The sequence below is a fragment of the Bacillus sp. MYb56 genome (assembly GCF_002976445.1).
Taxonomy (GTDB): domain Bacteria; phylum Bacillota; class Bacilli; order Bacillales; family Bacillaceae_G; genus Bacillus_A; species Bacillus_A mycoides.
On the sequence record NZ_PCOH01000003.1, the window covers coordinates 115,343 to 173,013 of the forward strand.

64 protein-coding genes, 6 pseudogenes and 1 riboswitch (1 of these 71 cut by a window edge) are annotated in these 57,671 nt (G+C 34.1%); of the genes and pseudogenes, 16 read left to right on the plus strand and 54 right to left on the minus strand.

Going from position 1 to position 57,671, the window contains the following annotated elements; genetic code table 11:
* Window positions 1–14: 14 nt before the first annotated feature.
* From CQ058_RS05365 to CQ058_RS05485, 25 genes and pseudogenes are all read right to left on the minus strand, one after another.
* Window positions 15–791 carry a TerC family protein gene (locus CQ058_RS05365; protein WP_002189068.1) on the minus strand — a complete coding sequence of 259 codons (777 nt, stop codon included), beginning with the start codon at window positions 789–791 and terminating at the stop codon, window positions 15–17.
* Window positions 792–976: 185 nt separating this feature from the next.
* The gene (locus CQ058_RS05370) at window positions 977–1,177 is read right to left on the minus strand and encodes a Ger(x)C family spore germination C-terminal domain-containing protein (protein WP_003188425.1); all 201 of its coding nucleotides are present in this window, start codon (window positions 1,175–1,177) and stop codon (window positions 977–979) included.
* Window positions 1,178–1,278: 101 nt separating this feature from the next.
* A pseudogene (locus tag CQ058_RS32230) lies at window positions 1,279–2,210 on the minus strand (spore germination protein); the annotation flags it as partial.
* Between the two features lie 222 nt (window positions 2,211–2,432).
* Window positions 2,433–3,380, minus strand: a complete 948-nt coding sequence (locus tag CQ058_RS05380; protein WP_002189066.1) for a DNA-binding domain-containing protein — start codon at window positions 3,378–3,380, stop codon at window positions 2,433–2,435.
* Window positions 3,381–3,941: 561 nt separating this feature from the next.
* A pseudogene (locus CQ058_RS05385) lies at window positions 3,942–4,850 on the minus strand (chemotaxis protein).
* Window positions 4,851–4,991: 141 nt separating this feature from the next.
* Window positions 4,992–5,477, minus strand: a complete 486-nt coding sequence (locus tag CQ058_RS05390) for a hypothetical protein (protein WP_002193135.1) — start codon at window positions 5,475–5,477, stop codon at window positions 4,992–4,994.
* Window positions 5,478–5,868: 391 nt separating this feature from the next.
* On the minus strand, window positions 5,869–6,204 hold the full coding sequence (locus tag CQ058_RS05395; protein WP_002030948.1) for a DUF3964 family protein: 336 nt from the start codon (window positions 6,202–6,204) through the stop codon (window positions 5,869–5,871).
* 49 nt (window positions 6,205–6,253) lie between these two features.
* Window positions 6,254–7,477 carry a flagellar hook protein FlgE gene (locus tag CQ058_RS05400; RefSeq protein WP_105589512.1) on the minus strand — a complete coding sequence of 408 codons (1,224 nt, stop codon included), beginning with the start codon at window positions 7,475–7,477 and terminating at the stop codon, window positions 6,254–6,256.
* 17 nt (window positions 7,478–7,494) lie between these two features.
* Window positions 7,495–8,073 (minus strand): flagellar hook assembly protein FlgD, encoded by a 579-nt coding sequence (locus CQ058_RS05405; RefSeq protein WP_105589513.1) that lies wholly within the window; start codon window positions 8,071–8,073, stop codon window positions 7,495–7,497.
* Between the two features lie 3 nt (window positions 8,074–8,076).
* Window positions 8,077–9,189 carry a flagellar hook-length control protein FliK gene (locus tag CQ058_RS05410; protein WP_105589514.1) on the minus strand — a complete coding sequence of 371 codons (1,113 nt, stop codon included), beginning with the start codon at window positions 9,187–9,189 and terminating at the stop codon, window positions 8,077–8,079.
* 13 nt (window positions 9,190–9,202) lie between these two features.
* Complete coding sequence (locus tag CQ058_RS05415; protein WP_002193139.1) at window positions 9,203–9,613, minus strand: hypothetical protein; 411 nt, start codon at window positions 9,611–9,613, stop codon at window positions 9,203–9,205.
* Between the two features lie 115 nt (window positions 9,614–9,728).
* Window positions 9,729–11,033, minus strand: coding sequence for a flagellar protein export ATPase FliI (locus CQ058_RS05420; protein WP_002193140.1), 1,305 nt, complete (start codon window positions 11,031–11,033; stop codon window positions 9,729–9,731).
* Window positions 11,030–11,716, minus strand: coding sequence for a FliH/SctL family protein (locus tag CQ058_RS05425; RefSeq protein WP_105589515.1), 687 nt, complete (start codon window positions 11,714–11,716; stop codon window positions 11,030–11,032). The genes CQ058_RS05420 and CQ058_RS05425 overlap by 4 nt, the downstream gene beginning before the upstream one ends.
* Window positions 11,703–12,707, minus strand: coding sequence for a flagellar motor switch protein FliG (locus CQ058_RS05430; protein ID WP_002193142.1), 1,005 nt, complete (start codon window positions 12,705–12,707; stop codon window positions 11,703–11,705). The genes CQ058_RS05425 and CQ058_RS05430 overlap by 14 nt, the downstream gene beginning before the upstream one ends.
* A 16-nt stretch (window positions 12,708–12,723) precedes the next feature.
* Window positions 12,724–14,299, minus strand: a pseudogene (fliF, locus tag CQ058_RS05435) (flagellar basal-body MS-ring/collar protein FliF).
* 22 nt (window positions 14,300–14,321) lie between these two features.
* Window positions 14,322–14,621: a flagellar hook-basal body complex protein FliE gene (fliE, locus tag CQ058_RS05440; RefSeq protein ID WP_002193146.1), complete on the minus strand. Its 300-nt coding sequence runs from the start codon at window positions 14,619–14,621 to the stop codon at window positions 14,322–14,324.
* Window positions 14,622–14,638: 17 nt separating this feature from the next.
* On the minus strand, window positions 14,639–15,052 hold the full coding sequence (gene flgC / locus CQ058_RS05445) for a flagellar basal body rod protein FlgC (protein WP_002193147.1): 414 nt from the start codon (window positions 15,050–15,052) through the stop codon (window positions 14,639–14,641).
* A gap of 20 nt (window positions 15,053–15,072) precedes the next feature.
* Window positions 15,073–15,566: pseudogene (gene flgB, locus CQ058_RS05450) on the minus strand (flagellar basal body rod protein FlgB).
* Between the two features lie 310 nt (window positions 15,567–15,876).
* The gene (locus CQ058_RS05455; protein ID WP_002193149.1) at window positions 15,877–16,149 is read right to left on the minus strand and encodes a hypothetical protein; all 273 of its coding nucleotides are present in this window, start codon (window positions 16,147–16,149) and stop codon (window positions 15,877–15,879) included.
* Window positions 16,139–16,507, minus strand: a complete 369-nt coding sequence (locus CQ058_RS05460; protein WP_002193151.1) for a flagellar export chaperone FliS — start codon at window positions 16,505–16,507, stop codon at window positions 16,139–16,141. The genes CQ058_RS05455 and CQ058_RS05460 overlap by 11 nt, the downstream gene beginning before the upstream one ends.
* A gap of 22 nt (window positions 16,508–16,529) precedes the next feature.
* Complete coding sequence (locus CQ058_RS05465; RefSeq protein ID WP_002193152.1) at window positions 16,530–17,900, minus strand: flagellar hook-associated protein 2; 1,371 nt, start codon at window positions 17,898–17,900, stop codon at window positions 16,530–16,532.
* A gap of 16 nt (window positions 17,901–17,916) precedes the next feature.
* Window positions 17,917–18,780: a flagellar hook-associated protein 3 gene (locus CQ058_RS05470; protein ID WP_002193153.1), complete on the minus strand. Its 864-nt coding sequence runs from the start codon at window positions 18,778–18,780 to the stop codon at window positions 17,917–17,919.
* 346 nt (window positions 18,781–19,126) lie between these two features.
* On the minus strand, window positions 19,127–20,425 hold the full coding sequence (gene flgK / locus CQ058_RS05475) for a flagellar hook-associated protein FlgK (RefSeq protein WP_105589516.1): 1,299 nt from the start codon (window positions 20,423–20,425) through the stop codon (window positions 19,127–19,129).
* Window positions 20,426–20,442: 17 nt separating this feature from the next.
* Window positions 20,443–20,895 (minus strand): hypothetical protein, encoded by a 453-nt coding sequence (locus tag CQ058_RS05480; RefSeq protein ID WP_105589517.1) that lies wholly within the window; start codon window positions 20,893–20,895, stop codon window positions 20,443–20,445.
* Window positions 20,896–20,911: 16 nt separating this feature from the next.
* Complete coding sequence (locus CQ058_RS05485) at window positions 20,912–21,376, minus strand: YaaR family protein (protein WP_002149161.1); 465 nt, start codon at window positions 21,374–21,376, stop codon at window positions 20,912–20,914.
* Window positions 21,377–21,519: 143 nt separating this feature from the next.
* On the opposite strand from CQ058_RS05485, the gene CQ058_RS05490 reads away from it, so the two are divergent.
* Window positions 21,520–22,017 (plus strand): hypothetical protein, encoded by a 498-nt coding sequence (locus CQ058_RS05490; protein WP_002193156.1) that lies wholly within the window; start codon window positions 21,520–21,522, stop codon window positions 22,015–22,017.
* Between the two features lie 39 nt (window positions 22,018–22,056).
* Window positions 22,057–22,839, plus strand: a complete 783-nt coding sequence (locus tag CQ058_RS05495) for a CheR family methyltransferase (RefSeq protein WP_033733083.1) — start codon at window positions 22,057–22,059, stop codon at window positions 22,837–22,839.
* 38 nt (window positions 22,840–22,877) lie between these two features.
* Here CQ058_RS05495 and CQ058_RS05500 read toward each other — a convergent pair whose 3' ends face one another.
* From CQ058_RS05500 to CQ058_RS05530, 7 genes and pseudogenes are all read right to left on the minus strand, one after another.
* Complete coding sequence (locus CQ058_RS05500; RefSeq protein ID WP_105589518.1) at window positions 22,878–23,582, minus strand: hypothetical protein; 705 nt, start codon at window positions 23,580–23,582, stop codon at window positions 22,878–22,880.
* Between the two features lie 27 nt (window positions 23,583–23,609).
* Window positions 23,610–25,035: pseudogene (locus CQ058_RS05505) on the minus strand (transglycosylase).
* A gap of 29 nt (window positions 25,036–25,064) precedes the next feature.
* Window positions 25,065–26,708 (minus strand): flagellar motor switch protein, encoded by a 1,644-nt coding sequence (locus tag CQ058_RS05510; RefSeq protein ID WP_002193161.1) that lies wholly within the window; start codon window positions 26,706–26,708, stop codon window positions 25,065–25,067.
* A gap of 334 nt (window positions 26,709–27,042) precedes the next feature.
* Window positions 27,043–29,031: a chemotaxis protein CheA gene (locus CQ058_RS05515; RefSeq protein ID WP_105589519.1), complete on the minus strand. Its 1,989-nt coding sequence runs from the start codon at window positions 29,029–29,031 to the stop codon at window positions 27,043–27,045.
* Window positions 29,032–29,159: 128 nt separating this feature from the next.
* Window positions 29,160–29,528 carry a response regulator gene (locus tag CQ058_RS05520; protein WP_000940577.1) on the minus strand — a complete coding sequence of 123 codons (369 nt, stop codon included), beginning with the start codon at window positions 29,526–29,528 and terminating at the stop codon, window positions 29,160–29,162.
* Window positions 29,529–29,679: 151 nt separating this feature from the next.
* The gene (locus CQ058_RS05525) at window positions 29,680–30,357 is read right to left on the minus strand and encodes a flagellar motor protein MotB (protein ID WP_002193163.1); all 678 of its coding nucleotides are present in this window, start codon (window positions 30,355–30,357) and stop codon (window positions 29,680–29,682) included.
* 19 nt (window positions 30,358–30,376) lie between these two features.
* Window positions 30,377–31,210, minus strand: a complete 834-nt coding sequence (locus CQ058_RS05530) for a MotA/TolQ/ExbB proton channel family protein (protein ID WP_105589521.1) — start codon at window positions 31,208–31,210, stop codon at window positions 30,377–30,379.
* A gap of 171 nt (window positions 31,211–31,381) precedes the next feature.
* On the opposite strand from CQ058_RS05530, the pseudogene CQ058_RS05535 reads away from it, so the two are divergent.
* Window positions 31,382–31,983: pseudogene (locus CQ058_RS05535) on the plus strand (HD domain-containing protein).
* A 38-nt stretch (window positions 31,984–32,021) separates the two neighbouring features.
* Here CQ058_RS05535 and hfq read toward each other — a convergent pair.
* Entirely contained in the window at window positions 32,022–32,210 is a 189-nt protein-coding gene (gene hfq, locus CQ058_RS05540; RefSeq protein WP_002012071.1) for an RNA chaperone Hfq, read from the minus strand.
* A 55-nt stretch (window positions 32,211–32,265) separates the two neighbouring features.
* Window positions 32,266–32,484, minus strand: coding sequence for an aspartyl-phosphate phosphatase Spo0E family protein (locus CQ058_RS05545; protein ID WP_002189061.1), 219 nt, complete (start codon window positions 32,482–32,484; stop codon window positions 32,266–32,268).
* 304 nt (window positions 32,485–32,788) lie between these two features.
* Between CQ058_RS05545 and CQ058_RS05550 the strand changes: the two genes are divergently transcribed.
* From CQ058_RS05550 to CQ058_RS05565, 4 genes are all read left to right on the plus strand, one after another.
* Entirely contained in the window at window positions 32,789–32,905 is a 117-nt protein-coding gene (locus CQ058_RS05550; RefSeq protein ID WP_000007805.1) for a YjcZ family sporulation protein, read from the plus strand.
* Window positions 32,906–33,097: 192 nt separating this feature from the next.
* Window positions 33,098–33,565 (plus strand): VOC family protein, encoded by a 468-nt coding sequence (locus CQ058_RS05555; RefSeq protein ID WP_002193165.1) that lies wholly within the window; start codon window positions 33,098–33,100, stop codon window positions 33,563–33,565.
* 6 nt (window positions 33,566–33,571) lie between these two features.
* The gene (locus CQ058_RS05560; RefSeq protein WP_002193166.1) at window positions 33,572–34,789 is read left to right on the plus strand and encodes an MFS transporter; all 1,218 of its coding nucleotides are present in this window, start codon (window positions 33,572–33,574) and stop codon (window positions 34,787–34,789) included.
* Window positions 34,790–35,036: 247 nt separating this feature from the next.
* Window positions 35,037–35,762 carry a sulfite exporter TauE/SafE family protein gene (locus CQ058_RS05565; protein WP_002193167.1) on the plus strand — a complete coding sequence of 242 codons (726 nt, stop codon included), beginning with the start codon at window positions 35,037–35,039 and terminating at the stop codon, window positions 35,760–35,762.
* A 201-nt stretch (window positions 35,763–35,963) separates the two neighbouring features.
* Here the strand turns inward: CQ058_RS05565 and CQ058_RS05570 are convergent, their stop codons facing one another.
* The 5 genes from CQ058_RS05570 to CQ058_RS05590 form a co-directional block, all read right to left on the minus strand.
* Window positions 35,964–36,575, minus strand: a complete 612-nt coding sequence (locus CQ058_RS05570) for a PH domain-containing protein (RefSeq protein WP_002189058.1) — start codon at window positions 36,573–36,575, stop codon at window positions 35,964–35,966.
* A gap of 1 nt (window position 36,576) precedes the next feature.
* Window positions 36,577–37,122, minus strand: coding sequence for a sigma-70 family RNA polymerase sigma factor (locus CQ058_RS05575; RefSeq protein WP_002193168.1), 546 nt, complete (start codon window positions 37,120–37,122; stop codon window positions 36,577–36,579).
* A gap of 174 nt (window positions 37,123–37,296) precedes the next feature.
* Window positions 37,297–38,031: an oxygen-insensitive NADPH nitroreductase gene (gene nfsA, locus CQ058_RS05580; protein ID WP_002189055.1), complete on the minus strand. Its 735-nt coding sequence runs from the start codon at window positions 38,029–38,031 to the stop codon at window positions 37,297–37,299.
* Window positions 38,032–38,196: 165 nt separating this feature from the next.
* Window positions 38,197–38,514, minus strand: coding sequence for a magnetosome magnetite crystal formation protein family (locus tag CQ058_RS05585; RefSeq protein ID WP_002193169.1), 318 nt, complete (start codon window positions 38,512–38,514; stop codon window positions 38,197–38,199).
* 147 nt (window positions 38,515–38,661) lie between these two features.
* Window positions 38,662–39,198 carry a YdcF family protein gene (locus CQ058_RS05590; RefSeq protein WP_306475273.1) on the minus strand — a complete coding sequence of 179 codons (537 nt, stop codon included), beginning with the start codon at window positions 39,196–39,198 and terminating at the stop codon, window positions 38,662–38,664.
* A gap of 202 nt (window positions 39,199–39,400) precedes the next feature.
* On the opposite strand from CQ058_RS05590, the gene CQ058_RS05595 reads away from it, so the two are divergent.
* A complete protein-coding gene (locus CQ058_RS05595; RefSeq protein WP_002126540.1) occupies window positions 39,401–40,066 on the plus strand; it encodes a DUF421 domain-containing protein in 666 nt (221 codons plus the stop codon).
* A gap of 38 nt (window positions 40,067–40,104) precedes the next feature.
* On the opposite strand, the gene CQ058_RS05600 is transcribed toward CQ058_RS05595, so the two are convergent.
* On the minus strand, window positions 40,105–41,460 hold the full coding sequence (locus CQ058_RS05600; protein ID WP_003188403.1) for an MATE family efflux transporter: 1,356 nt from the start codon (window positions 41,458–41,460) through the stop codon (window positions 40,105–40,107).
* An 89-nt stretch (window positions 41,461–41,549) separates the two neighbouring features.
* Window positions 41,550–42,380 carry a MerR family transcriptional regulator gene (locus CQ058_RS05605; protein ID WP_002086530.1) on the minus strand — a complete coding sequence of 277 codons (831 nt, stop codon included), beginning with the start codon at window positions 42,378–42,380 and terminating at the stop codon, window positions 41,550–41,552.
* 268 nt (window positions 42,381–42,648) lie between these two features.
* Between CQ058_RS05605 and CQ058_RS05610 the strand changes: the two genes are divergently transcribed.
* Complete coding sequence (locus tag CQ058_RS05610; RefSeq protein ID WP_002011888.1) at window positions 42,649–43,812, plus strand: cation:proton antiporter; 1,164 nt, start codon at window positions 42,649–42,651, stop codon at window positions 43,810–43,812.
* A 63-nt stretch (window positions 43,813–43,875) separates the two neighbouring features.
* Here the strand turns inward: CQ058_RS05610 and CQ058_RS05615 are convergent, their stop codons facing one another.
* From CQ058_RS05615 to CQ058_RS05650, 8 genes are all read right to left on the minus strand, one after another.
* Window positions 43,876–44,154, minus strand: coding sequence for a DUF3986 family protein (locus tag CQ058_RS05615; protein WP_002030895.1), 279 nt, complete (start codon window positions 44,152–44,154; stop codon window positions 43,876–43,878).
* 80 nt (window positions 44,155–44,234) lie between these two features.
* Window positions 44,235–45,584, minus strand: a complete 1,350-nt coding sequence (locus tag CQ058_RS05620; RefSeq protein WP_016103047.1) for an aspartate aminotransferase family protein — start codon at window positions 45,582–45,584, stop codon at window positions 44,235–44,237.
* Window positions 45,585–45,773: 189 nt separating this feature from the next.
* Window positions 45,774–47,324: a solute symporter family protein gene (locus tag CQ058_RS05625; RefSeq protein WP_002189050.1), complete on the minus strand. Its 1,551-nt coding sequence runs from the start codon at window positions 47,322–47,324 to the stop codon at window positions 45,774–45,776.
* 2 nt (window positions 47,325–47,326) lie between these two features.
* Window positions 47,327–47,668 (minus strand): DUF485 domain-containing protein, encoded by a 342-nt coding sequence (locus CQ058_RS05630; RefSeq protein ID WP_002193172.1) that lies wholly within the window; start codon window positions 47,666–47,668, stop codon window positions 47,327–47,329.
* Between the two features lie 237 nt (window positions 47,669–47,905).
* Window positions 47,906–48,535 carry a sterol desaturase family protein gene (locus CQ058_RS05635; RefSeq protein ID WP_002193173.1) on the minus strand — a complete coding sequence of 210 codons (630 nt, stop codon included), beginning with the start codon at window positions 48,533–48,535 and terminating at the stop codon, window positions 47,906–47,908.
* 82 nt (window positions 48,536–48,617) lie between these two features.
* On the minus strand, window positions 48,618–48,911 hold the full coding sequence (locus CQ058_RS05640) for a hypothetical protein (RefSeq protein WP_002011898.1): 294 nt from the start codon (window positions 48,909–48,911) through the stop codon (window positions 48,618–48,620).
* A 19-nt stretch (window positions 48,912–48,930) separates the two neighbouring features.
* Window positions 48,931–49,563, minus strand: coding sequence for a LysE family transporter (locus tag CQ058_RS05645; RefSeq protein WP_002189048.1), 633 nt, complete (start codon window positions 49,561–49,563; stop codon window positions 48,931–48,933).
* A 139-nt stretch (window positions 49,564–49,702) separates the two neighbouring features.
* On the minus strand, window positions 49,703–50,431 hold the full coding sequence (locus tag CQ058_RS05650; RefSeq protein ID WP_002193174.1) for a YqcI/YcgG family protein: 729 nt from the start codon (window positions 50,429–50,431) through the stop codon (window positions 49,703–49,705).
* 260 nt (window positions 50,432–50,691) lie between these two features.
* Between CQ058_RS05650 and cspB the strand changes: the two genes are divergently transcribed.
* Together cspB and CQ058_RS05660 are read left to right on the plus strand one after the other, a co-directional pair.
* Complete coding sequence (gene cspB / locus CQ058_RS05655; protein WP_002011904.1) at window positions 50,692–50,889, plus strand: cold shock-like protein CspB; 198 nt, start codon at window positions 50,692–50,694, stop codon at window positions 50,887–50,889.
* Window positions 50,890–51,008: 119 nt separating this feature from the next.
* Window positions 51,009–51,257, plus strand: coding sequence for a DUF2564 family protein (locus CQ058_RS05660; protein WP_002011905.1), 249 nt, complete (start codon window positions 51,009–51,011; stop codon window positions 51,255–51,257).
* Window positions 51,258–51,290: 33 nt separating this feature from the next.
* Here CQ058_RS05660 and CQ058_RS05665 read toward each other — a convergent pair whose 3' ends face one another.
* The 3 genes from CQ058_RS05665 to CQ058_RS05675 all read right to left on the minus strand — a co-directional run bounded on the left by CQ058_RS05665 (window position 51,291) and on the right by CQ058_RS05675 (window position 52,895).
* Window positions 51,291–51,467, minus strand: coding sequence for a zinc-finger domain-containing protein (locus CQ058_RS05665; RefSeq protein ID WP_002011906.1), 177 nt, complete (start codon window positions 51,465–51,467; stop codon window positions 51,291–51,293).
* A 12-nt stretch (window positions 51,468–51,479) separates the two neighbouring features.
* A complete protein-coding gene (locus CQ058_RS05670; protein ID WP_002189046.1) occupies window positions 51,480–52,139 on the minus strand; it encodes a ribonuclease H family protein in 660 nt (219 codons plus the stop codon).
* A 267-nt stretch (window positions 52,140–52,406) separates the two neighbouring features.
* Entirely contained in the window at window positions 52,407–52,895 is a 489-nt protein-coding gene (locus CQ058_RS05675) for a QueT transporter family protein (RefSeq protein ID WP_002011909.1), read from the minus strand.
* Between the two features lie 6 nt (window positions 52,896–52,901).
* A riboswitch (PreQ1 riboswitch) is annotated at window positions 52,902–52,946 on the minus strand.
* A gap of 131 nt (window positions 52,947–53,077) precedes the next feature.
* Between CQ058_RS05675 and CQ058_RS05680 the strand changes: the two genes are divergently transcribed.
* The 3 genes from CQ058_RS05680 to CQ058_RS05690 all read left to right on the plus strand — a co-directional run bounded on the left by CQ058_RS05680 (window position 53,078) and on the right by CQ058_RS05690 (window position 55,326).
* The gene (locus tag CQ058_RS05680; RefSeq protein ID WP_002189045.1) at window positions 53,078–53,950 is read left to right on the plus strand and encodes an aldose 1-epimerase family protein; all 873 of its coding nucleotides are present in this window, start codon (window positions 53,078–53,080) and stop codon (window positions 53,948–53,950) included.
* Window positions 53,951–54,020: 70 nt separating this feature from the next.
* Window positions 54,021–54,407, plus strand: coding sequence for a reverse transcriptase-like protein (locus CQ058_RS05685; RefSeq protein ID WP_002011911.1), 387 nt, complete (start codon window positions 54,021–54,023; stop codon window positions 54,405–54,407).
* Between the two features lie 13 nt (window positions 54,408–54,420).
* A complete protein-coding gene (locus CQ058_RS05690) occupies window positions 54,421–55,326 on the plus strand; it encodes a DMT family transporter (protein WP_142396327.1) in 906 nt (301 codons plus the stop codon).
* Between the two features lie 2 nt (window positions 55,327–55,328).
* On the opposite strand, the gene CQ058_RS05695 is transcribed toward CQ058_RS05690, so the two are convergent.
* On the minus strand, window positions 55,329–55,589 hold the full coding sequence (locus CQ058_RS05695) for a DUF6123 family protein (RefSeq protein WP_001195213.1): 261 nt from the start codon (window positions 55,587–55,589) through the stop codon (window positions 55,329–55,331).
* Window positions 55,590–55,771: 182 nt separating this feature from the next.
* Between CQ058_RS05695 and CQ058_RS05700 the strand changes: the two genes are divergently transcribed.
* Window positions 55,772–56,332 carry a cysteine hydrolase family protein gene (locus CQ058_RS05700; protein WP_002193177.1) on the plus strand — a complete coding sequence of 187 codons (561 nt, stop codon included), beginning with the start codon at window positions 55,772–55,774 and terminating at the stop codon, window positions 56,330–56,332.
* Between the two features lie 42 nt (window positions 56,333–56,374).
* Here CQ058_RS05700 and CQ058_RS05705 read toward each other — a convergent pair whose 3' ends face one another.
* The gene (locus CQ058_RS05705; protein ID WP_078175663.1) at window positions 56,375–57,235 is read right to left on the minus strand and encodes a GNAT family N-acetyltransferase; all 861 of its coding nucleotides are present in this window, start codon (window positions 57,233–57,235) and stop codon (window positions 56,375–56,377) included.
* 122 nt (window positions 57,236–57,357) lie between these two features.
* On the opposite strand from CQ058_RS05705, the gene CQ058_RS05710 reads away from it, so the two are divergent.
* Window positions 57,358–57,671, plus strand: partial view of a DUF11 domain-containing protein gene (locus tag CQ058_RS05710; protein WP_105589523.1) — the start only. The gene runs 14,719 nt beyond the window's last position; only the first 314 of its 15,033 coding nucleotides appear in the window; its start codon is at window positions 57,358–57,360; the stop codon falls past the right edge of the window.

The following is a 57,671-nucleotide window of genomic DNA, read 5'->3' on the forward strand; positions in this document are numbered from 1 at the left end:
ACAGTTAATGATACTTACCTTTCGGGATTATTTTCGGCTGACTTATTTCCCGGTGCAAACCAACCAATTAGTGCGATGGCAACTAATACTCCATAGAAGATTAAAGTCCAAGTTGTACTGTGCGGAAAATCATCATTTAAAATACCAATGTCCTCATGAGCCAGTGTAATTACAGCTAGTTTGACACCAACCCAAGCAACAATCGCATATGCCGTTGTTTCCAATGCTGGCCGTTTCTCAAGAAGCCCAACAAACCAAGTTGCCGCAAATTTAATTAAAATAAGTCCAGCGATCCCTCCAAGAAGTACAACAATGAACTGTCCTCCATCCATACCTCCGAAATCGTCAAGCGGTGAATCCGGAAGCCCCAGAGCAAGAGCAACCGCAGCTAATATCGAATCAATTGCAAACGCGAGGTCAGCTAATGCAATCTTCCCTACTGTGAACCAGTAGCTTTTACCTGCCGCTTTCTTTTCATCGTCCTTATGAATATTTTGATTGCCTTTTCCGAATTGCGCCTGAATGACATGCTTCAATCCTAAATAAAGAAGATAGGCTGCTCCTATCGCTTGTATTTGCCAAACATTTGCAATAAATGAAATGGCAAATAGGGCTGCAAATCGAAATACAAAGGCCATAATGATTCCGTAATTTATAGCTCTTTTTTTCTCTTCTTCGGGTAAATGTTTCGCTATAACTGCTAGTACAAGGGCATTGTCAGCTGATAACAAACCTTCTAATCCGATTAGAATTAATAATGCCCAAGCATACTCTAGCCATATTGACTCCATCCGTTTCTCTCCTTTCTAAAATTAAAATCAGATAAGGGCTTTGCTATCAATAGAATTTCCTATTAAGCCAAATTAAATCCTAAAACTTATGGCTAAAACATTTTGACAGTTACTTTTCTGTCCTCTATTTGTTATAAGTTGAAATCATTTAATAATCCCACTTTCTAAAATCTTTAATACCAGCGTTACTTTAACACTTGCTTCTGAAAATGTATTCGGCCATTCATTTTCGACTTTTTCCAATGCTCATATTGAAAAGTACGTGCATAGTCACCAAATCCAAATGGATCTAGCTTCTGCCTTTGTACTTTATGAATTAGATCATTTAAATCATGATTTAGCTGTATCATAATAAGTGCAACTAGTTCCCCTTTATCTTTCTTCATATTTACATCGAATGTACGCTCGGCAATAGATAAATCAAATGACTATCTTTAAGAAGAATTACTTCATAATGAAAGGAAATCATAGCAATATAAAGAGCCTAAGCAAAGATCGCAATAAATAATCCCGTGAGGCGAAGTAGCCATGTAAATGATGCTATAGCTATCCTTAAGCTGTAATCATCCATCGTTTGAAAAAATGATAAAAAAGTCATCGGACCAATTAACACACCTGGTGAACAATCGCAATTCGGCCCTTCAAAATATGATGCGAAGTTGTATCTGGACGTTCGGTTATAGAAAACTGTGGGAATAGTGTATATGAATTATCTTCAACGAGTCCCTCTAATGTACCGGTACTGAGAATAGCATCAATGTTGATTGATTTTATACGACTTGCCATTTCGTGGACGACAGTTTCATTTGTAACATCTGCTAAATACAGCATAACAATTTTTGAATTTGCCCGATCTCCAACAGTGAACTCTTTCACCTTCAATTCACGATTTGGAATATATCAGCGAATGAAGGCAATACTCTCGCTAGCTACTTCCGTAAAACCTTCGTGTGAACTTTTTAATGAAGTTTCAGTTGTTGGTTCCTGAATACTCCTCTTAGGTGCCCCTGCGTGTCTAACTCTAACGCTGTGTACTGACCATCTATAAGCAAAATGCTTTTACCATGTAAAATAGCCTATTCGATTTCTAATCATTTTTTTACCTTCTTAATCTGCCCAATAGAAATTGAAGACTCCCAAAAATCTTTTTCATTCCATTCTTGAAATAAGAGAGGTCGTAGAACATCCGTATTAATGACATTTTTGTCTACTAACCCCTCCATATACACGAGCGTGACTCTTTGTCCGCTTTTCAACGGAAAACTTCTTATAACTAGCTCTGGAATTCCGCTAAATAGTTTGGACAATTGCTCTAGGTTTATAAGACATAGAAGAAACCGAACCGTTTATTACAATGTCAGCTTGTTCCTGCGTAGAAAAAGATTTTTCACCTCGTAACCATTTATGAAAAGAATCCATACATTCACCTTTTTCGTTGTTGTGTTTCATATGGGTTATTATGGATGAATACTTAAAGACATATACTCTTCTTTAGGTTATGAAGAATCTATGTTGTTTTATTATGAGCAGTTAATTATTTAAACTTACATATTTTCACAATATAAAAGTAAATAAGAAACCTGTCTCCAAAAGATCGTTTTTGACGATTTTTAGAAACAGGTTCTTTTTTGTATCCTATATTTAAGGTGTTACTGTCATAACTTGCCCTCTACGGTCGACCATTATTTTCATTTTACCGTCTTGTGCGTTATATAATCCAAGTTTATTTAAATCTTTTTTACAACATTTTACGAAAGTCGGTAACGTACGAAGTTGATCAATATCAGAGCTAGTTATGAAATGAATCAGATACTGCGTTAAATCTTTAATATCGTAAATGAGTTCTTCTTTTTCTCGTATTAACTTATCATTTTCAGCTCGTAGTAACTGTAATTCACCCTCAAGACCACGTGTGTTTTTTTCATCTTTTGAACGCTCTGCGGCCATGCTAGAAAGTTTATAAATCCCTTTCATAAACTTATGTAATTCACCTTCTTTTTCTTCACCATGTTGATTAATTGTTTCAAAATTATCAACAATTCCAGATATAACTGTTACGAGTTTTTTTTCATCTGCTTCATTTTGAATTTCTTCGATTACTTCCTGTTTTCTCTCCTGTTTCATCTTAGAAGTTGTTTCTTTTGCAAATGTATATTTACGTTTCCGCCCAGGTTTTTGTTTTTCAATATTTTCAAACGGTATCTCTTGTTTCTTCAATTTATAATATGTGTTTTGCAATTGACTTTCCGTTTTTTGAAAAAGATTCAGTTCATTTTTACTAATATATTTTGAAATATTTGCGATGTTTAACCCGTGACGTTGACAAAATTGATACACTTCATAAAGTAATTCTAGTTCAGACTTCAGCCATGTAATCGTTGATTTTTCGTAGGCTCGTATACCACCATTTTTCTCTATATCTATTTGAAATAATACCATTCTATTATATAAATCTATTAGCTCTTCATACTCTATGCGGAATTGTTTCTCTATTTTTTGAAATTCCGCTCCCAACTTCGTATCGTTCATTTTATCATTTGACATTTTTTTTAAAAGACTTAATACATTGATTGCTGTGTGGTGATACATAATACGTGTCACTCCCCCTCATTCTTTCACAATTCTCATATGACCCCCATGTCTTTCAAGAAAATAGAAATTTTTACATATCAACATTATAGCATTTCGAAATTGTCCGTCAAATGATAAATCTACAAAAAAAATCAAAAAACAATAGAAAAACTTTTTAGAAAATATATATATAAATAGTATAAAGTCGTATTAGTAGGAATCTATCCGATTATATCATATGGTATTTCCAATATAATTCCACCGAAAATTTGCGCCATCACGTAATTTCACCACTATATTTCCAAATAAAAAACTCAACTTTATACTAAAAGTAAGGAATACAGGATGAAAATTAAATTGAACTACACACAGCAATTTCAATATTTCTACATATTAAATAATAAAAAACGTCCTAGAATCAATTCCCCAGTCAAGAAGACGCTTTCAAATAAAACCGTGACTATAGACAACAAAAACTATATTTGAAACACTCCCTCATTCTTTCTTTACATAAATGGAACAAAAAGAAGAACCACCCTGTACTACAGGATAGTTCCCTCTTCCAACTAAAAAGCTTTTTTATAACACTAACTTATCAACCAAACCAATTAACTCTTGAATATCCGGCTTACTCACTTGAGCATTTGCTCCTACAGCCTCACCTTTATGGAACAGCTCATTCGTAATTAAAGAAGAGAAAATAATAACAGGTAAATGATTCATCACTTCACTATCCTTAATCACCCTCGTTAAATGATGTCCATCCATTTTCGGCATTTCAATATCTGTAATAAGCAGATGAATATGTTCAAACATTTTTTCATCTTGCTCTTTTGCTAGTTTTTCAATTTGCGCTAACGCTTCTGCACCATTGCTGAAGAAATTCATTTTCGTATATCCAGCTGTTGATAATGTTTCTTCTAGTATTTGGCGAAGCATCGCTGAATCTTCCGCAATATAAATAACCTTTTCAGCTCGATCTGTTTTTTGCTCTAATCCTGAAAGTGTTTTATTGTCATAACCACTGTTACTAATTTCGCAAACAATTTTTTCATAATCTCACAATAAGATAATTTTCCCATCTAGTTTTACAATTCCAGACGTCGTTTCTTCTAGTCCCATAGATAATGAAGCTGGCTCATCAATTTGTTCCCAAGAAATGCGTTGAATACGATGTACTTCATCAACACGGAAGATAACTTTCATTTGGTTTAATTCCGAGATAATAAATTTCGTTTGATCAAGTGGCTTTGTAGATTTTAAATTAAGAGCTGTCGCTAAGTTAATAACAGGTAAAATTTCGCCACGTACTTGAACAACACCTTCAACTGCATGATGAGATTCCGGCACAGTTGTAACAGGGAATGGATTAATAATTTCACGCACTTTCATTACATTGATACTAAATAAATTTTCACCCACAGTATAAGTTACGATTTCTAATTCGTTTGTTCCACTTTCTAATAAAATACTTTGTGCTTGTGACATAAAGGTGTCGCTCCCCTTCCGTTAATTCCGTATATTTAATTATTAAGATTTAATAACATCCAAAAGTCAACTACCTATATGAAAAATATAGATAGTTGCGTGAGCCTTGCCGTTTTAAAATAATAAAAACACTGGTAAAGTTTAATCTTGTATAAACGAAGCAAGTGCTTCTAGTAACACTTCTTGCGCTCCTACAATTTCTGTCGGCATCGCTTCCCATTTTTTCGAAAGCTCTGTTTCCACTCTCACTCTAAGCTCTGGATTCATTTCTACTAGCACATATTCCTTTGTCGCTATATCGACATCAAGAAGTGCAAGTGCATATAATTCCGGATCGTTTATTTTTTCAAATAATTGTTTCAATACCGCCGGTGCTATATGTTTTAACTTTTCAATGTGAATTTCCTTATCCGAAAATAGTAACTCATATTGAATAAACGTAACATTTTCTTTAATCACTTTAAAATAGCAATTATTCTTTTTATCATTTACAAAATAACCGTTCAGATCTGCAATAATACTCTCTACTTGACGTATTAAATTAGGCAAACTACTCGCCATCATTACAGTACGTTGCTCAACCTCACTTGGCGAAATGAATGTAACGCGATACTTATTCTGCGCCATCCTCCTCACCTCTCCTTTTATATAAATTTAGTCTAATTGTACAACATAGCACAACTATCTTAAATTAATCTATATCTATTTCAAATCACTGCTCATAGGCCCTATATCTTCAAAGAGCGAAGAGGCACCACCTAAACACTTGGATTCCAGCCTCTCCAACTACCTTAAAACCACTACATATCTCTAGTCTTACAACATACGAGCCACTCATAAGCACTGACGGCTACTAAACATCGCTGGGCCCTCTCTCAAAACTTTAAATGAATACAACTATAATCGTTATTCATCTAAACTATCGGTTCACACATCTTAAACAATGCACGAACCACTCATAGGCACTGACCGCTACTACTCATCGCTAGGCCCTCTCTCAAAACCTAAAAGAAATCTTTTAAGCCCCTTTCAACAACTCAATGTTATTGAACCAAAAAGCAAGCTGCTGATCCGTAATATCCGGCAACATAACAAAAAACTCACGGCACTTCATCTCATCTTTAAACAGTTGATACTTCCAAACACCACTACTACCAATACTTACGAAGTAAAACTCGTGTATACGGCCAATGATTGCTTGTTTTTCACCAAACGAATATGGAGGCACTTGTTTGATTTCAAATTGATCTGGTAAATATACATGCTCTTCTCGTTCTATTTTTAACATTTGCTCAGCAAGCTCACGTTTATTTTCGAAAAAAGGCAATTGTAAAATTCGCTCTTGTCTTGTCATACGAATATAAAACCCTTCCTACTACGTTACAATTTTTCTTTACGATTTATTATTGAATTAAGTTCACAACTTCATTTAATACTTCATCTGAAATTTTGATTACTTTCGCATTTCCTTGGAATCCGCGTTGGTATAACATTAAATCAACGAATTCTACAGATAAATCTACGTTTGCACCTTCTTGTGCACTACCGCGTACTTTTCCTGCACCATTTTGACCAGATACACCCATTGCTAAAATACCCGTTGTATTTGTCGCTGTATAGTTACCATTACCAGTTTTCATTAAGCCGCCTTCGTTCGGGAACATTGCAACAGCTAATTGACCCGCAGCTTTCATACTTCCATCAGAATATTTCACCATCAAATATCCACCGTCAGCAATAAAGCAATCTTTAACAGTCGCTGCTGCTCTACCATCTACGTTTGTTACTGCTAATGTTTTTTCTGTCGGATGGTTTGTTAGTTTACTAAAATCTAAATTTACTGTGCCGCCATTAAATGGAATAGATGCTCCAGGATTTTGCTGATTTGGCTTTCCTACTGCATCAAACGTCATATCACCACCTGCGCCTTGAACCTCATTAAACGTTGTTTCTTTCTTCGAGTCGTTACGCATCTTTACTGTATATTTATAATTATGTTCACTAGTTTGTGTAAACTCCACGCGCATTGTCCATGTATTACCGGCATCATCGTATACAGGCAATTCTTGCGTAATTTGTTTTGCATCGGCTGGAATATTCCCTCCAACGACTCCTTTTGATGTTCGAATACCACCGATTGCTGATCCCATTGGAATTTGCAATGGTCCCGGGATACCAGATAAGTCAACATTACCAGTTGATGGATCTGCTGGATAAGCGAATACATATTGACCTTCTGTATTCGTAATATAGTAATCTGAAGATATTGCAAATGTCCCTTTACGTGTAAATTCCATATTTCCAGCTTTTGAATCACCTACAACGAAGAAACCATTACCTTCCATTGCTGCTTGTGTTTTACCACCTGTTAACGTAATTGTACCATCGCTATAATCCGTAACCGTTCCGCTCATTTTTACACCGTTACCGATACTTTTAGGGTTCGTCCCTGCGTATCTATCATCACCTTTTGCACCAATTGAATTGTTGTATAATAAATCATCAAACATTGCTTTTTGTTTTTTATAACCAACTGTTTGTGCATTGGCAATATTATTTGAAGTTACACTTAATGCATTTTGTGTTGCATTCATTCCTGTAATACTTGTATATAACGCTTTAATCATAATGTATGGACACTTCCTTATGAATTTGTTGTTTTTACTTCTTCAACTACTTTTTGATCGGCTTCCTTTACATCTTCTGGATTCGTGTCTCCAATCTGTTTATCAGACACTCTTTCAACGAAACGAAGAGATACTACTTTATTATTAATAACGAGCTGTACATCGTTATTTTCTGCAAGGCGAACTGTCTCTACTTGACCAGTTACTTTGTTCCCTTCACCGTCAATACCTCTTACATACTTTCCTAAAAACTTCATTCCACCATCAAGCGCTGTCGAATACATCGTCGTTCTTAAGGAGTCAACTGCTTTGGTCATATTTTGTACTTGTTCCATAAGAGATAACTGCGCTGTTTGGTTCATCATTTGATTCATATCCATCGCATTAAATGGATCTTGGTGCTGGAAACTCGATAAAAACAATTTTAGGAAATCATCTTTCCCCATTACCCCAGGAGTCTTTTGCTCTCCTGCTGAAACTCCATTTGCTTGTTGAACTGGCGATTGTAAACCGTTAACAGGTACATTACTTTTTTGCGCTCCTGCTTGTAACGGAATATGATTTGTACTCGTTGTATTTAATCCAACTGTTGGCACGCTTTATTCCTCCAATAATCCCGCAAATTCTTTTGATTGTTGTTTCTCATGTTTCGTATTTGCTAATTTTTGCTTTTGCCTTTGCTCTTGTTCTCGCTGTTCTTTACGATTTTCATCTTTATCTGAATAGCTAATTTGAATATTGATTTCTTTTTCTTTTAACTTTAGTTTCAATTCATCAAAAATGATTTCAACACGTTTTTTCGCATCGTGTTTTTCCATTTCTACATGAACATCAATTTGGTCTCCATGTTTTTTCATAAACACAGTTAATGTACCAAGTTTTTCTGGATTTAGCTGGAATAAAACGCGTTCTTTTTTCACTACAAATTTTTGTAGCGCCTCTACTTGCGCTTCCATTTTCTTTCCTAAGTCAGGCAATGAAACCTTCTCAGCGCCACCATTTGATTTTCCTATTTGATCGGTACTGGTCGCTTTATTTAATAACTCCACACCCGCAGAACTCGAATCGTTTAATGTATCAACTTCTGGCAAGTCTATCTTTACATCATCACTCTCTGATTTCGGAAGATCTACATCTAAGTCTTTAAATTCTTCTTGTTTCTTTGCAATATTACAAGTTTCTGATTCTACGACTTTTAATACTTGCAACATCTGCTCTGGCATCGTCACCTTGTCTAACGTCATTTGCATTGTACCTTCTAAATATATGGCATTTTTAATATTTATGTTTGAAAGAAGCTCTTGTAATTGCTGTAATTCAGCTGCGGGCAATTCGTTCAGTTTAATATTTCCGTATTCTTTATATAACTCTTGTATTTTTTGTATGTATTGATATAACAATTCTGACTGCACACGTAATTGCTCAATTGCAACCATTTGCTCAGATACAGATAATAATAACTGTTCTGTCTCTTTTTTTTCTTCTTTCTTAACAATAGGCTCTTCTTTCGTTACCGATTTTTTAGAAAGAATATAATCTTTTTTCTCTTCTATTGGTGCTTCTTCTCGTTTCGTTTTCTCCGTTTTCGGCTGCTTTTTATTTTCAATTCTCATTGTATTATCAAATGAAGAATTTTCATTTTTCGATTTTATTTCTAGCCCTTTTTCTTTTTGCGGAGGTAAACTTTGTTGCACCGGTAATACAAATTGCATCACTACATCCACCTCATCCGTTCATACACATTTTTAAATCAAGAAGCATTTTTTCTTCTAACTTTTCTTTTACTTCCACAAGCTTCTTACAATCTTCTTGATACATTTCATCAAGGACACGTTCTTTTTCTTTTATTTGCTCTAAAAGGCTTTCATTTTTTTGAATAAAACCTTCTGTTTTTTTAATTTTTCGATTCCATTCTTCTATTCTTTCAGGTGAAAATGTATGTGAAGACAGCATACCAGCCATAATACGTTGCCCAGTTTGTACGACTTTACTACGTGATTTCACAACATACAGATCATATTCTTTTTTTTGTTCTATTTTTCTTTTTTCAGCTGTTAGTTCATACACTTCTTTCAAGATTTGTTCTTTCTCTTGATTAATCTGCAATTTTATCGTGTCGTACTGCTGCTTATCCACCCGTTTTCATAGCCCCTTCCTATTATAACGTTCCCTTTTTCTATTATATAGTTTTTTCACAAAAAAATCTGTGAAATATTAAAAACAAAAAAATAAGACCTCAAGGGACGAGATCTTATACAATATGGTGCATTGCTTGGACAACACCTTCAAAATGAAAACTATCCGTTCGACCTTGTTTTAAAAACATATTTATAGCTTCCACTTTATTTTTACATTCAAAAATATAAGCATTTTCTTCATTTTCTTGAATTGTTCCTAGTTTAAAATACAATTCATTTTCTTTATAAATAGATAAAATTTTTCTCATTTCATTTGCAAGTTGCCAATGCTTCGGCGATACGATTTCTTCCATAATCCTACTAACCGAATCTAGTACAGAAATGGCAGGGTAATGACTAAGAGTTGCGAGCTCACGTTTTAATACAATATGTCCATCTAAAATACCACGAGCTAAATCTGGTACAGGACTATTTAAATCGTCACCATCAACTAGCACTGTATAAATACCTGTTATTGCCCCTTTTTGTGTTTTTCCGGATCGCTCTAATAACTTTTTCATATAACTTTCCATTAACAGTGTTTTACCACCAATTGGTAATTCTTTGACTGCAATGTCAACACTTCGGCGAGCATCAGCAAAACGAGTAACCGAATCCATCATAAGTAATACATTATTTCCTTGGTCACGGAAATATTCAGCAATAGATGTAGCAAGCTTTGCCGCACGAAGTTGCATAAGGTGACTTTCATCTGATGTCGCTACAACAACGACGCTTTTTTTCATGCCTTCTTCGCCTAATTCTTTTCGAATAAAGTCTTTTACTTCCCGGCCACGCTCACCTACTAAACTAATAACATTAATATCAGCTTTTGCGTTTTTTGCAATCATTCCAAGTAATGTAGATTTCCCAACACCTGATCCAGCGAAAATACCAATCTTTTGACCGATTCCAATCGTTAACATAGAATCAATCGATTTAATTCCCGTTTCAAATACATCTGTAATTTCTTCACGCTCAAATGCATGAATCGGCGGTGCATCTAATTTTATTTTTTGTATTGGAATATTTTCAGAATCTTCATTTAACACTTCTCCATTTGCACTTAACACTTTGCCAAGCAAATGATTACCACGGGGCACAACGACATCTTCTGCAATTAATGTAACTGAATCTCCGTAACACACTTTTTCTGTCTGTTCAAATGGGAGTAACATATTGTTTTCTTTTTCAATTGCAATAACTTCACATAAGACGCTATGTTCTCCAACGAGACAAACATCTCCAATCTTCGCTTTCGGACCTTTCGCTACAAAAAACTGCTCTTGTACACTATGAACTTTGCCAAATTTCGTATAAAACGGCGTTTCAATAAACGTATTCCATTTATTATGTTCGTTCATGAGCTTATTGTTCATACGTTTTGCTCCTCAAACAACTTTTCTTCTTCCCATTTATGACGAAGTTTCGCAAATATAGGTGCAAATTTAAATTCAAAGAACTCCTTCTCTTCTTCCAAAACAAATTCGCCAAACTGTAAAGAAAAATCATACTTCCATTCTACTAATTGTAGCAACCAATACTCTTTCGTATTTTCCTTCTCTTCTTGTATACGCTCAAATGTTTCTGGATGAACCGTTATAATTAACTTTTCAAATGAAGTAGGCAAAGTTTGAACGATACCTGTTAATATTGGCAGAACGTCTAATACTCGTGAATCTACCGCTTGATTCACAATTTTTTCTGCTAATTGAAAAGATTGATTCCATAATAACTCAGTCCATTCGTATGCCGTTTCTTGTTGCTCCTTTTGAAACTGCATACGCGCTGCTTCCATCTGTCCCATTTGTTCATGAATATGCATTTGAAACTCTTCTTTATCCTGCAACAACTGCTGATGCTCTCGTTCTAACGTTTGTTGATGCTGCCTTAGCTGATTCATTTCAATATGCAATGCATCTTGCTGCGCAAGAAGTTCTGCATGATCTACTTGTATTTCCCCTTCAGTGTGAACTGGTATTGGCTTTGGAAACTGTAATTCATACGTTTCCTCAGAAAAAGAAACAGAATTCTTCGGAATTCTGTTTTTAAATAAGGACATCATCTTCACCTCTTTGAATGATAACTCTTCCTTCTTTCTCTAGCTTTTTCACTGTACCTGTAATCGTTTGCTGCGCTTTTTCAGCTTCCGTCATCTTAAGCGGTCCTAAGCCATCTAACTCTTCTAAAATCATCTCTTTACGGTTTGAAGACATACATGTAAATAATTTCTCTTTAATTTCTTCTTTTGCAATTTTAATTGCTTTCGCAATAACACCGTTGTCTGTAATTTCCTCTAATACACGGCGAAGTGCAAGATCTTCAAGACCAAGTAAGTCTTCAAAGACAAACATATTTTCTTTAATTTTCTCAGATAACTCATAATCAACTTCATCGAGCTTTTGAAAGACTGTTTTTTCAACGCCTCGTGAAACATTATTTAAAATGTTCACAATCGTTTTCAAGCCATCTGTTTTATTAATAGCACTAAATGCCATATTATTTAATTTTGCTTTTAATAACTCACCAATTTGATTAATTAATTCACTATCTACTTGCTCTAGCTTCGCAATGCCCATTACCGTTTCTACACGCTTATGATCTGGTAATCTCTCAATTAATTGAGATGCTAATTGAGGCTTAATATAAGAAGCAATAATTGCTATCGTTTGTGGCGATTCATCATTAAGCACTGTAAGAAGTGGCTCTAAATCTGTTAGTGAATTTAAGAATTCAAACGGATTATCTTTATTGTACCAAAGGTCTTCTAATAATTTTTCCAAATCGTCTTCTGGCATATTTCTAAATATACGACGAATGTATTCTTTATCTGGGGTCACTAAATTCAATTCTTTTACATTTAGTTCATACAGAAACTCCCCTAGTACATTTTCTAACGTTTCTGCTTTATATACACGAAACTTCGCAATTTCACGAAGTAACACTTCTTTTTCCTCAGCTGTCATATATTCAATGACTTTTGCTGCCACCTCTTCGTCTAATGTACGAATGAGGATGGCAGCTTTTTCTTTGGAGGAGATTTCATCTAACATTGTTTTTCCTCCCTTACTATCCGTTTAGCCATTTTTTAATAACTTTTGCAGTACCTTCTACATGCTCTCTCGTAGCTTCCTGCACTTGGTCATCTAATGTAGGTTCTGTCGGTTCTACTGGTTCTTTTCTTGGCTCTGGTACTATTTTCTCTTCAGGAATTTCCATAATGCTTTCACTACTAGCAGCAACTTCCTCTTCTGCTAAGTATTCATCATATTCCTCTTCTTCTTTCTTTTTCTTACGTCTTGCTAAGAAGAACCATAATAATAGGCCACCAAGCGCTAACAATCCACCTGTAATTCCACCGAATAACCACCAATTAATACCACTTTCTTCTGGTTCTTTCTCTTTCTCTACTTTCGGCTGATCAAACTGAACAGTTACAACGTTAACTTGACCATTTATAAAGTTTCCGTTCGGATCAGCTTGAAGTCCAGCTGCTGTACCTATTGCTTCTTTAAACGTCGTCATATCAATTCTTCGTTTTACTAACGTATCATTATCTACCCATACAACAACATTTGTTTTCGTTAATTCTGGATGTTTCTTAATCGTTTCAACTGTTTTATCTATTTCATAATTTTCAACTTTGTTACCATTTTTATTATCGTAGACGATTTTACCATTTTGATTATTGTTCGTACCGTAGTTTGGCACTTCACCATTCGCTGTAATACCAGCACTTGGCTTCGTATCCGCCCCTTCTTGCGCAGTAGAGCTTTCCTCTTGCTCTTGTTTACTGCGAAGTACACCTTTATCCCCATATTTTTCTGACTGACGTGTAACTTCATCATAATTTACAGAGACTTTCGTATTCACTTTATATTCATTTGGCTTAAACATCGTCATTAACGTCGCATCAATACCTTGCTTTAATTTGCCTTCAATTTGTTGTTGCATCTCAACTTCTTTTTCATAAGAAGAGGAACTATTAGATTGCGCTGCATCTGCTCCTTTTGAGATAACACCTTTTTTACTATCCAATAACACTTACTTCTTCTGCTTTCACACCTGGAACGGCTGCACTAATCATTTGCTGTATACCCGCAACTTGATCAGCTGTTAATAGTTGTCCACGTTTCACACCAATAGTAATTGCTGCTGTTCCCTTTGCCTTTTCTTCATCGAAAATGGTTTCTTTTTCAGGTAATGTAATTTGAACATTTGCTGTTTCAATTGCCGCAAAGTTTCGTACAATATCTTGCTCCAATTGCTTTTTCGTACCGACAATCTGCTTCATTTTCTTATCTTGCTCACTTGAACCGAGCGAGCTTTCTAATAAAATTTCCTCACCGCTTTTTGAATTAAACGGTAAGCCCATTCCATTCATTTCTTTTCGAACCCATGGAGCATCGTTCTTTTGCACTCGAATCGAACCATCGGCTGCTAATTGGTAATCAACACCTAGCTTCGATAATTCTGCTGTAATCTCTTGCTTATCTGTATCGTTTAAATTTTGATATACAACAACATATTTATCTGGCAAGGTGAAGTATAAAAGTGCTCCTGTTACAATCGCTAAGAGCGCAGCACCAATTACTAACTTATGCCACGTTTTCAACGATTGGAAAACATTTTTTATCTTTTCCATTTAAACACACCCGTCCATTTTCCTAAATTTGCATATTAATTAGTGACTTATAATTCTCAATAAGATTATCTCGTACAAGAGCAGCCGTTTTCATTTGTGATTCAGCTTTCTTCTGCTGAATTAAAACATCATGCGTTTCTCCTACCCCTTTCGTCAGTAAATCATATACTGCTGTTTGTGCATTTTTTTGCGTTTGATCCATATCTTCCAATAAATCAATAAACTTTTTGCCTTCAACTACAGATGTTTGTGAAGTTTTCGGTGCACCAATTGGCTGAATCGCTCCAAATGGCTGGGCATTTAACATTGGTTGGATTTTCATATTTCCCCTCTTCCCTCTTATCCTCGGCCGATTTCTAAATCTTTATCGAGCATTTTTTTGTTCGCATTTAATACACTTGTATTTGCTTCATACATTTTTTGAGCAACCATTACATTCGTCATCTCAGCTGTCACATCAATGTTCGGATAACGTACATAGCCTTCTTCATTTGCATGTGGATGTGTTGGATCATATACTAGATTTTCATTTCGATCTGTTTCAATACTTTTTATTTTCACTCCGTTAGCAGGAGCTCCCTGTAGCATATTTGCAAAATTATTATTTGATTCTAGCACCACACTTCGGCGGTGATACGGCTCTGCGTCTGGCGCTCCCGTCGTATTCGTATTTACGATATTGTTAGAAGTAACTTCCATCCATTTTCTCGCTGTAGTTAGCGCTGAGCCACTTGCATTAATTGCTTGGAACATCGTTGTCTCCCCTTCTACTCTTAACGTCCACGTGCTGCTTGGTTAATTGCGTATTGCGTATTGCGTATTAATCGCATTAATTGAGATACCATATAATTGGTTTGTTTTCATTAAATCTAGCATTTCTGTCGTTACATCCACACTATTTCCATCTTTATTCGTTTGCATTGATTTCGTTTGAATCTTTGCATATGTATTTTTCGTATTCGCTGTCGGCAAGTGCATTTCATTCGTTTGATATAAGTCTGAATTACTCTTTAAATCCGCAGCATTTTTTTTGAATAGTGGATTATTCATATTCATTTGTTCAGCAAATGTTACATCTTGTGCTTTAAACCCCGGTGTATTCGCATTTGCAATATTACTAGAAACAGTATTTCGCTTCGTTACTAAATAATTCATATAATGACTAACATCACTAACTAAGTCCGGCATATTCCACACCCTTCTTTACTCCATCAAGCTCGCTTATGGCATGATCATCCACTGATGGAAGTTTCACTTTATTATTCATTTCCTTATATGTATTTATTAAAATATTACCTCTTATGTACCCTTTCATATTTTATTCCATTTTCCCATTGTTGTCTTTAGAAAAAATACAAAAATATATAAAAGAATAAAAAAAACTGTATTCACTTAGTAATCTATATAACATTTCAATATAAGAACAATAAAAAAAGTTCATTTTTTTATTGTTCTTATATTATTTCTGTTTTTTCATTACAGTCATAAAGTGAAACCTCAATGAGCGGAACGCCTTTATTTAAACAACGGAATGGATCCCCCTTGTAATAAAGAGAACCCGTTTCCATACTTTACAATTAATATTTACCGTAAAACGAATTAGCTTTCATTCGTCCACCATTTGTCATAATCATTTCTTCCAAGATTTTTTGCTTATCTCGAATATGTTGAGCTGCCTTTATTATTAATGGACTCATTTCCGCTGCAACATCTGCTCTCGTCTTTTCATCCAAGGTCATCATCCAGCGATTTAACATAGCACTTTTCTCAGCAAATTCTTCATCTGACACTTGCAATTCACCGATTTCATTAAAGCAGCCGACAAACGCTCGATAAATATCATTGTTCATTTTCAAGTGCTCCACGGTAACCGTCTATTAAATCTTGTAACACTTGTACAATCGCATCAATGTCTTTTGCTTCACGCGTTACTTTCATCGTCTGAATTTGAATACTAATCCAATCGTATAAACCGAATAGACTATCATACAAATATTTAGTAATCTCAGGATTTAATTGAAGCTTTAACTCTTCAAAAATACGTTCTAATTTTTCAAGAAGTGCATCTCCTTCTTGTAGTTTAAAAGTATTTAAAAGCTCTTCTAAATTACGAAACTCAACGATACATCTTTCATAAATAAAAATTGTATTTTTAATTGGATTACTCGTCATAATATCATTTTGCATATAGCGTTGCCATGCTTGCATACGATCACGTCCTTAACTTTCATTAATCATCACTTTTTTGCTTTGTCATTGCTTTAATTGTTTTTAGTTGCTGATCTAACATCGATAACTGTTGTTCTAACTTTGAATATTTATCAATAATGGTCTCTTGTTTTTGTTTATTCAGCTTATCTATTGCATCAATTTTTTTATCTAGCTCTTTTATTTGCCCCACTATACTTTTTGACCTCTGCCCTATTACACCTTCATCTCCTAAAATACCATCTAGTTTTTTTTCTATCTCATGCCCTAGTCCATTAAAGCCAAAGAAGAACTGTTTTGCAGTTTCTGGATTCTCCTTAAAAGCCTTACTTAGCTTTTCTTCATCGAGAACCATTTTTCCAGTCTTATCGACTTCAATTCCAAATGAAAACATAAATTTATCATCTTGTTTGTGTCTAAATACATTAGCCATAATATTACTAATAGAAAATGCAATATTATTACCTTGCATAGCTCCATTTTCGCCGGCAAATAAATCGAGCGTTGAAACAGCCTTATTATATTGATCTCTCATTTTTTTTATCATATTGATTGATTCTTTAATGTTTGAATCTTCAATCGTAACCTTAATTGGTTCAGTCGTTTCCTTTTCCAAATCAATAGTTAATCCTGGAATTGTATCAATTTTATTAGAGGGACTGCTATCAGTCATACCATTAATTGTAAATTCGGCATTTCGAGGCGCTGTTACTTGTTTGGCAATTACATTTTTTCCATCTATCATTTCCGAAGTTACCAATCCAATGTCTTTTAATATTCCACCTTCACCATCAACTAATTTAATTTCTCCATTTTTCCCAGCAGTAGTTGATGTGAAAAACAACTGTCCACCTAATGAATATACAGACACTCCATAATTTCCATTATTCATTTTATTAACAAAATCCTTATATGTCATCTCTTTAGTAAGCTTAACTTCTTTATCGTTAATACGAAATGTAGCATCTTTTCCAATTTCCGAATCCAAGTCGATTATATTTTTAGGATTTTCAGAATCGGATTTATCTATGAGTGTAGTTGTAATCTGATGTCTTTCCGCTACTTTTTTAACATTAATCGTATACGTTCCTGCAATTGCGGAAGCATCAGCTTGAACATTAATAAATCCCTCTTTAGACACCCCTGCTTTCTTCTCATTCCCTTTAAACGCATACATATCCTTGAATACTTGCATAAAACTACCGAATTCTTTTTTCATACTCGCATATACATTTCGTTCCGTAGCTAAGGTTTGTTTTTGATTATTGTAAGGTGTTTTTTTCATTTCTAAAGCCTGCAATTCTAAATTTACTAGATTAGAGGTATCAATAATATTGTTACCAAGATTCCATATTTGCTGTCTTCCACCTAAATTTGATACTGAAGTCCCCAAGTTTTTCACTCCTTTTCTACATATAATCTAAAATACTTGTCTTACTCATTGTACTAACCGCTTTTAATGTTGCCTCATACGTCGCATTTATATAAGCTAAATCTGAAATTGCTACCGCTAAATCTACATCTTCTATCTCTTTTCTATTTTCTTGAAGAGCTAGATTTTGTTCACTTAATATCGTCTTAAATGTGTCCACTGTATTTAATATTGAACCTACTTCAGTCGTACGATTCAATATATTATCTAAACTTTTTTTATTTTCTCCCATTACAGATTCCAGTGCATCTTGGTCTCCTTTTTGCATAGCATCTCTTATTTTTGTTAACGTTTTAATTACGGGTTCCAATAAATCTTTTCCATTACGAAACATTTTGAGTTCATATCCATCATTTAATTTCCAGGTAACGTCATTTTCCCCACCTTGATATGTACCTTCTTCTGCAAATGGTGGTTTTGAAGCACTATCTCCACCAAAAATATATCGCCCTTGTTCTTGTTTATTCGCTAAATACACCACTTGTTTTAAAAGCTGATCAATTTCTACAGCGCTTGCTTTTAATTCATTAGGACTATTCGTCCCGTTTACCGCTTGCAAAGTTAATTGATCTACTCTCGTTAAAGATTTCACAATACCTTGTAATGTATTTTCCATTTGACTTAACACATTTCTAGAATACGCTATATCCTTTTGCATTTGTTCAATATTTGCTAAAGAATGCTGAATCGCAAATGATTTGCTTGCCGCAAGTGGATCTTCACTCATAAGAAGGTTTTTCTTCCCAGAAGTTACTTGATTTCGGTGGTATTGCTGTTGCACATTCAAATCCATCATCTGATTCTTTGCCCAGTTTGCATTTTGAAATGTAGATACTCTCATCCCTATCTTCTCCTTTATCTATATTTGACTGGGCTAGAGAAGCAACTGCAACTATGTACTGTTAGTTTCTTCCCTAGCCTTCAACCATTTCATATCTCTGATCTAATACGGATTGGCCCACTAAAAAGCTCTATCCGCTTCCACACTATACCGGATCCTCTCTCTACACATAAAAAAGGTGCTTCGTTTCTATTTGACACGGCTGTTCTCTAACCTAACTTATCCCACAACCACTTCATATCTCTGGTCTCATATCGCTCGGTCCACTAAAAGGCTCTGTCCGCTTCCACACTATGCTAGACCCTCTCTTCCAGCATAAAAAAAGCTTTTTCTTTTTTATTACGTTTTATCTAATAATCGAAAACAAACTATCAAACACTTCATTCATCGTCGTAATAGCTTTAGAGTTTGCGACAAAATATTTCTGGAAGGCCATTAAATTAACCATTTCCTCTTCCATATTGACGCCTTCTATACTCATCTTTTCTTGCTGAATACCTTCTAATAAGTCTTTATGAATATTTTGATAAGCATTCACTGCACTTTTATCAGAAGCTACACCAACGATGAATTGGTCTAACGCTTGTTTATAAGAAAGACCTTCTTTATAATCTCCATCTGTAATTCCAGCCAGTTTATTTGCTGTTTCAGCAGAAATTTTCATTTTTGAAACATCTTTTGCGAATTCAGGATTTAACTGAATATCTTTCGCCTGATCTCCAACGAAGAAATCTTTTCCCATCACTGTATTCACTTGATTTTTCACAGAACTCATTAAGTCTTCAATATTTTTCTTATAACTAGCAATCTTCCCTTTCGTATCTATTGCTGATTGAATGGCTCCACCTGTTAAAGGAATATCCGATCCATAAATCGCAACAGTCATCGGTTCGTTCCCCTTATTTAATTGAAGTGGATATGTGTCTTGTCCATTTACTGTTAAAACACCATTAATTCTAATAATCGATATATTAGGATTTATAGATTCATAAGACACTTCTATATTGGCATATTTAGACATCTCTGTAATAATGCGATCACGTTCATCTAATAGTTGATTAGGTACTTGTGTTCCTGCCTGTCCAATTTTTTTATTCGCTTCTGCTAAACTAGCACCAAGACGATTAAATTCATTGACATGCGCTTCAATATCTTCTTTCGTCTGTACTTCCGCTGTATCTAGGTTTTTCGCAAGACGATTTATTTGACTTGTGAACTTTCCAGTTTCAGCAACTAATGTATCGTAGTAGTTTGATTGTTCTGGATTTTTCGCAACTTCAAGAAAAGCATTAAAAAAACCCTCCATTAAACTAGATAATGAATTCTTTCCTGTAGTTCCTACCATAGACTCTACTCGTGATAAAGTAGAATTCATATATGCGTAGTAAGAGAACTGTGACAACTGATCATTAAATTGCTTCGTTTTCACTTCATCAGTAATTCGGTCAACACCTAATGTTTGTACACCCGAACCAATTCTCTGTCCTGGCGTATGACCGTTACTTGCTCCTACAGAACCTAAATTCACGGCTTGACGCACATAGCCAGGTGTATGAATATTAGATAAATTTTGTTTCGTCGTTTGTAATCCCATTTGGGCCGCTAGCATACCAGATAGCGGTGTATTATAATCGGATAACCTCATAATGCTTCACTTCTCCTTTACAATAGTTCATTCATAAAGATTTGCGAATTATTGTTTTTCTCCAAATTGTATTCAGAAACGGAATCCACAATACTCTCTGTAGTTTTTAATAGCACGTTTAAGTAATATTGATTTTTCAAAAGAATCATTTTTACATTTCCTTCTAATTCATTTAAACTTTTTTGTAATTCTTCCATTTTTTTAATTTCTTCCGGTGAAAAATACGAAAATAGCGAACGCATACGCAATTGTTCGACTTTCTTTTCTTCACAAAACTGAACAACCATCTCCTCAAAAGAGCGAGATAATCCTTTTACACCTTCTATGTACTGCAATTGTTCCACTTGCAGCTTTTGAACTGCATTTACATTTTTATGTTTTAAATTCTCATATATTTGTTCTCCAAGCGTTTGAATATTTTCATATGCTTTTTGAATGATAACAAGCTTTTCATATAATTGTATGTACATATAGCTTCCTTCCCTTTTACAAGACTAAATTTACAATTAAACCATGAATTTCTCCAATTTGATTTAACATTTCTAAATGCCCTGTTTTCGTATTAATTAAATTCATAACATCTTCCATTTCATTTAATCCCACTTCAGCTTGTTTTACAATTGTCATTTTCTGCGAATATCCATAACGTGGATGACGAGACATAACATCTTTATATTGCAGTAAGTTATCAACGTAAAAATTCAAAAATGATTTCACAGTATTTTTGTATTCCATAACATTATCGAGCGTTAACTCTAATTCAATTTTCTCTTTAATTTCCCCAATATTATCAACTAGCGCTTCCATTTGTTCTAACAATTTATCTTTTTTCGGATCTGCATGCAAATTATCCGAAAATGCAAGTCCTGTCCTGACATTTGCTTCTTTCGGCATTTGAGTAGCAGGCGGTATATGCGATAAAATTGGATTATGCGAGATAGAACGTAGCATATATATCACCTATTTATTTTTTTATTTCTTTCAAAACTTAATCGTAAAATCCAGTTATTTATAATTATACTCTGAACACTCATATTTTGCAGTTATTTTTTATAGAAGATATGTTACAATTTAGCATGAGGTGGCACGAATCTATGAATATTTTTCTTTGTGGTTCAAATCAATTAACAGCATTAGATCAAGAAGAAATAAAAAAATTTTTAATTGACTATGCTCACAAACATAAAATTTGTATATTATGTTATAAATCTATTGAAAATGAAGTTCTTCGTTTTTTCATTGAAAATGAAAGACTCGCTCAAAATTTATGCTTTTATACGCTACAACCGTTACATGTATTAACAGACGAATTTCAAGAAGTCGTTGATTATTTAAAAAAACACGGAGCTGAATATATTGCTTTTGATCATCCTTCCAACTCCATTTATCGATCAGATTATATGTTTTTTGTAAAACAAATTGTCGAAGATACTGATTTAGTTCTCTGTTTTTATAATAGGGATAAACATACGTCTGTCATTCCTGTTGACATTGCAAAAGAAGCAGGAATTGACGCCGTTATTTATGATTTACCTGGCTTACATGAAAAGCAGATGAAAAAAAGCTTTGAACAAAAAATTCGTATGATGTAAAGGGGGAGGCACAATATCGTTATTGTGCCTATTGTAAATATGAAAACTGAACAAGATTATAATCATTTTATTACGAGTTTTAAACAGCTATTTAATATGGATATCGCTTCCTATATGCAAGATAGAATGCATAGAAGAATCGATGCGTTCATTTCAAGAAAAGGTTTTGACAATTATACAAGCTTTTTAAACAATTTACGCACTGATCAAACATTATTTTTAAGTTTTATTGACTACATTACGATTAACGTTTCAGAGTTTTTCAGAAATAAAGAACGCTGGCAAACATTAGAGACAAAAGCTCTACCAAAGCTACTTGAACAAAATAACGGTAAATTAAAAATTTGGAGTGCTGCTTGCGCTGCCGGTGAAGAACCATATACACTTTCTTTAATATTATCGAAGCATCTAGCTCCGTTTCGTTATGACATTCAAGCAACGGATCTTGATTTTCATGTTTTAGAAACTGCGAAACGTGGTCAATATACGGAACGCTCTTTGAAAGAATTACCTAATGATTTAAAACAACGTCATTTCACAAAAGAAGATGATACATATATATTGCATCAAAATATTAAACAGCAAGTTGCATTCAAACAACACGATTTATTAATGCAGACATTTGATACGAACTACGATTTAATCATTTGTCGAAATGTAATGATTTACTTTACAGAAGAAGCAAGAATAAAGCTCTATGAAAAGTTTAGTCGTTCTTTACGAAAAGGTGGCGTACTATTCGTTGGTAGCACAGAACAAATTTTAACACCCGAACGCTACAACCTTCAGCGTTTTGATACATTCTTCTACGAAAAAATATAAAAAAAGGTCGTCATAATTGAAATGACGACCTTTTTTTATTATATAATACGAATCAATATGATACCTATAACCCATATAAAGAGAAATAGAGCGGTAACAGACCATTTGTGCTCTTGAATCGCATGCGATAATTGCGTCATATTCATTTCTGCAAGTGCTTTCCACACACTTGCATCACGTTCCTTAGAAATACGATCCGTACCGCTAATTAAAATTGTTTCGTTAGACAATTTTGTCATGTAAGCTGTAATAACTGTTATCATTAAGTTCGTATTTCCTTCTGATGGATCTTGTTCCACTCTAGAAATGAGCGCACTTACATCAAGTAACGGAATATGTACTTTTCTTCCAAACGCAAGCTGCACTTCAGCGAAATCATACGTTCCATCTAATAACAGAACTCCCTTTATATGCGCTTGTTTAATAAGCCCCTGCAAACTTCTAACAATTTGTTCATATATTTTGTCCGATTGCTTTCCTTCTTCAGACAACATATGTAGCTTTGAAAACAACTGCAACACGGTATCCATTTCCTTAGAAGGCATTTCTTTTACAATCTTTCCATCACCTAAACTCGCAAGTAGAATCCCTATTTCATTATTTTTCGAAATGATTTGGGACTGCCCCGTAAACACAAGGTTACTCCGTTTTCGTTCTTTCTGAATTTCATGTTCTGAAATAGCAGCAGGCTGTTTTAATGGGTGTAGCGTCTTATTTTCAATTGTAGTACGTTTAATTTCCATTTAAGCGCCTCCACTACTATCAAATTATTAGCCCCACTCTTTATTACTCTTTAAAACTAAAAACAGTACAAATAATCCTAACATAATAGCAAACACATTAGAGGCTTGTACTCCCTGTTCACTTTCTTCTTCTTTTTTCTCTTGCTGTTCTTCTATTTTTTCTTTCTTTTTAGAAACGACTTGATCGTCATTTTTACCTTTTTTCTCTTTATGAGCCTTCACATTATTTACTTCCCTATTGTCTGCCCCTGGCTCTTTTATAACGTAATTGCTTTCCTCTTTCTCTTTCAACGGCTCTTTTATAAAATAGTTTACTTTCTCTTCTTGTTTTGGGATTTGAACAACTGGAAGCTTTTCTTCCGGAAGCGGAGTCGCTATTTTCGAATCTTCCTGCTTCTCAGCTTCTTTCTTATCTTCTAATTTATTTTGATTCTCATGTTCTTCTATCTTTTCATTATCTTCCACTTTTTGTTCGATAATAGAAATGATATATTCACTCTCTGTCACAAGTTTGTTACCTGCCACATCTGTTACTTCCACAATAAGTTGGTGCGGGCCAATAGGCAGCGCTTCTGTTATTTCAATTATTTTCTGCCAATCCATGTCGTGTTTATTATAGTCTAATAAAAAAGTAATATCGTTACCTTCTTCTTTTCCCTTTAATATAACTCGCACTTCTTTAACAGCAGATTCTATATCTACCGTTCTTTACTCGTATATGAACGGATTCTCCCTTTTTCCGTTCAATGAAGTTCTCTTTCGCATCATCAATAGTAACCTTCTCAAACTTCGGCAATTCTTTATCTATAGTCGGTGTTTCGTTATTTATTCGAATGAGCGGTACATTTAATTCATTCTCTATTACTTCTTCCTTCGCATCTTCTTTATAACTTTCAACGAGCTGAAGGTTCCAATCACCTTGCAAATCATATATTCCGACTTTGTAATTGGCGATCCATCGTTTCATTCCTTCTTCATACTCGAAAGATATTACTCTTTCCTGCCTGTACTGCACACCATTTTTTTGTAATTGCAGTATACCTTTTACACTTTGAATATTTTTTTCATTTGGCGCTACAGCAATTCGCAATTCTTCGCCAACTTTTAATTCCTGCTTATTAACTGTAATAATTCCTCGGTCTGTTTCTATCTTTCTTTCTTCTCGTTGTTCTTTCTCTTTCTCTTTCTCTTTCTCTTTCTCTTTCTCTTTCTCTTTCTCTTTCTCTTTCTCTTTCTCTTTCTCTTTCTCTACTGCTTTTTTTTCATCTTCAACTAGGGGCATTTCCGTTCGTTCCGGCTGTTCCCGATTTTCTATATTTTGCTCTTCTTGCTCATTCACTTCACTTACATTTTGCTCTTGTACAATTATTTCTTCTGCTTGCCCTTGCAACGGGAAGAAAGTACATATATATACAAATAGCAAACTCACTAGAAAAAACTTTACATCTTTCATCTATTTGTTCAAACTCCTATTTCGACGCCCTAGAGCGATTTCGTCACTTTCACTCCGAAAAACCCATCTACATTTACAAGCTCTCCATACGCAACTAATACATCGTTCACATAAATTTGAATGGGTTCATCAATATCTTCATCAAGTACGACCGCTTCGTTTTCTTGTAAACTTAAAATATCTTGAATTGTCTTCACTGTACTTCCAAATACAAATTTAACATTCATTTCTACATTTTGTATAATAGATGCATCCATATACACTGGTTCAACTTGCTTGACTTCTTTATATTCAATCGGCTGTACGACTGGTGCAGGAATTTCTTCCTCTTCAATAACTTCCTCAACTATTTCTTCTTGCTCTTCCATCATCGGATAAAGAAGTCTTCTAACCATTTCTTTCGCTTCTGATATTGGTAGTATTTGATACATCTTTGACTGAAGGAGATCACCAATTTCAAGATTAAAAGTAATTTGAACGAGTTCGTCAACTGCCATCGACTCTCCCAAATACTCCATTTCTTCTTTTAACGAAATAAATTTAACATCTGGTGGTGTCATATCCATTTTTTCTTTAAATATTTCTGACATTGCTGTTGCAGCATGCCCCATCATTTGGTTCATAATTTCTTTAATGCCACTTAACTCTAATTCACTTAGCTCTTTCTCCGGATCAATTTCACCCGTTCCCATCATCATTAAATCTACCATTGTTAAAGCAACATCTTTCGTAAATACGAATACATTCTCATTTTTTAGTCCTTCAACAAAATCGACATTTAATATAACAAATGGAACTGGCACTCCGTCATAATGGCGAACATTAATAGCCTCTACATTTGGTGTACTAATAGTGACAGGCTGATTTAAAAGCGTCGATAGTACTGTTGAAGCCGAACCGATTGAAATATTCGCAATTTCACCAAGCACATCTTTCTCTTCTTGTGTTAATTGCTCTTTTTCTACATGTTCTTCTACAATTTCAGTTACTACCTCTTCAACTGGCGTCTCTGTTTTTTCTACTTCACCAGATAATTGCAGTAATTTATTTATCATCCGTTTCGCATGTTCAACTGAAACAATTTGCACAAGTTTAGAGTTTACAAGGTTATCTATTTTTAAATCAAACGATACTTTAACAATTGTGTTATTTCCAGTTATTCCAGTGATTTTCTCCATCTCTTCTGATAGCTTTACGACTTTAATTGTCGGCGGAGACATATCTACTGTATCTTGGAAGAATTCCGACATAGATGTAGCTGCGAATCCCATCATTTGATTCATCGCTTCTTGTACAGCACTTAGCTCTAATTCACCAAGTTCTTTTCCTTCTTCCACTTCACCTGTCCCCATCATCATTAAATCAGCAATTGATAATGCAACATCTTGCTTAAGGACAAGAAGATTTTTCATATCTAATCCTTTTGTAAAATGAATATTTAACACAACATGTGGAACTTCAACATCGCTTGTATCATATAAATCTACCAATTCTATACGAGGAGCAGTAATGCTTACTTGCCTATTTAAGATTGTTGATAATACAGTCGAAGCTGAACCAAATGATATATTTGCAATCTCGCCAAGAATATCGCATTCTTGAGGCGTTAAATGCTCATTTTCTTTTTCGAGCACAATCGTGCTCGTATTCCCTTTTGTGTGTTGCTCAGGCATTTTCCCTGCCTCCCCATTTCTGTTTTTCTTTCAACGATATAAAGTGAAACTTTAATCAGTGGGGTTTTGTTCCTCCCCACTGATTATCAGCCCTCACCAATCGGGCGTTTACGGGCAGCAGAGCTCCCACCTAACTTCTTTGTTCAAACCGAATGTTGAGGTGGGAGTTTTACTGCCCACAAATAGTGGGATAAACTGTCTATTACACTCGTTATATTTATCAAACGTATTATTCCCACAATATTTGCAAACGACAGTTGTCACACACTTAATGAATAGTTCTAACCAAAAAGCTCCCCAATTGTATACAAGTGGGGAGCTTCCTTCATTCCTATTATAAACCTTCTGGGTTTAAAATGAGGACCACTCGTCCATCACCGAGAATTGTCGCACCAGAGAAACAGTTAGAGCTCTCTGCAAAGAAGTCGCCTAATGACTTTAAGACTATTTCTCTTTGACCGATAATTGTGTTGACAATAAGTCCATAGCTACGACGTGAATTACGAACAATTAATACAGGAACCATTTGACTATCATATGATGCAAACGCATCCTCTACTGTTTTTTCACCAAATACAGTGTTTAAATGTTTTACTTCAATAATTTGATTGCGATAATTTAAAACATCTTTTCCTTGTAATGATTGAATGTCTTCCTTTTGAATTCGAATTGCTTCGACTATATTACCGAGAGGCAACGCATAACGCGTATCATTTGTTTGAACAAGCATTGATTGAATAATAGACAATGTTAACGGAAGTTCAATTCTGAATGTACTTCCCTTTCCTTCTTCAGAATCAATAATTAAATGCCCACCTAAACTATGAATCGTATGTTTAACAACATCTAATCCAACCCCACGTCCAGAAAGGTCAGATACAACTTCCGCTGTACTAAATCCCGGTTGGAAGATAAGATCAAACACTTCACGATCCGTTAATTTATTTGCCTCTGATTCCGTTACAACACCATTTTTTATCGCTTTTTCTAATACTTTTCCTTTATGAATACCATTTCCATCATCAGTAATTTGGATTACGACATGATTTCCACTATGAAACGCCTCTAATTTAATAGTACCTGTCTCATTTTTCCCGGCATCACGGCGTTTTTCAATAGTCTCGATCCCATGATCAATTGCATTGCGAATTAAATGAACGAGTGGATCACCAATTTCATCAATAACTATTTTATCAACTTCAGTATCTTCACCTTTAATTTGTAAATCGATTTTTTTCCCTAAATCTTTCGCTAACATGCGCACCATGCGCGGGAAACGATTGAAAACTGTTTCAATTGGTACCATACGCATATTTAATAGTACATTTTGAATATCTTTTGAAATATCCCCTAATCGATTTAAATGCTCGATTAACTCCTTATTTTGAATCGTTTCTGCTAATTCATCAATTCGTCCACGCTCAATTACACTTTCTTCAAACATATTCATTAATGTTTCGATTTTTTCTAACTGAACACGAATAGAACGATTCTCCACTTTAGCATTTTTCGTTTTTGTAGTACTTTTAGTTGACGTATTGCTCACCGGTTGAATTGGCAGTTCTAAAGGTGACTTCAGCTGTCTGGTTTCAACCTGTGGAATCGTTTCTTCCACCTGTACGACTTCTTGTACTTTATGACTACCTTGCTTCACTTCTACTTTCTCAATTTCAGAAACATGAAGCACTACTCGTTTCAATTCTTCAACACTATGATCAGTAGTCATATATACTGTAAACTCAAATCCAAAAGCATCCGCTTCAATTTCTTCAATGCTTGGAACCGTTTTTTGTATATTACCTAAATTTTGTAACGCTTCAATACACATAATGGCACGTACCGCTTTTAAAATAGCTTGTTGTTCAACAGTTATATATACTTCATGAGAAACTGTATCATCATTATTTATACTACTTTGCTCTACATTTTCCATAGAAGCTTCTACATTGCCATTCAATAATGCTTCTAATTTAAGTTTCGTTGATACAACATCTATATTACCCATTCCGCCTTGCTGCACATCTGCAACCATCTTTTCTAAATTATCAATACATTCAAAAATAACATCAATAATATTAGCATTCACCATCATATTTCCGTGACGGATTTCGTCTAAAACACTTTCCATCTTATGCGTTAAATCCGCCATTTCTGTAAATTCCATACTCGCAGACATACCTTTAAATGTATGAGCTGAGCGGAATATTTCTCCTACAACACCCATATCGGCAGGATTGCGTTCTAAATTTAGCACATTTTCATTTAGCGACTGTAAATGTTCTTCTGCTTCTTCAAAAAATATATTTAATAGATCTGTTTGCATTTTAATCCCCTACCTGTCTAACAAACATTTCATTTATGTATAACAATTTAGTGTTTTAAAACAAGAAAAAAGGGGGGCCACATATCTATCTACTATCACTGTTTTGATTCCTTGTGGCACCCCTTATATTAGCTGTTTGCTACTTTTGTTAAAGCTTCAATAACACGATCCGCTTGGAATGGCTTTACAATAAAGTCTTTTGCCCCGCCCTTAATCGCATCTAACACCATACCTTGTTGTCCCATTGCGGAACAAATGACAACCTTTGCACTCGAATCAATTTTCATAATTTCTTTTAATGCTTCAAGTCCGTCCATTTCAGGCATCGTAATATCTAGTGTTACAATATCAGGTTGAAGCTCTTTATACTTTTGAATCGCTTCTACGCCATTCTCTGCTTCACCGATAACTTCAAATTCAGAATTACTTTTTAACAAGTTTTTAATCATTGTTCGCATGAACATCGCATCATCTACAACTAAAATTTTATGTGCCATTCTTTTCGGTTCTCTCCTTACTATGTATAAAAATATCTTAATATTTCACCTTATCATTCTCACTCATTATACAAAATAAAATGATAAAATTTAATATTTTTTTTAAAGAATTTCTGTATTTCTATTATTTTATTACTAAAATAGAAATATATTATTCCTTAATATATATTACAACGCGGCGGTTCTTCTCCCAATTTTGTGGTGAATCATTTGGCGCTACTGGTTTTGTGTCTGCATATCCTACCGCTGCTAATCTTTTATCATCCACATTATACACTTCAATTAAATGATGAATCATATTAGCTGCACGCGCTGAAGATAATTCCCAGTTGGAAGGGAATTTTTCATTATAAATCGGTCTGCTATCCGTATGTCCTTCTACAACAATTGGATTTGGTACCGATTGGAAGAACCCTACTAATTGACTAATTACATCTTTCGCTTCCACCTTAACATTCGCATCACCCGTATCGAATATTAAATTGTCTACTATAACGATGCTAACACCTGTATCTTCTCGATATACATTCACTTGACTAACACCATTATTATCCACATATGCTTTTAACTTTTTATACAATTCATCCATGCGCTTTTTTGAAACTGCTTTTTCATCATTTTTTTCATGTGAAATATCTGGTATTGTATTTTCCATTGCTTTTGCATTTACTTGCTCCGCGTCACTAAACTTTTCAAGCATCTTTGATAATTTTACTGTATCTTGCTTTGAAGTCGCAACTAGTAATACAAAGAAAGTTAGCAATAACATCATTAAATCAGTAAAAGTCGTCATCCAACGAGGCGATCCTTTTTCCGGTCGCTTACTCATCATACCACTCCTCAAACTACTAGGCTGCTCGTTTTTCTTTTTTGATCTTCGTTTTATATACGTATGTATCAAGTTTTAACTTTAATTTGGAAGGAATTTGTCCTCGGTACAGCTCTGAAATTGCTTCTATTACAAACTTCTTCTCTGTATACAAATCTTCAATACCACGATACACTTTTTCAGATAGCGGTATTGCAATCATATTTGCAATAATAGATCCATATAATGTTGTCAACATTGCAACGGCCATCCCTGTACCAATTTGTGAAGTATCTTGTAAGTTTTGCAACATAATAATAAGACCGATTAACGTTCCTATCATGCCCCATGCTGGAGCGAAATCACCAATCTTATCTAATAATGTCGCTCCTTTTCTTAACTCATACACTTCAGTTTCAACATCTTTCATTAACACTTCTTTTAATTCCGCTTCATCATAGCCGCCTAACATTAAACGAATTCCCTTTTGAATAAAAGGATTGTCTACTTGCTCTCCATCAACTTCTAATGAAAGCAATCCATGTTTTTTCGATTTTTTCGAAAAATCAACGAACAAATCCGTTAACTGTTCTAAATCTTCTTCTCTTCTATGTAAAACAGTAAAAATACTTTTCATATATTTTTTTATTTCTCCAAATCTATATGCCACAACGATTGTCGCTGTTGTTCCCCCTACGACAATTAAAATAGATGAAACATCTAAGAAATTTTTAAACCCTTTTATTCCACCACCGCCAAACATGATTGCCGCTATTACAATCGCAAAACCTACTATAATGCCAATTGGGCTAGAAATTTCAAACTTCCTTTTTTTTCTTTGTGGTCTAGCTAATACTTGATTTTTGTCTCCCATATTCCTTCCCTTCCTTGTCATTTTTATAAAACATTTTTTTATTTTAATAATGCGTTTTTACATATAACATTCATTATACGCTTATCATCTATTTATCGCAATATACTCATAAAATTGACACATTTCATTTCCATATTAGAATTATAGTATGGAAATATGAGGAGGATCTCGATGGAACATAACATTTTGCAAGTCATTACATTAGCAGAAAAACTAAAATATGAAATGCGACATAGTTGGCTTTCTAACGGACGTCAAGAAAGTGTTGCTGAACATACGTGGCGTATGTCCCTAATGGCTATCTTAGTTGAGCCTTATTTGGATCAAAAAGTAAATATAGAAAAATTACTTAAAATGGTTATTATTCACGACCTTGTTGAAGCAGAAGCTGGTGACATCCCCGCCTTCGACACGATGAATAGCCGTGAATTACAATTGCAAAAACAGAAAAATGAGCTAGAGGCCATTTTAAATATTAAACGTACATTAAAAGGTCCTCTTGGTGAAGAATTATACGATTTATGGATGGAGTTCGAAGCGAAAGAAACGTATGAAGCAAAAGTTGCTAACGCACTTGATAAACTTGAAGTGAAAATTCAGCATAACGAAGCTGATATTGATACTTGGCTACCAATTGAGCATAAAATGACTTTCCAAGTTGGTAAACATACAGATTTTGACTCTTTCTTATCTAAATTACAAAAAATCATTGAACAAGACGGAGAAAAAAATTACTCGCTGCCGGCATTGACGTTGAAGCATGCAAACAGTAAACATTTAATTATGAAATAAGACACTCAAAATGAGTGTCTTATTTCATAATTGTTGATATTGCCTGCTTATAAATAAGTTGTTGTTTTCCATCTACTAATATTAATACTGTAAATCTATCTACTCCAACTACTTCCCCTACTATTCTTACTCCGCTCTTTAAAAATATAGTAACTGCACCTTTTTCTTCTTTTATTTGTTTATACAACTCTTCTTGTAAATGTTCCAATAACTGTTCTCTCCTTTATCAGTAAATAATCCTAATATAAAAAATTAAAGATTAATCACTTACATACTTTGTCTTTTATATTCATAAACTTATTAATTAGTATATCTAAATCTCGACTAAATAACAAAACTTTATCATGATCTAATCCATGCCTAGCAACAAGTTGAATTAACTCTTTCTTTTTGTGTTCTATTTTATTGTGTAATTGTCCCATCTCCATCTCTATACTAAAACTCCCTTTTCCCATAATATTACTTGTAAAATTATAGTACATTTCCACTCATAAAAAAATAAAAAAATGGCTTTTTTTACAAATTTTATATTTATGAAAAGAAATTTTAATGTAATTGTAAGTTTCATACCCCTTTCATTTGCAATACATTCACCTAGTATACACTTCCATATTGTTTTACCATTTTTAAAAAAGCGCTATGAAACAAAGTAAATATCATATTTAAATCCGATCACAGGCTCTTGTCTAATTAGAAGTAAGACTTGCTCCTTTTCTAAATAAAAACATATCTTATAAAGTAATCCATTAGTTATATAGATTAATTTCCTAAAAAGGAGGAAAAAACATGAGCTTTGGTGGTAGTTGCGCTGGTTTCGGCGGTGGATTTGCTTTACTCATCGTGCTATTCATCCTTCTAATCATTATCGGATGTAGCTGTTGGGGTGGCGGCGGAGGGTTTTAAATATAATACGTATCCTTTTCGCTAAACTCTAAATGAATGAAATATGTTAACTAAAAACTATACGAAAACAGCTCATATTTGAGCTGTTTTTTCATACTTTCGTATGAATTTATGTCCATCTTTTTTGTGATTTCAACTAACAAGAAATCGTTTACTATAGAATAAGAAACATTTTTACTAAGGAGGATTATAATGATTAAAGGTCTTTATGAAGCACATTTACCTGTCTGTAATTTAGAAATTTCGATACCTTTTTATGAATCACTGGGGTTAAAATTATATAAAAGAGACAACGATATCGCCTTCTTTTGGATTGTAGAAAATGAAAGTTGGATTGGTCTTTGGGAAGGAAAAGAATACAAAGTCAATTATCATCCATCCTTACGACATATCGCTTTCCAAGTAAGCTTACACGATTTAGAAAACGCAATACACTGGCTCAAACAGAAAGGAATTCCAGCGCGAAAAGACTTTGGAATGGAGCCAATTGAGCCAATCGTTTTTCCAGAATTAGCACACGCCTCCGTATATTTTAACGATCCTGATGGAAATAGTTTAGAATTCATTGCACAATTACCTGTTGGACTACCTAAAGCAGAGAAAATGTATTTAAGTGAATGGAAAAAACAAGTACAGGCATCACTTATAGATAAGATTTAATTTCTCATGTCAATTTCTTATTACAGGCTTCTTAAAACAAATAAAAACTTTAAAAAATTATTTTATGGTCAAACATTAAGTGTACTTGGGGATTGGTTTCATACTGTCGCTTTATTAACACTCGTCTATAGCATAACAGAATCTTCATTTATGTTAGCACTCACCTTTATGAGCAAAGGGTTACCTCAACTTCTTCTGAGCCCATTCATAGGCGGCATTGTAGACCGTTTTTCAAAAAAGAAAATTATGATTTTTACTGATAGTTTACGAGGAATTATCGTCCTCACTTATTTATTAGCATTCTACAAAATTGAAATTATTTTCGTTTCTAATATATGCTTATCAGTACTCTCTTGCTTATTCGAGCCTGCTAAGCAATCAACTCTAAAAAATATCGTACATCAAAAGCATTTCGTAACCGCTAACTCTCTTTCTAGTACAATCAATGGTTTTATGTCTATTATGGGAGCTTCTTTAGGTGGGCTCATTGCACAATCTTTAAGTATCGAGATTGCCTTTTTTATTAATAGCCTATCATACTTTATTTCAGCCTATATTATTTATAAAATAAAGATCCCTTCTCGTGACACTTTTAGCAAGAAAAAAGCGTTTTTCACTGATATAAAAGATGGTTATACATACATATTACAAAGCAAAATTATTTTAACATTAATTCTTGTCGGCATTTCATGGGGCATTATTGGAGGTGCCTATCAGTTACTTCTAACAATCTATGCCGAAAGAATCTTCCACACTAACATTGGTATTTTATATGCGGTTCAAGGGGCTGGACTTATGATTGGTAGTCTCCTCGTTAATCTTTATATGTCTAAAAATGAAGACAAAATGAAAAGAGCATTTGGTTGGGCCTATTTACTACAAGGAATTTTCTTTCTCGGATTTACTCTATCCGATCAACTTATTATCGGTATCATTACATTACTCTGTATGCGTATAGCAGGAGGAATCATCGTTCCACTTGATACGACATTACTACAAACGTATACGCAAGAAAACATGATTGGTAAAGTTTTTTCATTTCATTATTCCATCTACGGATCGCTTATTCAGTTATCTATGTTTATTACAGGATGGTTTTTAGAAATCCTTTCTCCTCAAGTGATTGGTAGCTTGTTAGCTATATGCTGTATTTTTGTTAGTTTTATATGGCTTTTCTTGTTTTATCGCGGTGAGCTTGGTGAAGAATCTATTGATTATCAATAGATTCTTCACCAAATTTTATTTGATCTCATTTATTAGCGCTGCGTAACAATACAATTATTTGAAAATGGCAACCATATTCGTTAATGGGCCCTATACGAGAATGCTATTTGAGAAGAAACTAAGTATTTATGTTAAAATAAAAGTAAGATTGTGAAACATTGCACTTATGCTATAGGCTCAAAATAGCTAAATTCGATTTTCATGGTATTAAAATATTTATTGTATTTGATTAAATAGGAGGGCTATTTTGGAGATTACATTAAGTTTCATATGTATTATATTGGTGGCTTCTGTTTTGCAAACAAGTACAGGTTTTGGCTTTTCCATAATGGTAACACCTTTTTTACTAATGTTATTCTTACCACAAGAAGCTATACAAATTAATATTATTTTATCATTAGTTATTTCAATATCACTCATTTGGAAAATAAGAATGGACATTGACTTTATTCTACTGAAAAGGTTAACTATTGGAAGTATAGTTGGTGTACCTTTTGGTATTTTACTCTTCATTTCCATTAATATAAACGCTTTTAAATTAGCAATTAGCATCCTGCTCTTACTATTAACATTGATGCTAATATGCAACTTTAAGGTTAAATCAACACCATTTAGAGATTTTATAGTTGGTGGATTATCAGGGCTTTTAACGACCAGTATCGGTATGCCAGGACCACCCCTGTTACTTTACTTTACAGGAACTGATACGAAAAAAGAGAAGTTAAGAGCAACTACTTTAGCTTTTTATCTATTTATATATTTCATTAGTCTACTAACTCAAATACTCTTTACTGGCACAAACAAAACAATTTGGGAATCAAGTTTTTATGCTATTCCAATCGTATTTCTAGGTTTGTATATAGGTCAAATTATTTTCAAATGGCTTAATCAACGGATTTTCAAAATATTTACGTACATCCTTTTAAGTTGTACGGGGGGGTATCTTCTTATTGAAAGTTTGAACTTGTTATAGAGGGTGCTTTAGATAGTGCACAATAATAGATAGGTTCAAACGAAATTATTGCTGCATTTTCAAGTGCGATGGGGCATTCTATATCAAAACTCAAATAACTTTATTGGCAGTTTACAATTAGCAATAATCGTTCTTTCATAAGACAAATATTTTAAATCGAGTACTAAATAAAACGATAAAAAGCGGCTATTATGCCGCCTTTTACATTAAATATTTTATAAAGCAAAGACCTGCACTTACTATCACGAATATATTAAAAAATAAGAAAAACCCTTTTTCAAAATCTGTATACTTTTCTACTTTTACTCCGCGTTTTTTTAACTCCATAACTATCATTGCAACTTCACGTGCATACTCAATACTTCCAAATTGTATATGAGTGTTATTATATTTAATCTCAAAGACATTTTTCATTTTTTTATGTTGCGAAATGGATTGTATATCCTCTATTGGCATGCTATGTTCATTTGTTTTTTTAAAATAACAATCTAATCCTTTCATAATCACTCTTTTATTTGTTAAAACGATATAATAATAAAAAGTAGCTCCTACGTAATATATATTTGGTATTACTTTATTATTTGCCATATATCCTTCGTCTACTAACAGTTCCTTCTCAATTTCTTCACCAGCTTGTAATTCGTTGCGAATTGACTCTTCCAACATTTGTAAAGTTATTTTTTTTAATAATTCTCCATTTCTCACATAATACTTATCTATATTTATAGACTCATTCGCTTCTTTCTCTAAACGTGTAATTTCTTCTTCTGAATATTGGAGTTCGTTTAACATCGATAATAGTCTTTTATCCATATTACACACTCCCCTTCCACATTTTTTGAAGTTTTTTCTTCCCTCGAGAAATTCGATTATATATATAATCCGCTGTTACTTTTAATTCTTTTGCAATATCGTCAATGGAATACCCATCAATATACCTCTTTAAAAAGATATATCGATCCTTTTTATTTAAATCTTGTACTATTTCCATAATCTCTTCTTCTTGTTCTATTTCATAACTATCATGGATACCTTTATCTATTTCTGCTTCTTTATCCATTTTGTTCTCTCTATATACTTTCTTTTTATATTCCAATGCCTTTAATTTAGTAATACCAATCATCCAAGATTTTAAGTTTCCCTTTTCTATATCAAATTGGTCGATATTAAACCAAATGATAGTAAATACATCGTTATAACAATCATCTACATATTGTTTCTCAATAGGGGTACTTAATGATTTATGAATAATGTATAAAACTAATTTTCCATATTGATCAATGACTTCTTTCAAAGCATCTTGATCACGTTTTTTCATAGCTATAATTAAATCCTCTTCAGAATCAAAAATCATAAACATCTTCCTTCCTCAGTTCCCCTTTAGCAGCTGCTTTTACTTACTATTGGCATTTCATTCTCATTTTCTATCACTTTTGTAAAAATTTATTGATTTTTATTTCTATGTATATGATAGCAAAAAAATACATTTCTCCTCCAAAAAAGACAAACCCGCATTCCAGGTTTGCCTTTTTACTTATTTCTTATTTAATCCTTTTTCATTTAAAAACTCTTTCATATGCAGTCTTTTCTCTTTGGACATAAATGAGCTCATTGATTCCGTCCATGTTACGTTTTTTTGATTTGACGATCTTTCTTTGTAATACGCACTCATCGTTTCATCATATTCGTTTAATAATTCATCATATTTCTTTTCATCGTATCCATTTTCATGAAGAATGGCCGCTACCGGTAAACGCGGCTTAACTCCATGCTCTTCATTTGGTACGCCCACTGTCATTCCGAATACCGGATATACTTTATCCGGTAAATGAAGCAATTCACTCACTTCTTTCGGGTTATTACGAATTCCGCCAATATAACAAATGCCGTATCCTAATGATTCAGCTGCAAGTGCTAAGTTTTGTGCAAATAATGAGGCATCTACTGTTGCTACAATAAAGTCCTCTACTCCCTCATGTTTAATTTCTGTTCCATGTTTCTCACATGCAGTTTCTAGACGTTTTAAATCCGCACAGCATACAAAGAATGCTGCACAGTCTTTCACATGACGATTCCCGGATAATTCAGCTAGTTTAGCCTTTAGTTCCTGATCTGTTACATATATAAGAGAATACGCCTGTACAAAATGTGAGGAAGCTGCATGCTGCGCAGCTTGCACCATTCTTTCTACTATCTCTTTTGAAATTGGTTCTTCTTTATATTTACGAACTGAAACGTGTTGCTCCATTTTATGTATCATCTCATTCATAAAAACCACTCCTTTTTTCTCTTCATAATAAAAAATTAACATATCTTTTTCATTATTCACAACTTATAAGCAAAAAAAGAACACTCCTTTGTGAGTTGCTCTTTTTTAAATACATATTAATATGGTAAATGAAATTATATCGACTTTACACACATAACGACAACGTTAAGCTGCTTTCAATACTTTAATACCTTTAACAATACTCCAAATGAAGTAGTAAATCCCTACAAGAATAAACACTGCATACGTTATAACCATCCCAATTCCAACGCTATCAGACTGATTGAAACTTAAACCATATACTCCTGATAAAGCTAACCCTCCAAATAAAATTGCATATGGGAAAACATGTGACCAAAATGCTTTTTTCGCATGATATTTCACTTCATCTTCCGCAACGAAGTACACGATAATTGGTAGTAAAAATGGTGCAAAAAAGATACTAAAATAACATAGCGAAGATAAAATATTATTTCCTTTCAACCGAATCACCTCTAAAGTTTTTTGTTACCTTCATTATGTCAGGAAACCTTTCCAGAAACTATCGCTTTACCTTTCATGAACATGACATTTTTGTAAGATTTTCCTCGAAATAAATCCCGCCTCAAATTTTGGGCGGGATTACTTTAACTATATTCGATTCATAAACCAATATTGCGTAATCGCTAAATATTCTCGTACATTCGATGGAATGATAATTGGCTTCGGTGTTTTGGCCGGAAGCCCTTCTAATTGCAAACCTTGTTTTGCAGCTATTTTTTTCGCTCTAAACATATGGAAATCGTTTGTTACGATCATACCTTTTTTCATATTGGCCGGAATTAACGGTTTTGAGAATTTAATATTTTCATCTGTGCTCGTCGACTTATCTTCCATTATAATGCGGTCTTCTGCAATATTTTGTTTCATTAATCCTTGTTTCATCGCTAATGCTTCTGTAATATCTTCACCTTTTCCTTGGCCTCCAGATACAATAGCAATTGTTTTATCATGTAATTTTAAATACTCAGCTGCTTTATCAATACGATATTGCAATGAATAAGAAGGTTTTGTTCCATTTACTTTCGATCCTAGTACAATTATATAATCCGCATCATCAATTGCATTCATATGCCCATGCTTATAAATGTTATATTGTAAAAACCCCGCATATACGGCGCAAATCATTATAACAACTAAAATATACTTGATTATTTTCTTCTTTCTCATATCCATATACCCCTATTCCCTTTACTTCCTTCATCATAATATCCATTTATTCGTTTGTATACAGACAAATTCCAATTAAGCCTAATTTATCCTCCAAAAGGTAATATTTCTATTAATTTCGGGAATAGTAAGTACAACTTCGCACGAAGGAGTGTCCCTATTGCTTCTCTTTTTATGTAACGTATCATTCTTTTTTATCTTATTTTTACTATCACTTAAGCTACTTGGTAAATCTGCATTAGCACAACTAACTCCTCATGATTTTGGGGCTATTATCTTTTTATCTTATTTAGCTTTTCAAGCCATACCAGTCGCTGGTGCTTTACAAGCATTTCTCGGTATGGTCGTTATTACATGTTTGCATTTGCTTCTTACAAAATTAAGCCTACTCAACAAACTAAATCGTTTTATTCTCGGACACCCCATTATTTTAATTAAACATGGTGATATTATTTTTGAGAACTTACAAAAAAGTAGATATCCGATCCCTGAATTGCTTTCTAACCTTCGCGTCGCAGGATATCCAAGTGTTCATGAAATTGAGTATGCGATATTAGAAGCGAATGGAGCTATTAGTATTTTACCAAAAAGAGAACTTGTGCCTCTGACTCCAAAAGATTTGAATATAAATGTTAAGTATGCAGGCTTACCAATTGCTCTTATCGTTGATTCACAAATTCAATACGATAACTTAAAATTAATCCATAAAAATGAAAAGTGGTTACATGCAGAGTTAATGGAGAAAGGCGTTACAAATATTAAAAATGTGGCTTTCGCTTCTGTGCAGGAGACAGATGGATCTTTTGCAATTAGTTTAAAAGAATGAAAAAAAATCCCCTTACTTGTTCAAGGGGATTTTCTTCACTATATTGCTTTTTTCTCTCTCGCCATGTTTAACGGAACAGGATGTTTCATACGATTCATCGTAAATACGATAATTGCTGTCAATACTTCCGCTACTGGCATAACGAGCCAAATTCCGTTTATACCAAATACTTTTGGCATAATCCATAACAATGGGATAACAAATAGTAAACCTCGGCTCATTATTATAAGTACTGATTTTTTCGTTTGTCGCACTGATTGGAAATACTCTCCATACACAATGTTATAGCCTAAAAATACATATTGAATAAAGAATAAACTAATACCTGTTAACGTTAACTCCAATAGTTCTGGCGATTGAACATTAAATAAACCTATAATATATTTCCCAAAGAATAAACCGACAACAATCGCAATGCCTCCAAGTACAAGCGCAATTTTCACAGCAAACTGTAATCCTTCACGCAATCTTTCTGATAAGTTTGCACCGTAATGGAAACTAGCGATTGGTTGTAATGCTGCACCAACACCGAAGAATAATAATAATGTCATTGCATGAATACTATTCACCATCGCATAGGAAGCGACTCCTATTTCTCCTGCATATTGAACGAATGCAATGTTAAAACCGATTGTTACGATTGCAACTGTACTTTCTGCTGTAAAACTTGGGAAACCGATCACCATAATTTGTTTAACCGTATCCCATTCAAAATGGAATTTCGTCCATTTTAAAATACTACTTTTTCTAAAGAAGTGAGTTAATAATACAAGGAAACCAATTGCCGCCGAAAGAATAGTAGCTGAAGCAGCACCAGTTACACCCCAGCCAAAGATGAAAATAAAAATATAGTCGAACACTATATTTAATACAGCCGTTACAACAAGACCTGCCATTGCTAAATTAGGATTTCCGTCATTTCGTATAAATGTACTTAAAATATTTTCTAAAACGTATATCATTCCAAATGTTAATAACACCTGTAAATAGTCTAATGCGTATGGTAAAATCACTTCATTCGCACCAAATAAATATGCTAAATCTTCTATTCTCCATAAGCAAATAGCCGCTAAAACGCCAACGATAACAACTGCTACTGTCATAGATTGAGTAAAGATAGACCTTGCTCTTTCCAGTTTATTTTCACCTAGTGCAATGGAATATAGCGTTGCTCCGCCCATTCCAATCCATAATGAAATAGAGAAGAAAATTGAAAATGCTGGAATAGCTACGTTTACTCCGGCTAAACCGTTCGCTCCAACTCCTCTACTAATCATGACTGCATCAATCACAATATTAACCGACATTAATACCATCCCAAGAACAGCTGGTATTAAATACGTAATAAATAAACTTTTAATTGGTTTTTCTCTTAATTTTTCTGTTGTTTCCATCATATAAATGCTCCTTTTTCAATGCTCTGTTCACAGTTTAAACCTTCAAGTTACTTGAAGGTCAATAGAGAATCGAAAAATATATAAGCCTATTTTTTAACAACAGGTATTTGAATTTCCGTTACTTGCTCCTTCGGATTTTCTGTTACGGACCAATCAATTAATGCAAGTTCCAGTGCATCTCCGCACACTTCATATCCTTCGTTATCAATGTGCTTTAATAATTCCGTATACGTTGCATCTGTTTCTTCATATGGTCCATGGTGATAAGAACAGGCAAATATCCCTTCTTTTATTTCATCTGAAGTATGCGCTTCAAAAGGCATGTAATCCAATAAAATAAACACACTGTTATATGCTTGAAACTCATTTTGCATTAATGCTTTTTTTGAAACTGTTACACCGATATCACCTGAAAATAAACTATTATCAATTTGCTTCATATTTTTTTGCAACGAATGGATATAATATTCAAACATATCATCCGTTGTATTTGGTGCAACTGCAATTGCTGTAATTTTTCGTTTCGGTATCTTTTTATAAATAATTTGATTTGCTTCAGATTTCGTCGCTTTCTTCATTAAATGGATTTTATGTTCCATTTTTGCCAAAGCATACTCGATTTCTCTTTGTTTTTTCAGCATCATTTCTTGTTGTTTTTCAAGTAAATTCAGCGCATAAGATGGATTTCGTTCATCAATATATTTCTTTATTTCCTTTAACGGGATGTTCAATTGGCGTAAAAATTTAATCGTATCTAATAGTGAAAACTGATCAATTGTGTAATAACGATAATTGGTTTGAGGGTCAACAATTGACGGATGAAAAATCCCTTTTTCATCATAATAACGTAATGTAGATTCCGCTATATTATGCATTTTCGCCATTTCCCCAATTGTAAAACGTTGATTTAATAACATTTTTCTTTCTCCATTCATTATATGTAAACTTTATTACTTCCTATTATATATCTATATCCCCCGTTTCTAAAACGAATCCTCTCATGAAAATCTGCTATTTTTTCATTGATTTTTAATAAATTTTATTATATATTAATTACAGGTTCAAATTACAAGTTCAAAAGAACTCGTAATCAGACCCTTTGTTTAATGGATCTTTACATATTATCATTAGGCAAATTCCGAGAAATCGTATGATAAAAATAAAAAATGATGAGGAGAGGATCAAATGGAATTCGAATTTTTCTTTCAGATTGCACTTATTTTATTAAGTACAAAGCTCGCTGGTGACCTTAGTGTTAGATTAGGTCAACCTTCTGTACTCGGTAAATTAATTGTTGGTATCGTTATCGGTCCAGCTATATTCGGATGGATTGAAAATTCAGAGCTTCTAACACAATTAAGTAATGTCGGAGTTATTCTTTTAATGTTTATGGCAGGACTTGAAACAGACTTAGAAGAATTAAACGCAAATCGTAATTCTTCTTTAGCTGTTGCACTTGGAGGTATCGTTCTTCCATTTGTAGGTGGTTACGTTGCCGGTCTTGTTGTCGGTATGGAACAAGGGAATGCTGTCTTTTTAGGATTACTTCTATGTGCAACAAGTGTTAGTATTTCCGTTCAAACACTTCGTGATTTAGGTAAAATGAAAACACGTGAAAGTACGACGATGCTTGGAGCCGCTGTATTTGATGACATTCTTGTTGTTATTTTATTAGCATTTGCAATGAGCTTCTTAGGCACAGATGACGTTAACTTAACAATGATTATCTTGAAGAAAGTAGTATTCTTTGCTTCTATCATTTTAATCGGATGGAAAGGTGTTCCAGCAATCATGCGTTGGTTATCACCGCTTCGCGTATCTGAGTCTATCGTTAGTGCTGCGCTTATCATCTGTTTCTCATTCGCATACTTCGGCGAACTATTAGGAATTGCTGGTATTATCGGTGCTTTCGCAGCTGGTATCGCTATTTCTCAAACGAACTACAAACATGAAGTAGAAAAGAAAGTAGAACCAATTGCTTACGCTATGTTCGTTCCAGTATTCTTTGTTAGTATCGGTATGAATATTACATTTGACGGTATTGGCGATCAAATTTGGTTCATCTTAGCATTAACAGTTATCGCTGTATTCACAAAACTAATTGGTTGTGGATTCGGTGCACGAATCACTGGATTTGATGCAAAGTCTTCTGCAATTATCGGTGCTGGTATGGTTTCTCGTGGTGAAGTTGCACTTATCATCGCAGGAACAGGACTTTCTTCTGGCCTATTAGCACAAGATTACTTTACAGCTATCGTTATTGTCGTTATTTTAACTACAATGATTACACCACCAATGTTAAAATACACTTTTGGTGCAAAAGATAAAGCAATGAAAGCAAGTAAATAAGTTTACTATAATAAAAGGAGATTGCCATCTTATAAGATAGCAATCTCCTTTTTCATTTTATCTTTAAACAATTCCATTCATTTTTAACCAGTTTTCAAACATAGTTCGCGCTTCTTCATCATCGATATCATTACTAAATGAATACACCTTAATGCCATAATCATCTATATATTCACCTAGCTTCATTTCCTCCACTTTTTTGTAAAAATCATCTACCTCATAGTGTGGAATATAGGCATCCCAAATTGGTTCATTTATTCTTTTATACGCTGTCACTTCTAAATCATATCCATCTTCATAATATCCGATGTGATAATGTTTACTAGGGTCATATTTCTCCATTAATATCCCTTCCTTTAAAAAGCTATCCTATTTCACGTAATAAACAAAAGCGAGCTGTATATTACAGCTCGCTCAATTAATTAAATACGCTCCATCGCCGTCTTCAACGTACCAACAACGAAAGCAATTTCTTCACTTGATATAACGAGCGGCGGTGCCAATGTTAAGACATTATTATATCCTGCTGTTGTCATACCGTTACGCCCAATAATGAGCCCTTTTTCTTTACAAGCATTTACAACACTTGCAATTTTGTCATTATCAATTGGTTCTTTCGTCGCTTTATCATTTACTAGTTCGATTCCAACTAATAACCCTTTCCCTCTAATATTTCCAACAAGTGGATGTTCTCCAATTTCTTCTTTTAATTGATTTAATAAAAGTGAACCCATTTGTGCAGAGCGCTCAATTAAATTTTCATTTTCCATAATCTCTAAGTTTTTAAGCGCTAATGCACAAGCCGCTGGATTTCCACCAAATGTATTAATATGGCGGAAGAATTCATATTCTCCTGTTCCTTTAAATGCCTCATAAATTTCTTTTTTTACAGCTGTTGCTGATAATGGTAAATATGCGCTCGTAATACCTTTTGCCATCGTAACGATATCAGGCTTAACGTCATAGTTCATAAACCCAAATGCTTTTCCTGTACGCCCGAAACCACAAATAACTTCATCACTTATAAGTAGTGCTCCGTGTTTTTGACATGTTTCGTGAATTGCTTTCATATAGTCTTGTGGTGGCATTAAAATACCTCCGCCTGTAATAATTGGCTCCATAATAAATGCTGCTATCGTTTCACTTAATTCCCATGTCATAACACGATCTACTTCTTTTACGCATTCTACATCATAAATATTTTGTGATTCCATTTCTGGCATGCGGTAACAATCTGGAGGCGTTACATGTAAAAACCCTGAAGCAAATGGCTCATATTGGTATCTACGTTGTGCTTGGCCAGTTGCCGCCATCGTTGCCATTGTGTTTCCGTGATAACCACGATAACGTGACATAAATTTGTAACGATGCGGTTCACCTTTTTGAGCATAATATTGTCTTGCTATTTTAAAAGCGGTTTCATTCGCTTCTGATCCACTATTAGAGAAGAAAATAACATACTCTCCACCAAGCCACTCGTTTAACTTTTCAGCGAGCTTAATTGCTGGTTCATGTGATTGTGACATCGGAAAATATGATAATGTTTGCAATTGCTTATAAGCTGCCTCTGCAAGCTCTTTTCTTCCATATCCGCTATTTACACACCAAAGACCACTCATACCATCTAAGTATCTTTTTCCTTGTATATCTTCAACCCAGCACCCTTCTGCTTTTGCCCCTACCATTGTACTACTTGGACTAAAGGGACGCATTCCGTGCCACACATATTGCTCATCTTTTGCTAATAATTCATCGGTTTGTTTTGTCTTCATCATTTCTTCCACCTTCCATAACAACTTATTTTTCACAAAGCTGCGCTGGTGCCATGATGAGTTAAATTTCTCCCTGCCTATTTTCATTCCACAAACACAAGACAAATCCTACCAAAATTAAAGTAATATTTATAAGAAAATGTCAAAAGAAAGAGGAGCTTTTCTTATATTTCGAAAAGCTCCTCTTTTTTAATGCGAAGATGCATCACTAATACCATGACCAGTATTAGATTTCACAAGAATTTCATCAAATTTCGCTGCATCTTCTTTCTTACTAGAGAAAACAGTTCCTAAATATGCTGCAAGAAACCCGAGCGGGATCGAAATAATTCCAGGTGTCGTATATGGGAATATCGCTTCTCCAATAAAAATAGCTTTTCCAGCTACTGGGTTCCAAACATTTGGACTTAACGCCACAAGAACAATCGCTGATACAAGACCAACAATCATACCAGAAATTGCTCCTGTTGTATTAAAACGCTTCCAATAGATTGTAAATAATATAACCGGTAAATTTGCACTCGCTGCAACCGCAAATGCTAGTGATACTAAAAATGCTACGTTTAATGTTTGAGCAAATAAAGCAAGTATAATAGATACTATCGCTACTCCAATAGACGCATAACGAGCCATTGACACTTGCTCTTTTTCCGTTGATTTTCCTTTACGGATAATCTCATTATAAAAATCATGCGCGAATGCTGATGCTGCTGTTAACACAAGTCCTGCTACTACAGCTAAAATAGTTGCAAAAGCAATTGCTGATACGAAAGCAAATAAGAAATCTCCGCCTAATGCTTTTGCTAATAAAGGTGCTGCCATATTACCAGCAGGGTTTGCTTTAATAATCGCCTCATTTCCTACAAACGCTGCTGCTCCAAACCCTAAGAAAATTGTCATAATATAAAACGCGCCAATTAACCACGTCGCATATACAACAGATTGACGTGCAGTTTTTGCATCACGTACTGTAAAAAAGCGGACAAGAATATGTGGTAATCCCGCTGTACCAAGGACTAGTCCTAAATTTAAAGAAAGTGTATCAAGACCATCCTTATACTTTACTCCTGGATTTAAAAACGAATCTTTTAATGGAGTAGCTGTTTTCATGTGAGCGAACATTTCAGTCACACTGAAATTAAATTTGGAGAAAACGATAACAGAAATAATAAATGTCCCTGCCATAAGTAGTACAGCCTTTACAATTTGAACCCAGCTCGTAGCTGTCATTCCTCCAAAAATAACATACACAGTCATAAGTGTACCTACGATTAATACAGATGTTGTATATTCAATACCTAATAATAGTTTAATAAGTGCACCCGCACCAACTAATTGTGCAATCATATAAAAAATTGAAATCGTCATCGTATTAAGCGCTGCTATACCACGAACTTTTTTCGCATCAAAACGTGCCGCAATCATATCCGCTAACGTGTACTTCCCTAAATTTCTAAGCGGTTCTGCGACAAGATATAGAACAACTAAATAAGCAACTAAAAAGCCGATACTATAAAAGAACCCATCAAACCCAGTTAACGCTATCGCTCCGGCTATACCAAGAAATGACGCAGCAGACATGTAATCCCCAGCAATAGCCAGACCATTTTGCCAGCCAGTTAATCCCCCTCCAGCCGTATAAAATTCACTCGCATTTTTCGTTTTTTTTGATGCAAAATAGGTTATGACGAGCGTACCAAGAACAATAATTAAAAATAGTGCAAACGCAGTAGTATTCAAATTCAGCCCCTCCCTTTTTGCATATCTTGCAGAATTTTTCGCGAAATTTCATCAAAGGATTCGGCTTTCTTGCTGTAAATCATACATAATGACCATGTCATAATAAATTGCGCAAAAGCAAATACCCATGCCCATGTCACATCACCAAACGCCGGTGTATTAAGCACCTTTGAATACGATGTTAAAATAGGTAGTGCTATAAAAAAACTTAAAAAGAAAATACTCATCGGAACGATAAACTTCTTTTTCGTATTTAATAACAATTGAAACTCTTCAGACTGAACAACTTCTGTATAGTTCACCTCATTTTGTAACTTACGTGCTGACGTATCATCTCGTTTCATTCTCTGGTCCCCTCTCTTAACTTAAAATACAATTCCTCCTTGCATACCTAAAGACTAAATTTTATAAATATTCAGAAACTTATTTCCATTTTAGACAATCCATACATTCCTGCAAAGATTTTTCGATAGACATTTTTCGTCATTTTCTCCTAAATTTTCAATATACTTTTTTAACATAAAATTTGATTGATTCGATTAAACTTTTATTCCCATTAAAATAGAAGAAAGAAGTAGTGCTTATCGCACTACTTCTTTCTTTGTCTCCTTTTCTAAATTACGAGCTGTTTCACTTAATTCAACGTCTTTTCCATCTTTAAGTGTTCTAAATATAAAATCGAATACTGGATTTGAAACTCCGAACCAAAACTTTTCATTTTTATAATGGTGTAATATGTGCTGTTTTTTTAGCCATCTTCCAAACTTAGTGAAGGGACGAATCGGTTTATGTGCAATATAATGTTTCCATTCATAAACGAGGAGCATGATAATCATTCCGATTCCGAATGAAAGTGTAACAGTAACACTTTTTGTAATACCATACGTTATAAGTAAATATATAGTAAAGCTAGGTATACTAAACCATACAGGCAAAAATAAAAGTTTTAAATCATCTGGATATACGTGATGATCATAATGTAATCTTCTTAACATTTTTAATAAAAATGCGTTTTTAGGCGGCTTTAAATGGAATAAAAAACGGTGCGTCATATATTCGTTAAACGTATAAAAAACAATCCCAAACATACACGCTAACATACCAATCCATGTAAAAAATTGCATTTTTAAAATAATAATAAAAATTAATAGAACACTATACATAATAACAATATCATTTTGTAAAAAAAACTCTTTCACCACTCTCTTCATCTTACTTCCCCCTTTTCCACAAAAACAGCCGCAACATATCGTTACGACCATTTTTTTCTATTTCATTCTTATTCTATTCACTTTACAAATTTGCCTGCTGTTCTATTGTCGAGAAAAAAGTGTTCGGACCAAATATATTTTGCTTCGGAATAATGTGTTCTACTGCAAACACTGTTACTTCTCCTCTTTGTACTTCTCCAATAATGAGACCAAATACTTCATGATTTACCGCAAACGTTGGTTGTTTCGTTTGCAGTAACCTTGCTGCATTTTTAAATACCGCTTCATATAGTGGATTCCTATCAGTAATTTCTTTTCGGATTTTTGGTGCTAAAGTGATGATAATTTCTTTTCCGTCAATAGTGGTTCGATACATAAAAATCTCCCCTTCAATCTTATATGAACAACTGTAAAGCTTTGTATGCAAAATGGATAGAATATCCTACTAAAATAATACCTGCTCCGGCTGTAATATAGCCAAGTGCTTTTTTCTTTAATAAAGTTCTTCCAAAATGTACAGAAAAAGCAATATTTAAATTCCACAAAATAATACCAACAATAATACAAAGACTGTACAAAAAAGCTTCTTGTTTCGTTACCTTTGTAAGCAACGAGCTAAGTGTACTTCCATATATACCAAACCAAAAAATGAGATTTAATGGATTGGATATCGCAATTAGAAATCCTGCCATAAAAGATTGTTTAAGTCCACCTATCTCTTCTTGTTTATATTCCATATTAGAGTGAGAAATTCCTTGTTTTACACTTTGAAACCCTAAATAAAACAACAAGAAAAAACCAGCGCAATACATAAAAGCTTGTACATATGTATACATAAACACAGAAGATAAACCAAAATAAATAAGCAGCATAAACAAAATATCAGCAGTCATTCCTCCGATTCCAACAATCCACGCATGCCAAAATCCACGTTCAATTCCTCGTTTTAACATTTCAATATTAATCGGACCTACAGGTGCAGCTAATGAAATACCTAATACTATTTGTTGTATAATTGCTCCAAACATCACTCTATCCTTTCTACTTCTTTTACTATTAAGTAATGATGCAAATAAAGAAAATAGACTAGCTTTCATAAAAATTATTCACTAATACAATACCCTTTTTTATCCAAAATATGCAAAAGAGCCATCCAGTTGATGGCTCTTATTTCTCTACCCTATGATGAAAAGGACATTTACCTTTAATCGGCTCAATATCATCCCCTATGAAATATTGTTTCCATTCACGATGATTAGGATCGCCGTAGTGACTAATGTTAGGGTGCTTCGGCAACTGATCCCACTTTTCAACTCGTTCACGGACCATTTGTCTTGAATACGACCCTTTAGGACGATCTCCTTCTAATCCCTCGAAAATAGTTCGTGGCTGGAATCCAATAACGAGAGAATTTCCTAAATGCCTAGTCTTTCGCTGTTTATAAGCTGGCGCATTCCCAAATGCAAATATTGGTTCACCACCAAATGAAAATTCCCATAAATGATGGTCTGGATTTTTCGGGATTTGCTTTGGCCATAATTGATTATCTTGTTCATGCAAATATTGTAGTACTTTCCAAAAATAATCTCGATAATATTCGATTGATTTTTCTTCACATTCCGGTTCCACAAAAAGAAAAAATCCTCTTCTTACAATCGGCCGCTCTTTCATTAGCTCCAAAAAAGTTAACATTGTATTTGGCAAATGACTCCAATCATTATGAGAGAGAAATGAATAACGAAGTTCATTCTTCTTCAAAGCTGTTAAACCGAAATAACACGGGAAGGTTGGTTCTAACACGACACTCGAAAAATCATGAAATTCTTTTGCAACCCAATTCGGTATGTCGACTCTATTTTTCATCCCTTCATTATCTAATAAATAAGACTCATCCATTCTTTCACCTCATTATGTACAGCATTCACTTAAGAATATTACATACTCGGCTTGTCCTATACCTTTTTAAAAATTCAAGAAAAAATTAATTCAAAATACAAAATTTTAAAAACGCTTACTTGACTAAATTCTACCAATTCATGTATATTTAAATTAATCATTTAGCAGAATATTCGAGAATATAGCATTTTTTATTTTTATTATTTTTTAATGAATTTCACTAAATGAAAAAAGGAATCGTTTTTAGGAGGAATTGTGACATGCAAGGAAAAGTAAAATGGTTTAACAATGAAAAAGGTTTTGGATTTATCGAAATGGAAGGCTCTGAAGATGTATTCGTACATTTCTCTGCTATTCAAAGCGACGGCTACAAAGCTTTAGAGGAAGGTCAAGAAGTATCTTTCGACATTACTGAAGGAAACCGTGGACCTCAAGCTGCTAACGTAGCAAAACTTTAATCCCACTTATGACAGGAGGTTATCTTACTTGGTAACCTCCTTTGTTATTCCTTTGTATATTTCCGTTTTCCAGAGCAAAAACTATGTGAAATGCGCAAAATACAAAGGAGGCAATAACAATGGGGTCACATGTAAATGATTTTGAAGAAGTAAAATTCCGTGTAGAAACTGCACAAAAAATGGTAGGTTCTGCAACAATTTCAATGGATCCAGACACATTAGAGCATGCCACTACTGCAGTAGAATCGGCTCGTTCTCAGCTTGAAATCATGAAATCCGTTGCAACGGATTTAGATGAGCCATTTCTAATGAATGAAGAAAAAAAATTAAGTAAATGCGAGCATCAATTACATGAAGCGAAGCACTAAAAAACATCCAGAGAAAATTCTCTGGATGTTTTTTTATGACAATTGCTCCCCATACTTTTTCAACTTCTCTCCAACCGTACATTGCCGTATACAAAAAGAATGGGCATAGTATTTACTATGATTTTTCCGATTATGTTCCTGCAGGAAACACCCTCCGCAATACGTTTCTAATAAGTCATTTACCTCTGTAATGAGTTGCTTCTTCTTCACGTGTGCACCTCTCTATTCGGTTATTTCTTTATGACTATCAATTGTCGTCCCTTCTAATGCTTGCGCTGCTAATTGATGTGCCTCTTTATTTTGTTTTCTAGATATCGGTTCACAAATAAGTTTTAATTTCATTTGCTTCGCTTTTTGTTCAATTTGATCTAAGTAATGATTTAAATGTTCATCATAGCAAGGCCATTCACCAGCTAATTGCTGCAGTACAACTTGAGAATCTCCACGAAGTGTAACTGCTTCATATTTAATTCCTAATTCCTCGAGTGTATTCATCCCGTATAATAATGCTGCATACTCCGCTTCGTTATTATCATATATGCCTTCTATGTATGCATTGCGACGAATTCGGTAATTTGTATTTCCTTTTTTATAGTATACACATATACCAACCCCAGCTTCTTTCGTCTGTACATCATAACCACCATCAAAATAAACTTGAATTTCTTGCGGATTTTCCTCCACTTGCTTACTCAGTTTTTTCATTTCTTTTAATGACCATTCCGCGTCCATTTCATCGAAAAATAAAAGTTCTTTCACCCTACCTGTTTTCTCAAAATCCTCCGCAAATTGAAGCACTTCTTCTATGTTCATATAATCTGTTGTTAATTCAGTTTGTAAACCACGCTTCGTTTTATACAACCAATGTATTTTATATTTCATACTAGATTCCCCTTTTATAAGACTTCTTATATTTATCCCGCATGAACGGTCAGTAAGACTCCCACCTTAAAATTTAACGAAAGCAAAGAAGTTAGGCGGAAGATCAACTGTCCGTAAATGCCCGATTGGTTCAACTAATAATCAGTGGGGTCCCCCCACTGATTAAAGTTTCACTTTATTTTATTATATTTTATCAAAAGTCACAGTATTATATACAATTTAATCACATACAAAAAGAGCCATCCTAAGTAAGGACAGCTCTTTCATCTATTGCATAAATCTTTCAAATTGCACTCGCTTATTAATCCAATACATTACAGGCATACCAATTGCCATTACAACAAATTCACCAACTGCACAAGTTAGCCATGTCAATAAAAATGGCAGATCAAACGCAAGATGAAGTTCAATTGCAATCATAAACATTGTGACTGTAAAAATAACTGTATTAAAAATCATACGAGCCCAAACACCTTTAATGAAGCGCATAGAAATAATAGTTGCAAGTAATGCAAGAATTGATTGCCCTACTCCAAATACTAAATCATAAGCGATCATAGGTGAGAAAAAGAGATTCGTTAAAAATACACCTAATACAATCCCGTAAATTGCTTTCTTATTGAATACAACGAGATGATTAAACATCTCTGAAATACGAAACTGTACACTCGTAAAGCCAAATGGCTGAATAAGCATAGAAACAGCAATATATAATGCCGCTAAAATACCATTACCGACTAATGTTCTTATATTCATGACAAAATCTCCTTAGTTTTTTTACGTGGGATGGTTTCGAACCACGTTATTCGTTTTTAAGCAACAAGATTATATTTTACGCAATAGGCACTCTTTCGTCAATAGATTCCTATCATTTACTACCTTTTTTCTTTTGGACAACGTATAATAAAACATATGAAAGATTTAGGGGGTTTCACTTCATGACAGCAACAATTCAAAATGAAAAAGTGATCGTTTCCATTTCTGACAAAGGTGCAGAATTACAAAGCGTTCGCTTAAAAGAAGATAACACTGAATACTTATGGCAAGGCGATTCTACTTATTGGGGGCGCCGCGCACCAATTTTATTCCCAATTGTCGGCCGATTAGTAGATAATACATACTACGTAGATGGTAAACCATATTCTTTAACACAACACGGCTTTGCTCGTGATCTTACATTCTCTGTAAAAGAACAAAGTGAAACGAATATTACTTATATTGTTACTAGTAATGAAGAAACATTAAAAAAATACCCATACGAATTCGAATTACTCGTTTCTTATGAGCTAGATGGACAAATCGTTCATGTAACATATGAAGTAAATAACCCTACTTCAAAAGAGATGTTCTTCTCAATCGGAGCACATCCTGGTTTCAACTTCCCCTTATTAGAGGGCGAATCATTTACAGATTATCATTTATCATTTAATGGTTCTGAACGCTTAGAAACAAGCGTATTAGAAGGACCTTATCTTTCAAGTAAAAAGCAATTAATCGCTGAAAATACGAATGAATTACCACTTACATACGATTTATTCAAAAATGATGCACTTATTTTTGAAAATATGAATACGGATGAAATCTCTATTCGTTCTCATAAACATAATAAATTTGTAAAAATAGAATTTGACGGATTCCCATTTGTCGGTGTATGGACACCAGGCGAGAACGCACCTTTCTTATGTATTGAACCTTGGTACGGGATTGCTGATGAAGTAAATCCGGCAAAAGATTTCAAGGAAAAAAAAGGAATTCAATCTTTACAAACGAATGAAACATTTACATGTCGTTATAGTATTACAATCGGCTAAGTTACTCTATCCCCTACTTCAAAGAAACATATAAGTAGGGGATCATCTTATAATTTGGAGGTTTCTCATTTTGATTGAAGTATATATTGATGGTGCATCAAAAGGAAATCCTGGTCCTTCTGGTGCAGGAGTGTTTATTAAAGGGGTGCAACCAGCTGTACAGTTATCATTGCCCCTTGGGACAATGTCCAATCATGAAGCAGAATACCACGCTTTACTTGCGGCATTAAAATATTGCACGGAGCATAATTATAACATTGTCTCTTTTCGTACCGATTCGCAGCTTGTCGAGCGAGCTGTCGAAAAAGAATACGCAAAAAATAAAATATTTGCACCACTATTAGAGGAAGCACTGCAGTACATAAAAAGTTTCGATCTCTTTTTTATTAAGTGGATTCCAAGTAGTCAAAATAAAGTTGCTGATGAATTAGCTAGAAAAGCTATCTTACAAAATTAACGGGGGTATGAGTGTGAAAAAAGATTGGATTGCTCCTCTTGCTTTATTATTTGTCTCTTTTATTTGGGGAGCTACGTTTGTTGTCGTCCAAAATGCTATGTCTTTCGTTGGTCCATTTACTTTTAATGGGATTCGCTTTTTATTCGCTGGAATTATTTTATTATTCGTTCAAATGATTTTCTCACAAAAAACTTCAAAACAAGATATAAAACTGAGTAGTCTCGCTGGATTGATTGTTGGATTCTTTTTATGTGTTGGCTATTTATTACAAACATTCGGCTTACTTTATACAACTTCTTCAAAAGCTGGTTTCTTAACTGGACTTAGCATCGTTATGGTTCCAATCCTATCTTTTATCTTTTTAAAACAGCGGGCTACAATTTTCATCGTACTTGGTATTGCTGTAGCAACAGCAGGTTTATACTTATTAACGGCTGGTGATTCTTTTCAATTAAACATTGGAGATATACTCGTTCTCGGTTGTGCAGTTGCTTTTGCTGCCCATATTCTTGTTAACGGTTTCTTTTCTAAGAAAATATCACCTTTATTACTAAGCACCTCTCAAGTATTAGCTGTCGGTATATTTTCTTCTATTTGCGCTTTTTTGTTTGAAGATTGGGAAAAATTATTTTCAGTTTCACTATGGACGAATCAATCCTTTTTATTCGCTCTATTTCTAACTTCCCTATTTGCGACATCAATTGCCTTTTTCATTCAAACTTCTGCACAAAAACACACTTCTCCAACGAGAGTAGCAATAATCTTCGCAATGGAGCCTGTTTTTGCAGCATTAACAGGTGTTCTAGTAGCAAATGAACAGCTTTCTATTTCTGCTATTATTGGATGTCTATGTATTTTCCTAGGTATGGTTTTTGTTGAATTACCTTCCAAAACAAAAAAAGAAGCGCAGGCTGCGTGAAGTTACGCTTGTAACTTCCGCATAAAAGCCTTAGCGCTTTTTTTATCTGTAATTTCTTCTTCTTTCAATCGTTCTAATAACGCAACAAAATAACTGCCATCAAACTGTAATTGATGTTTAATCGTCGCTTCTATTGCTACGTTCACAATCCCATCAGATGCACCAGTATATCCTTGTCCGAACATAATAAATCCTTGTGCTTCCTCTGATAATTTAAATCCTTTCGTATGTAAGAATGAAAGATAATCTTCTACTGTTTGCATGATATTCCCACCTACTCAAAAATTCTCCACTTCTTATCATACATGTTTTTATACTCTATGAGAATGAAATTTATTTGACAACTTTGTAAATCTATCGTCTACTTCTTAGAAAAAAGAGGAGTTCCTTACAATATAAAAGAATATGTAAAGTGGAATTTATTTTATATTAAAGGGGATATCGAATGAAACAAGCACTATTAATTATCGATGCTCAGCAAGAATTAATGGATGGAAATGAACAAGAAAATGAAGTTTTTCGTAAAACCGAGCTATTATCTACACTAAATACAGCCGTACAGAAAGCAATAGATGCAAATGCCCTTACTGTTTTCGTAAGAGATATCGATGTTGCTTCTGGTAGCGGAGAAGGATTTGAAGTACATAATCAAATTAAAGTACCTCAGTCTGCAATCCTTATTAATAAAGCAGCAACAAACGCATTCTATGGCACTTCTTTACTTGAACTTTTAAAAGAAGAGAAGATTAGCCATATCGTTATCGGTGGATGTAAAACAGAACATTGCATCGATACCGCCGTTAGAACAGCAACTGTACAAGGATTTGACGTTACATTAATTAAAAATGGTCATTCCACAACTGATTCTAACGTGTTATCTGCAGAGCAAATTATTGGTCATCATAATAAAACTCTACATGGACATTATAACGTTGATCATTTTTCAATGGTTAGAGATGTCGAGGAAGACCTTTTTCAACCTATTCATGATCAATATCGCGATTAATTTGGCTATAAAAAAGAATCCTTTTCACAAAAGGATTCTTTTTTATCCAAAAATTTGCGCTGCAATACTGTATAGTTCTCCATTTCTTTTCAAAAATTGATCACTATTTTTTATCATAATTGGTGGGGTATTAACCTTTTGAAAACCAGTAATCTCTAATTCTTTCATGAAACCTTTCTTTCCTTCTGGTACATCAATTCTTAATTTACCATGATGCTCTCTTGCTAAATAATGTACCATTCTCATTGCCATCGCATCATTTTTAGCAACGACCGGTCCTATTATTTTATTTTCTGGCGTTTGTATACTTAAACCGTAACCTAATACATTTTGTTGTGCATCCTTTGTAACAATACATTGTTCACTTTGAATAATTCGATACTTTAAAAACTCTTCTCTATTTGTTCCAAATGCATCTTTATCTATTTGTATTATTTCTTCTAAATCACGTTCTTCATAATTCACAATATACTCTTCATTTCCTACACAATGGTAATTCGCATTGTACGAGTTACATATGTATTTAGAAACATAACTAACAGCCCTGAATCCTAGTTTTTCATATAAAATTTTCCCCTCATCCGTGGCAATAAGCATAATGGGGGTTTGAGTTAATACGCTTTTAACACATAAATCCGTTATTATCTTTCCAATCCCTCTTCCTTTATAATCTGGATGTACAATTACCATTCCAATTGAGGCTAATGTCTCCCCGTATAGTATAATTGCTGCGCTAGCAATAAGCTCTTCTCTCTCATTTGCTACACCATATACTATACCCGTATTCAAAATCATCTCAATTTCCTCTCTGTTGTAATCCCAGCCAATATGAGAAGATAATGCTACAATATCCTCTATTTTCCCTTTCCTAAGACGCTCCACCCTAATCTCCACTTCAATCATTCCCCATCTCCTTCTTTAGACGTTTGAACCATTCTGCATGAATCAACTTGTACATGTTTCCCTTTATCACTCACACACATATCCTATTTTGACCAAGACTATATTGTAAATGAGGTGACAACATGCCCATTACGAATCGATTTTCTACCACCACTAACGGCGCACTCGCTATTACAGGAAACACACTAGGTTTAAGTAAAATTAGCAATCTAAACCGTGCTGGTACAATCGGTGCAATTGGTGCATTCGTAACTACGAATACCGCTTTACAAGTACCTACTTTTCCTGCAGGTACAACGTTAAACTATACACAAAATAGTTCTACCGCTATTTTGAATATCCCTGCTGGTAGTACTATTCTTTACGCAGAACTCGTTTGGGGTGGAAACTATTTATCTCGGGATCAAAACATTACGAGTGTATTAGGAAACCCCGT

Bases quoted from the DNA above. Each gene is read 5' to 3' on its own strand.
- CQ058_RS05425 (WP_105589515.1), bottom strand. From the start codon at position 11,716: ATGTCCTTATTTAAAAACAGAATTCCGAAGAATTCTGTTTCTTTTTCT.
- CQ058_RS05480 (WP_105589517.1), bottom strand. From the start codon at position 20,895: ATGTACATACAATTATATGAAAAGCTTGTTATCATTCAAAAAGCATAT.
- CQ058_RS05410 (WP_105589514.1), bottom strand. From the start codon at position 9,189: ATGCAATTTGTATTACCGGTGCAACAAAGTTTACCTCCGCAAAAAGAA.
- CQ058_RS05670 (WP_002189046.1), bottom strand. From the start codon at position 52,139: ATGAAATATAAAATACATTGGTTGTATAAAACGAAGCGTGGTTTACAA.
- CQ058_RS05650 (WP_002193174.1), bottom strand. From the start codon at position 50,431: ATGGATGAGTCTTATTTATTAGATAATGAAGGGATGAAAAATAGAGTC.
- CQ058_RS05645 (WP_002189048.1), bottom strand. From the start codon at position 49,563: ATGTTTGGAGCAATTATACAACAAATAGTATTAGGTATTTCATTAGCT.
- CQ058_RS05490 (WP_002193156.1), top strand. From the start codon at position 21,520: ATGAATATTTTTCTTTGTGGTTCAAATCAATTAACAGCATTAGATCAA.
- CQ058_RS05570 (WP_002189058.1), bottom strand. From the start codon at position 36,575: ATGGATAAAAGACTATTATCGATGTTAAACGAACTCCAATATTCAGAA.
- CQ058_RS05695 (WP_001195213.1), bottom strand. From the start codon at position 55,589: ATGCAAACAGTAGAAGATTATCTTTCATTCTTACATACGAAAGGATTT.
- CQ058_RS05680 (WP_002189045.1), top strand. From the start codon at position 53,078: ATGACAGCAACAATTCAAAATGAAAAAGTGATCGTTTCCATTTCTGAC.
- CQ058_RS05460 (WP_002193151.1), bottom strand. From the start codon at position 16,507: ATGCAAGCATGGCAACGCTATATGCAAAATGATATTATGACGAGTAAT.
- CQ058_RS05545 (WP_002189061.1), bottom strand. From the start codon at position 32,484: ATGTACTATAATTTTACAAGTAATATTATGGGAAAAGGGAGTTTTAGT.
- CQ058_RS05615 (WP_002030895.1), bottom strand. From the start codon at position 44,154: ATGGAGAAATATGACCCTAGTAAACATTATCACATCGGATATTATGAA.
- CQ058_RS05380 (WP_002189066.1), bottom strand. From the start codon at position 3,380: ATGTATCACCACACAGCAATCAATGTATTAAGTCTTTTAAAAAAAATG.
- CQ058_RS05500 (WP_105589518.1), bottom strand. From the start codon at position 23,582: ATGGAAATTAAACGTACTACAATTGAAAATAAGACGCTACACCCATTA.
- CQ058_RS05660 (WP_002011905.1), top strand. From the start codon at position 51,009: ATGGGGTCACATGTAAATGATTTTGAAGAAGTAAAATTCCGTGTAGAA.
- CQ058_RS05365 (WP_002189068.1), bottom strand. From the start codon at position 791: ATGGAGTCAATATGGCTAGAGTATGCTTGGGCATTATTAATTCTAATC.
- CQ058_RS05575 (WP_002193168.1), bottom strand. From the start codon at position 37,122: ATGTTTATGATTTTTGATTCTGAAGAGGATTTAATTATAGCTATGAAA.
- CQ058_RS05600 (WP_003188403.1), bottom strand. From the start codon at position 41,460: ATGGAAACAACAGAAAAATTAAGAGAAAAACCAATTAAAAGTTTATTT.
- CQ058_RS05470 (WP_002193153.1), bottom strand. From the start codon at position 18,780: ATGAGAGTATCTACATTTCAAAATGCAAACTGGGCAAAGAATCAGATG.
- CQ058_RS05560 (WP_002193166.1), top strand. From the start codon at position 33,572: ATGTCAATTTCTTATTACAGGCTTCTTAAAACAAATAAAAACTTTAAA.
- CQ058_RS05635 (WP_002193173.1), bottom strand. From the start codon at position 48,535: ATGAAGAGAGTGGTGAAAGAGTTTTTTTTACAAAATGATATTGTTATT.
- CQ058_RS05610 (WP_002011888.1), top strand. From the start codon at position 42,649: ATGGAATTCGAATTTTTCTTTCAGATTGCACTTATTTTATTAAGTACA.
- CQ058_RS05485 (WP_002149161.1), bottom strand. From the start codon at position 21,376: ATGCTACGTTCTATCTCGCATAATCCAATTTTATCGCATATACCGCCT.
- CQ058_RS05430 (WP_002193142.1), bottom strand. From the start codon at position 12,707: ATGTTAGATGAAATCTCCTCCAAAGAAAAAGCTGCCATCCTCATTCGT.
- flgC (WP_002193147.1), bottom strand. From the start codon at position 15,052: ATGTTCCAAGCAATTAATGCAAGTGGCTCAGCGCTAACTACAGCGAGA.
- cspB (WP_002011904.1), top strand. From the start codon at position 50,692: ATGCAAGGAAAAGTAAAATGGTTTAACAATGAAAAAGGTTTTGGATTT.
- nfsA (WP_002189055.1), bottom strand. From the start codon at position 38,031: ATGAATGAGATGATACATAAAATGGAGCAACACGTTTCAGTTCGTAAA.
- CQ058_RS05420 (WP_002193140.1), bottom strand. From the start codon at position 11,033: ATGAACAATAAGCTCATGAACGAACATAATAAATGGAATACGTTTATT.
- CQ058_RS05675 (WP_002011909.1), bottom strand. From the start codon at position 52,895: ATGAATATAAGAACATTAGTCGGTAATGGTATTTTAGCGGCATTATAT.
- CQ058_RS05705 (WP_078175663.1), bottom strand. From the start codon at position 57,235: ATGATTGAAGTGGAGATTAGGGTGGAGCGTCTTAGGAAAGGGAAAATA.
- CQ058_RS05640 (WP_002011898.1), bottom strand. From the start codon at position 48,911: ATGTATCGAACCACTATTGACGGAAAAGAAATTATCATCACTTTAGCA.
- CQ058_RS05400 (WP_105589512.1), bottom strand. From the start codon at position 7,477: ATGATTAAAGCGTTATATACAAGTATTACAGGAATGAATGCAACACAA.
- CQ058_RS05395 (WP_002030948.1), bottom strand. From the start codon at position 6,204: ATGACAAGACAAGAGCGAATTTTACAATTGCCTTTTTTCGAAAATAAA.
- CQ058_RS05455 (WP_002193149.1), bottom strand. From the start codon at position 16,149: ATGAACAATGATATTTATCGAGCGTTTGTCGGCTGCTTTAATGAAATC.
- CQ058_RS05390 (WP_002193135.1), bottom strand. From the start codon at position 5,477: ATGGCGCAGAATAAGTATCGCGTTACATTCATTTCGCCAAGTGAGGTT.
- CQ058_RS05520 (WP_000940577.1), bottom strand. From the start codon at position 29,528: ATGGCACATAAAATTTTAGTTGTAGATGATGCGATGTTCATGCGAACA.
- CQ058_RS05525 (WP_002193163.1), bottom strand. From the start codon at position 30,357: ATGAGTAAGCGACCGGAAAAAGGATCGCCTCGTTGGATGACGACTTTT.
- CQ058_RS05550 (WP_000007805.1), top strand. From the start codon at position 32,789: ATGAGCTTTGGTGGTAGTTGCGCTGGTTTCGGCGGTGGATTTGCTTTA.
- CQ058_RS05530 (WP_105589521.1), bottom strand. From the start codon at position 31,210: ATGGGAGACAAAAATCAAGTATTAGCTAGACCACAAAGAAAAAAAAGG.
- CQ058_RS05700 (WP_002193177.1), top strand. From the start codon at position 55,772: ATGAAACAAGCACTATTAATTATCGATGCTCAGCAAGAATTAATGGAT.
- CQ058_RS05590 (WP_306475273.1), bottom strand. From the start codon at position 39,198: ATGATTTGCGCCGTATATGCGGGGTTTTTACAATATAACATTTATAAG.
- fliE (WP_002193146.1), bottom strand. From the start codon at position 14,621: ATGAAAATCCAACCAATGTTAAATGCCCAGCCATTTGGAGCGATTCAG.
- CQ058_RS05620 (WP_016103047.1), bottom strand. From the start codon at position 45,584: ATGAAGACAAAACAAACCGATGAATTATTAGCAAAAGATGAGCAATAT.
- CQ058_RS05495 (WP_033733083.1), top strand. From the start codon at position 22,057: ATGAAAACTGAACAAGATTATAATCATTTTATTACGAGTTTTAAACAG.
- flgK (WP_105589516.1), bottom strand. From the start codon at position 20,425: ATGAGGTTATCCGATTATAATACACCGCTATCTGGTATGCTAGCGGCC.
- CQ058_RS05630 (WP_002193172.1), bottom strand. From the start codon at position 47,668: ATGAAACGAGATGATACGTCAGCACGTAAGTTACAAAATGAGGTGAAC.
- CQ058_RS05605 (WP_002086530.1), bottom strand. From the start codon at position 42,380: ATGTTATTAAATCAACGTTTTACAATTGGGGAAATGGCGAAAATGCAT.
- CQ058_RS05515 (WP_105589519.1), bottom strand. From the start codon at position 29,031: ATGCAAACAGATCTATTAAATATATTTTTTGAAGAAGCAGAAGAACAT.
- CQ058_RS05370 (WP_003188425.1), bottom strand. From the start codon at position 1,177: ATGAAGAAAGATAAAGGGGAACTAGTTGCACTTATTATGATACAGCTA.
- CQ058_RS05510 (WP_002193161.1), bottom strand. From the start codon at position 26,708: ATGCCTGAGCAACACACAAAAGGGAATACGAGCACGATTGTGCTCGAA.
- CQ058_RS05555 (WP_002193165.1), top strand. From the start codon at position 33,098: ATGATTAAAGGTCTTTATGAAGCACATTTACCTGTCTGTAATTTAGAA.